At 61.6% G+C, this 57,671-nt stretch carries 49 protein-coding genes (1 of these 49 running past the window's edge); 40 read left to right on the forward strand and 9 right to left on the reverse strand.

Features of this window, described 5'->3' with window-relative positions; translation table 11 throughout:
- Positions 1 to 374 precede the first annotated feature (374 nt).
- A complete protein-coding gene (gene rho, locus ACOYJL_RS00005; protein WP_433568144.1) occupies positions 375 to 2,540 on the forward strand; it encodes a transcription termination factor Rho in 2,166 nt (721 codons plus the stop codon).
- A gap of 127 nt (positions 2,541 to 2,667) precedes the next feature.
- On the opposite strand, the gene ACOYJL_RS00010 is transcribed toward rho, so the two are convergent.
- Complete coding sequence (locus ACOYJL_RS00010) at positions 2,668 to 3,453, reverse strand: SDR family NAD(P)-dependent oxidoreductase (RefSeq protein ID WP_433568145.1); 786 nt, start codon at positions 3,451 to 3,453, stop codon at positions 2,668 to 2,670.
- 225 nt (positions 3,454 to 3,678) lie between these two features.
- Between ACOYJL_RS00010 and ACOYJL_RS00015 the strand changes: the two genes are divergently transcribed.
- The 10 genes from ACOYJL_RS00015 to ACOYJL_RS00060 all read left to right on the forward strand — a co-directional run bounded on the left by ACOYJL_RS00015 (position 3,679) and on the right by ACOYJL_RS00060 (position 15,785).
- Positions 3,679 to 5,136, forward strand: a complete 1,458-nt coding sequence (locus ACOYJL_RS00015) for a hypothetical protein (protein ID WP_433568146.1) — start codon at positions 3,679 to 3,681, stop codon at positions 5,134 to 5,136.
- Between the two features lie 190 nt (positions 5,137 to 5,326).
- Positions 5,327 to 6,523, forward strand: coding sequence for an ABC transporter substrate-binding protein (locus ACOYJL_RS00020; protein WP_433568147.1), 1,197 nt, complete (start codon positions 5,327 to 5,329; stop codon positions 6,521 to 6,523).
- A 96-nt stretch (positions 6,524 to 6,619) separates the two neighbouring features.
- Positions 6,620 to 7,495, forward strand: a complete 876-nt coding sequence (locus ACOYJL_RS00025) for a branched-chain amino acid ABC transporter permease (RefSeq protein WP_433568148.1) — start codon at positions 6,620 to 6,622, stop codon at positions 7,493 to 7,495.
- Between the two features lie 10 nt (positions 7,496 to 7,505).
- A complete protein-coding gene (locus ACOYJL_RS00030; protein WP_433568149.1) occupies positions 7,506 to 8,696 on the forward strand; it encodes a branched-chain amino acid ABC transporter permease in 1,191 nt (396 codons plus the stop codon).
- 137 nt (positions 8,697 to 8,833) lie between these two features.
- A complete protein-coding gene (locus tag ACOYJL_RS00035; protein ID WP_433568392.1) occupies positions 8,834 to 9,649 on the forward strand; it encodes an ABC transporter ATP-binding protein in 816 nt (271 codons plus the stop codon).
- Positions 9,650 to 10,360, forward strand: coding sequence for an ABC transporter ATP-binding protein (locus ACOYJL_RS00040; protein ID WP_433568150.1), 711 nt, complete (start codon positions 9,650 to 9,652; stop codon positions 10,358 to 10,360).
- A 182-nt stretch (positions 10,361 to 10,542) separates the two neighbouring features.
- Positions 10,543 to 12,849 (forward strand): replication restart helicase PriA, encoded by a 2,307-nt coding sequence (gene priA / locus ACOYJL_RS00045; RefSeq protein WP_433568151.1) that lies wholly within the window; start codon positions 10,543 to 10,545, stop codon positions 12,847 to 12,849.
- Between the two features lie 15 nt (positions 12,850 to 12,864).
- On the forward strand, positions 12,865 to 13,422 hold the full coding sequence (gene def, locus ACOYJL_RS00050; protein ID WP_433568152.1) for a peptide deformylase: 558 nt from the start codon (positions 12,865 to 12,867) through the stop codon (positions 13,420 to 13,422).
- A 9-nt stretch (positions 13,423 to 13,431) separates the two neighbouring features.
- The gene (gene fmt, locus ACOYJL_RS00055; RefSeq protein ID WP_433568153.1) at positions 13,432 to 14,352 is read left to right on the forward strand and encodes a methionyl-tRNA formyltransferase; all 921 of its coding nucleotides are present in this window, start codon (positions 13,432 to 13,434) and stop codon (positions 14,350 to 14,352) included.
- On the forward strand, positions 14,337 to 15,785 hold the full coding sequence (locus tag ACOYJL_RS00060; RefSeq protein ID WP_433568154.1) for an RsmB/NOP family class I SAM-dependent RNA methyltransferase: 1,449 nt from the start codon (positions 14,337 to 14,339) through the stop codon (positions 15,783 to 15,785). The genes fmt and ACOYJL_RS00060 overlap by 16 nt, the downstream gene beginning before the upstream one ends.
- A 197-nt stretch (positions 15,786 to 15,982) precedes the next feature.
- On the opposite strand, the gene ACOYJL_RS00065 is transcribed toward ACOYJL_RS00060, so the two are convergent.
- Entirely contained in the window at positions 15,983 to 17,566 is a 1,584-nt protein-coding gene (locus ACOYJL_RS00065) for a PucR family transcriptional regulator (RefSeq protein ID WP_433568155.1), read from the reverse strand.
- Between the two features lie 237 nt (positions 17,567 to 17,803).
- On the opposite strand from ACOYJL_RS00065, the gene ACOYJL_RS00070 reads away from it, so the two are divergent.
- The 3 genes from ACOYJL_RS00070 (at position 17,804) to ACOYJL_RS00080 (ending at position 22,019) form a co-directional block, all read left to right on the forward strand.
- The gene (locus ACOYJL_RS00070) at positions 17,804 to 19,168 is read left to right on the forward strand and encodes a hypothetical protein (protein WP_433568156.1); all 1,365 of its coding nucleotides are present in this window, start codon (positions 17,804 to 17,806) and stop codon (positions 19,166 to 19,168) included.
- Positions 19,169 to 19,236: 68 nt separating this feature from the next.
- Positions 19,237 to 20,493: an MFS transporter gene (locus ACOYJL_RS00075; protein WP_433568157.1), complete on the forward strand. Its 1,257-nt coding sequence runs from the start codon at positions 19,237 to 19,239 to the stop codon at positions 20,491 to 20,493.
- A gap of 152 nt (positions 20,494 to 20,645) precedes the next feature.
- The gene (locus ACOYJL_RS00080) at positions 20,646 to 22,019 is read left to right on the forward strand and encodes a hypothetical protein (protein ID WP_433568158.1); all 1,374 of its coding nucleotides are present in this window, start codon (positions 20,646 to 20,648) and stop codon (positions 22,017 to 22,019) included.
- A 391-nt stretch (positions 22,020 to 22,410) separates the two neighbouring features.
- Here ACOYJL_RS00080 and ACOYJL_RS00085 read toward each other — a convergent pair whose 3' ends face one another.
- On the reverse strand, positions 22,411 to 22,674 hold the full coding sequence (locus ACOYJL_RS00085; protein ID WP_433568159.1) for an FmdB family zinc ribbon protein: 264 nt from the start codon (positions 22,672 to 22,674) through the stop codon (positions 22,411 to 22,413).
- Between the two features lie 141 nt (positions 22,675 to 22,815).
- On the opposite strand from ACOYJL_RS00085, the gene ACOYJL_RS00090 reads away from it, so the two are divergent.
- From ACOYJL_RS00090 to ACOYJL_RS00100, 3 genes are all read left to right on the forward strand, one after another.
- Complete coding sequence (locus ACOYJL_RS00090; RefSeq protein ID WP_433568160.1) at positions 22,816 to 23,493, forward strand: HAD family hydrolase; 678 nt, start codon at positions 22,816 to 22,818, stop codon at positions 23,491 to 23,493.
- Positions 23,494 to 23,495: 2 nt separating this feature from the next.
- Entirely contained in the window at positions 23,496 to 24,161 is a 666-nt protein-coding gene (locus tag ACOYJL_RS00095) for a thiamine diphosphokinase (RefSeq protein WP_433568161.1), read from the forward strand.
- Positions 24,162 to 24,368: 207 nt separating this feature from the next.
- Positions 24,369 to 25,343, forward strand: a complete 975-nt coding sequence (locus tag ACOYJL_RS00100; protein WP_433568162.1) for an NmrA family NAD(P)-binding protein — start codon at positions 24,369 to 24,371, stop codon at positions 25,341 to 25,343.
- Between the two features lie 184 nt (positions 25,344 to 25,527).
- On the opposite strand, the gene rpmB is transcribed toward ACOYJL_RS00100, so the two are convergent.
- A complete protein-coding gene (gene rpmB, locus ACOYJL_RS00105) occupies positions 25,528 to 25,716 on the reverse strand; it encodes a 50S ribosomal protein L28 (RefSeq protein WP_433568163.1) in 189 nt (62 codons plus the stop codon).
- Between the two features lie 266 nt (positions 25,717 to 25,982).
- On the opposite strand from rpmB, the gene ACOYJL_RS00110 reads away from it, so the two are divergent.
- The 14 genes from ACOYJL_RS00110 (at position 25,983) to ffh (ending at position 41,094) form a co-directional block, all read left to right on the forward strand.
- Positions 25,983 to 26,333 carry an Asp23/Gls24 family envelope stress response protein gene (locus ACOYJL_RS00110; protein WP_433568164.1) on the forward strand — a complete coding sequence of 117 codons (351 nt, stop codon included), beginning with the start codon at positions 25,983 to 25,985 and terminating at the stop codon, positions 26,331 to 26,333.
- A 43-nt stretch (positions 26,334 to 26,376) separates the two neighbouring features.
- Positions 26,377 to 28,053 (forward strand): DAK2 domain-containing protein, encoded by a 1,677-nt coding sequence (locus tag ACOYJL_RS00115; RefSeq protein WP_433568165.1) that lies wholly within the window; start codon positions 26,377 to 26,379, stop codon positions 28,051 to 28,053.
- A 4-nt stretch (positions 28,054 to 28,057) separates the two neighbouring features.
- The gene (gene recG, locus ACOYJL_RS00120) at positions 28,058 to 30,253 is read left to right on the forward strand and encodes an ATP-dependent DNA helicase RecG (protein WP_433568166.1); all 2,196 of its coding nucleotides are present in this window, start codon (positions 28,058 to 28,060) and stop codon (positions 30,251 to 30,253) included.
- Positions 30,250 to 30,840, forward strand: coding sequence for a 16S rRNA (guanine(966)-N(2))-methyltransferase RsmD (gene rsmD, locus ACOYJL_RS00125; RefSeq protein WP_433568167.1), 591 nt, complete (start codon positions 30,250 to 30,252; stop codon positions 30,838 to 30,840). Before recG ends, rsmD begins: the two co-directional genes overlap by 4 nt.
- Positions 30,830 to 31,351 carry a pantetheine-phosphate adenylyltransferase gene (gene coaD / locus ACOYJL_RS00130; protein WP_433568168.1) on the forward strand — a complete coding sequence of 174 codons (522 nt, stop codon included), beginning with the start codon at positions 30,830 to 30,832 and terminating at the stop codon, positions 31,349 to 31,351. The genes rsmD and coaD overlap by 11 nt, the downstream gene beginning before the upstream one ends.
- 98 nt (positions 31,352 to 31,449) lie before the next feature.
- Complete coding sequence (locus ACOYJL_RS00135; RefSeq protein ID WP_433568169.1) at positions 31,450 to 31,947, forward strand: ATPase; 498 nt, start codon at positions 31,450 to 31,452, stop codon at positions 31,945 to 31,947.
- Between the two features lie 4 nt (positions 31,948 to 31,951).
- Positions 31,952 to 32,578, forward strand: a complete 627-nt coding sequence (locus ACOYJL_RS00140; protein WP_433568170.1) for a YceD family protein — start codon at positions 31,952 to 31,954, stop codon at positions 32,576 to 32,578.
- A gap of 121 nt (positions 32,579 to 32,699) precedes the next feature.
- Positions 32,700 to 32,879, forward strand: a complete 180-nt coding sequence (gene rpmF / locus ACOYJL_RS00145; RefSeq protein WP_433568171.1) for a 50S ribosomal protein L32 — start codon at positions 32,700 to 32,702, stop codon at positions 32,877 to 32,879.
- A gap of 232 nt (positions 32,880 to 33,111) precedes the next feature.
- Positions 33,112 to 34,101, forward strand: coding sequence for a phosphate acyltransferase PlsX (gene plsX, locus ACOYJL_RS00150; RefSeq protein WP_433568172.1), 990 nt, complete (start codon positions 33,112 to 33,114; stop codon positions 34,099 to 34,101).
- A gap of 102 nt (positions 34,102 to 34,203) precedes the next feature.
- Entirely contained in the window at positions 34,204 to 34,443 is a 240-nt protein-coding gene (gene acpP, locus ACOYJL_RS00155) for an acyl carrier protein (RefSeq protein WP_433568173.1), read from the forward strand.
- A 13-nt stretch (positions 34,444 to 34,456) separates the two neighbouring features.
- Complete coding sequence (rnc, locus tag ACOYJL_RS00160) at positions 34,457 to 35,206, forward strand: ribonuclease III (RefSeq protein WP_433568174.1); 750 nt, start codon at positions 34,457 to 34,459, stop codon at positions 35,204 to 35,206.
- Positions 35,207 to 35,236: 30 nt separating this feature from the next.
- Positions 35,237 to 38,776 (forward strand): chromosome segregation protein SMC, encoded by a 3,540-nt coding sequence (smc, locus tag ACOYJL_RS00165; protein WP_433568175.1) that lies wholly within the window; start codon positions 35,237 to 35,239, stop codon positions 38,774 to 38,776.
- Positions 38,776 to 39,675, forward strand: a complete 900-nt coding sequence (gene ftsY / locus ACOYJL_RS00170; RefSeq protein ID WP_433568393.1) for a signal recognition particle-docking protein FtsY — start codon at positions 38,776 to 38,778, stop codon at positions 39,673 to 39,675. Before smc ends, ftsY begins: the two co-directional genes overlap by 1 nt.
- A gap of 3 nt (positions 39,676 to 39,678) precedes the next feature.
- Positions 39,679 to 41,094 carry a signal recognition particle protein gene (gene ffh / locus ACOYJL_RS00175; protein WP_433568176.1) on the forward strand — a complete coding sequence of 472 codons (1,416 nt, stop codon included), beginning with the start codon at positions 39,679 to 39,681 and terminating at the stop codon, positions 41,092 to 41,094.
- A 106-nt stretch (positions 41,095 to 41,200) separates the two neighbouring features.
- Here the strand turns inward: ffh and ACOYJL_RS00180 are convergent, their stop codons facing one another.
- A complete protein-coding gene (locus ACOYJL_RS00180; RefSeq protein WP_433568177.1) occupies positions 41,201 to 42,679 on the reverse strand; it encodes a L,D-transpeptidase in 1,479 nt (492 codons plus the stop codon).
- Between the two features lie 136 nt (positions 42,680 to 42,815).
- Here ACOYJL_RS00180 and ACOYJL_RS00185 point away from each other — a divergent pair, with 136 nt between their 5' ends.
- Entirely contained in the window at positions 42,816 to 43,637 is an 822-nt protein-coding gene (locus ACOYJL_RS00185) for a TrmH family RNA methyltransferase (protein ID WP_433568178.1), read from the forward strand.
- A 137-nt stretch (positions 43,638 to 43,774) separates the two neighbouring features.
- Here the strand turns inward: ACOYJL_RS00185 and ACOYJL_RS00190 are convergent, their stop codons facing one another.
- The 3 genes from ACOYJL_RS00190 to ACOYJL_RS00200 are packed head-to-tail and all read right to left on the reverse strand — an operon-like array spanning position 43,775 to position 48,199.
- Positions 43,775 to 45,808, reverse strand: coding sequence for an ABC transporter ATP-binding protein (locus ACOYJL_RS00190; protein WP_433568179.1), 2,034 nt, complete (start codon positions 45,806 to 45,808; stop codon positions 43,775 to 43,777).
- Complete coding sequence (locus ACOYJL_RS00195) at positions 45,801 to 47,690, reverse strand: ABC transporter ATP-binding protein (protein WP_433568180.1); 1,890 nt, start codon at positions 47,688 to 47,690, stop codon at positions 45,801 to 45,803. The genes ACOYJL_RS00190 and ACOYJL_RS00195 overlap by 8 nt, the downstream gene beginning before the upstream one ends.
- Positions 47,687 to 48,199, reverse strand: coding sequence for a MarR family winged helix-turn-helix transcriptional regulator (locus tag ACOYJL_RS00200; protein WP_433568181.1), 513 nt, complete (start codon positions 48,197 to 48,199; stop codon positions 47,687 to 47,689). Before ACOYJL_RS00200 ends, ACOYJL_RS00195 begins: the two co-directional genes overlap by 4 nt.
- Before the next feature lie 1,808 nt (positions 48,200 to 50,007).
- On the opposite strand from ACOYJL_RS00200, the gene ACOYJL_RS00205 reads away from it, so the two are divergent.
- The 8 genes from ACOYJL_RS00205 to ACOYJL_RS00240 are packed head-to-tail and all read left to right on the forward strand — an operon-like array spanning position 50,008 to position 57,132.
- A complete protein-coding gene (locus tag ACOYJL_RS00205) occupies positions 50,008 to 50,961 on the forward strand; it encodes a phosphate ABC transporter substrate-binding protein PstS family protein (protein WP_433568182.1) in 954 nt (317 codons plus the stop codon).
- Positions 50,962 to 50,964: 3 nt separating this feature from the next.
- The gene (gene pstC, locus ACOYJL_RS00210; RefSeq protein WP_433568183.1) at positions 50,965 to 51,870 is read left to right on the forward strand and encodes a phosphate ABC transporter permease subunit PstC; all 906 of its coding nucleotides are present in this window, start codon (positions 50,965 to 50,967) and stop codon (positions 51,868 to 51,870) included.
- Positions 51,863 to 52,807, forward strand: coding sequence for a phosphate ABC transporter permease PstA (gene pstA, locus ACOYJL_RS00215; protein ID WP_433568184.1), 945 nt, complete (start codon positions 51,863 to 51,865; stop codon positions 52,805 to 52,807). The genes pstC and pstA overlap by 8 nt, the downstream gene beginning before the upstream one ends.
- Positions 52,804 to 53,565 carry a phosphate ABC transporter ATP-binding protein PstB gene (gene pstB, locus ACOYJL_RS00220; protein WP_433568185.1) on the forward strand — a complete coding sequence of 254 codons (762 nt, stop codon included), beginning with the start codon at positions 52,804 to 52,806 and terminating at the stop codon, positions 53,563 to 53,565. The genes pstA and pstB (ACOYJL_RS00220) overlap by 4 nt, the downstream gene beginning before the upstream one ends.
- On the forward strand, positions 53,565 to 54,317 hold the full coding sequence (gene pstB / locus ACOYJL_RS00225; protein WP_433568186.1) for a phosphate ABC transporter ATP-binding protein PstB: 753 nt from the start codon (positions 53,565 to 53,567) through the stop codon (positions 54,315 to 54,317). The genes pstB (ACOYJL_RS00220) and pstB (ACOYJL_RS00225) overlap by 1 nt, the downstream gene beginning before the upstream one ends.
- A gap of 1 nt (position 54,318) precedes the next feature.
- Positions 54,319 to 54,990, forward strand: a complete 672-nt coding sequence (phoU, locus tag ACOYJL_RS00230; protein WP_433568187.1) for a phosphate signaling complex protein PhoU — start codon at positions 54,319 to 54,321, stop codon at positions 54,988 to 54,990.
- Positions 54,987 to 55,670 (forward strand): response regulator transcription factor, encoded by a 684-nt coding sequence (locus ACOYJL_RS00235; RefSeq protein WP_433568188.1) that lies wholly within the window; start codon positions 54,987 to 54,989, stop codon positions 55,668 to 55,670. Before phoU ends, ACOYJL_RS00235 begins: the two co-directional genes overlap by 4 nt.
- Before the next feature lie 34 nt (positions 55,671 to 55,704).
- Positions 55,705 to 57,132, forward strand: a complete 1,428-nt coding sequence (locus ACOYJL_RS00240; protein WP_433568189.1) for an ATP-binding protein — start codon at positions 55,705 to 55,707, stop codon at positions 57,130 to 57,132.
- Positions 57,133 to 57,478: 346 nt separating this feature from the next.
- On the opposite strand, the gene ACOYJL_RS00245 is transcribed toward ACOYJL_RS00240, so the two are convergent.
- Positions 57,479 to 57,671, reverse strand: partial view of a hypothetical protein gene (locus tag ACOYJL_RS00245; RefSeq protein WP_433568190.1) — the end only. 551 nt of this gene lie beyond the right edge of the window; the window shows 193 of its 744 coding nt (coding positions 552–744); its start codon lies beyond the right edge, outside the window — the gene reads right to left on this strand; the stop codon is at positions 57,479 to 57,481.

A 57,671-nucleotide genomic window follows, 5' to 3' on the forward strand; every position in this document is an offset into this window, starting at 1 on the left:
ACTTGGGGTCGTACTTCCTTCTCGTCGTCTTGCTCATGGCAATAGCCCTTCCGTGCCTTTCGGCACATCCTAGGGCTTTCGTTAGCTCGGCTTCAAACGTGTCTGAATTTGGGCAGCCATATCAGTGCTGCATTATTTGCTGCGTGGTATAGTGCAACCATGACAGCGTCAATCCTGCGCTTTTGTCCCGACGCTTCTGTCATCCTGTCATCAATTTGCATCCACTTTTAAACGTACTAACATGCTGGCGGCCGCTGTGAACGTGCCGGATGCTGCGCTCAATGTCCTGTTGATTGGTCGTCATAAGTTGTTTGTTTGATTGCCATCCATCCCCTCGGGTGTGACCGCAATACATGCAAGGGAAAGGTGAGAATATGGCCGACGAGACACCTGTGGATTCCGCAGATACTCCCGCCAATCAGCCCGAAGAGGCACCGAAGCCTCGAAGGAGAAGAACAAGAAAGACCACTGCCGAGAAAGCTGCCGAGAAGGCGCCAGAGGAGCCCACGCTCTTTGAGGCCGCGCAGAATGAGGCTCCCGCAGCCCCCGAGGAGGGGGAGAAGCCGGCAAAACCTCGTCGCCGCAGGTCGACAAGGGCAAAGAAGCCCCAGGCCGGTCCCGAGGGCGCCTCTGCCGGCACGCCTTCCGCATCCGTTGATACGCCTCAGGCAGACATCCCTGCCCAGGCCGAGAAGGCATCAGATGCTTCCGCCGCAGAAGGTGCCCCCGCTCCTAAGCCTCGCCGCCGCCGTACGCGCAAAGCCTCCGCTGTCGACCCCATGACCGAGCTGACCAAAGAGGCAACGCGCGCCAGCTCAGAGCCTACGCCGATGCCGGCGACCACGCTTGCCGAGGCCGATAAGGCCGCGCTTCCAAAGAAGACCTCGGAGCAAGCCGCTGCCGATACTGCCGGAAACCGCCAGCACGCCGAGCCCCCCACTGTTCCTGCGGATGCCGATGCTTCCGCGCAGCCCCAGCAGGGCGAGGCCGCGGCTGCGCCCCATTCCGAAAAGCCAGGTCAGCACGAGCGCGCGAATGGCCAGAAGAACGACCAGCGCTCCTCTCAGGACCGCTCTGGCAAGGAGGGCAAGCCCGACCAGCAGAACCAGGGCCAAAACCAGCAGAACCAGGGGTCTCGAGAGTTTGAAGGCCGTCGCCGCCGGCACAGCAACTTCAACAATGGCGGGAACAACTACCAGCAGGGCCAGTCGAACCGACATAGCCAGAACCGCCGCCGCAACCGCCGCTCGGAGCTGCCGACCGAGCCTACGCTCACGCGCGACGAGCTCTCCGCAATGAAGGTCGCCGAACTGCGCTCCAAGGCCTCTGAGCTGGGCGTAGAAGCTGCTGGGGTCCGCAAGGCGGCGCTTGTCGAGGCAATCTACCAGGCAGCTGCCAAAGCCGAGGGCTTCCATCCCGTCAGCGGAATCCTCGAGATCGGAAACGAGGGCTATGGCTGGGTGCGCACGGGAAACTACATGGCAGGCGACGATGACGCCTTCGTTCATCAGCAGCTCATCAAGAGCTACGGGCTGCGTACGGGAGACCGCTTGGAAGGCACCGTTGGGCCTGGTCGTGCAAACTCCAAGTATCCGCCGCTCATCTCGATCGATTCGGTCAACGGCCGCCCGCCCGAGGAGGCGAAGAACCGCCCCCGCTTCCGCGACCTGACCCCTATCTATCCCAACGAGCCGCTGGTTATGGAGAATGGCAAGAACTCCATCACGGGTCGCGCGATCGACCTCGTTGCTCCCATTGGAAAAGGCCAGCGTGGCCTGATCGTCTCGCCGCCCAAGGCCGGCAAGACCACCGTGCTCAAGAAGATCTGCCAGTCCATTGCGGCCAACAACCCCGAGGTGCACCTGTTCTGCCTGCTCGTTGACGAGCGTCCCGAAGAGGTCACCGACATGCAGCGCTCCATCAAGGGCGAGGTCGTCGCTTCGACCTTCGATATGCCGGCTGAGAACCACACGGCCGTCTCCGAGCTTGTGATCGAGCACGCAAAGCGCTTGGTCGAGCAGGGCGAGGACGTTGTGGTGGTGCTTGACTCCATCACCCGACTGGCCCGCGCCTACAACCTTGCGCAGCCCGCAAGCGGTCGCATCCTCTCTGGTGGCGTCGACTCCGCGGCGCTCTACCCGCCAAAGAAGTTCTTGGGAGCCGCGCGCAACATCGAGAACGGCGGCTCGCTCACGATCATTGCCTCGGCGCTCGTCGACACCGGCTCCAAGATGGACGAAGTCATCTTCGAGGAGTTCAAGGGCACTGGCAACATGGAGCTCAAGCTTGACCGCGACCTTGCCGACAAGCGCATCTTCCCGGCAATCGATCCGGTGGCGTCTGGCACGAGAAACGAGGAGCTGCTCCTCTCGCCGGAGCTCACGCCGTTCATCTGGGGCATCAGACGCGTGCTTGCCAACATGAACAATACCGAGCGCGCTGCTTCCGCGCTGGTGAAGGGGCTCAAGGCCACGGAGTCCAACGAGGAGTTCCTCATCCGCTCCGCGCGCAAGGCCCAGCAGACCGAATACGCCATCTAGCGTTTCGAGCTGCCCGTCCAACAATGGCGCCCCGACCCGCAAGCTGGCGGGTAGGGGCGCCTCTTTCAAGAAGGTCTAGAGATGCAGGGCGTGCGCAGCGAAGAGCCGCGCGTCGCCCCCTCTGGCGCTACTCTCCGGCGCGCGCGGTAAAGAGCAAGTCCTGCCCCTTCATCACAAGGTTGGCCGGCAAGATCTTGGCGAGAAGCGCTGCCGCCGCCATGTCGGGGGAGGTCACGCACGTGGAGCGACCGAGCACGGCTGCGTGAAGCGCCTTTCTGACCACGTCCTCGGGCTTCTCGAATCCAATCGTGGTCATGCGGCGAACTTGCCGCTGGTCGCCCGGGTCGTTCAGAAAGCCCGTGTCCATGAACTTTGGGCAGACGGCGGTGACGTGAATGCCCACGGGCCCAAGCTCGTAGTCAAGCGTGCGAGACAGGTCGAGCACAAAGCGCTTCGTCGCAGAGTACGTGGACAGGCCCGGTTGGGGGATAAGGCCCGCAATCGACGCCATGTTTACGATTCGCGAGCCAGAGACCATGTGCGGAAGGCAGTGATAGATGGTCTCGACCACCGCAAGGCAGTTGAGGCGGACCATGTTGGCGTTTGCCTCTTCGGGGATGGCGTCAAATGAGCCAAACTTGCCGAAGCCCGCGCTGTTGATGAGCCATTGAACGGGCTCTTCCTGGTCGTCGAGGGCGTCGCGCAGGCTCTCGTAGGAAGACTCCTCTAGCAGGTCGAGCGCAAAGACGCGCACCGGCGTCTGGCACTGCTCGCTTATAGCCTCGAGCTTGTCGGCGCTTCTCGCGACGACCCATAGCTCGTCCAGGGGCCCTCCTGCCCCGTGGTCAAGCTGCCGGACGAATTCGCGCCCCACGCCAGATGACGCTCCTGTTACGACCGCAATTCCAGCCATAAAAAGCCTCCTGTGCACGGAATATAACCCTTGCATTTGACGTGTTGACAAGTATAGTTCTGATTAGAAAGTTATGAGACACGTACGTGTCGCGACGGTACATGCAGATGAGACGAAAAACGCCGTTGCCCGCAGCAATCCCCGCCAGGGCGATTTTCTGTTAGCTGTGGGAATCTGGAGACAAACTCCCCCTGCTGGTCCGTTGCGGCGCCTGGAGGTGGGTTGATGACAGGAAAGCGAAGCTCAGCCGTGTTCGCGGGCCTTCTCGGCTCCGCTACGGTCATGGCTCCCGGCATCGCCTACGCCGCCGCGGAGACCGCCTCGGGTCCAACCTCCGTTGTGGGGTCGTTTGCCCTTTCGCTTGCTGTCTGCGCGCTAGGCGCCATTGCGGTTGCTTGTGCCGGCTATGGCATATATCGGCTGGTAGACCATATTGCCCACAGGCATCGCGGCGAGGCGGAGCCTGCAGGCGACCAGGCTGGCCAAGATGCCGACGAGGCCTCTTATGCCTCTCGTGAGAAGGACGCGCGTCCCCAGAGTGCCGACTTGCCCGAATACGGCTTCGACGACGACCAGACCACTGGCGAGCTTGTCCACGATGGGAAGGGCGGCGCCTCTGGCGCTTTTGAGCCCGCCTCGCAAGAAGACGCTGGCAACCCAGGTGCCCCGTACGTTCCCAAGCACATGGCACCCCAACAACCGCAGGAGAAGGGCTCTCGCCGAAAGAAGCAAGAAGAGGAAGAGCTCCCGCAGGGCAAGCATGCCGTGGGCGCCGAGCGCGCAGAGCATGCCGCGCGTGGCTATGAGCAGATCGCGCAGAACTATGTCGAGAAGCAAAGCTTCCGCAAGCGCATGGCAACCCGAGCGCAAGGCGTGGCAGCCATCCTCTCCGCCCGCATTGGCGAGAACCGCATGGAGGGACTGCCGGTGATAGAGCGCGCCGACGGCTCGGTGGGCGACGTCGGCACCACTTGGTGGACCAACGCCGTGGGACCGAACATCTCCGGCCCTCTGAACATCCCGGAAGAAGAGCAGCAGAGCTTGGCTGACCTCTCCATTCCCGAAAGCTTTGACGACCTGCAGTTCATGGCGTCGACTGCGGCCGAGACGGTTGCGGCTTCTCCGCAGGCGCCTGCCGCCGCTCGCCCCGCGCCGGCGAGCCCCCACGCCAACTCAGCGCGCGAGATCACCCAGCGCGTGGCCTTGGTGGACGAGGAGGCCTATCCCGAGTCCCGCACGGTCGACGAAGTCGACTCCGACGAGTGGAGCCAGGCCTTGGCCGCAATGGACGAGAAGATCTCGGCTCCCGTTGCCTCCGAAGTCGACGAGGTGCCCTTCGAGGATGCCGCCGGCGGCGTCGACAGCATCGACGAGCCGGACGACATCGAGCCCAACACGCAGTTCATGACCTTCAAGCCCGTCGGCGGCCACCCCGAGGTCGTGGACAACGAGAGCTACGTCAACTACCTGCTTGCCGAGGAGCTCTCCCACAACTCCTCCGAGGCGGTGCGCAGCACCTCTCGCGAGTATCTGCACATGATTGAGGGCGGCACGCACGCTTCGACCGCCGTCCTCCCTTCTCGGCACATAAGGAACCGAAGGGGCAAGAAGCCAGACGTCTATCGTCCTCGCCACTTCGCGCCCGCCGATGCAGAGGCCTACGTGGAGGCCATGGAAGCATAAGACGGCGTTATATATTGAAAAATTCCCCGCTCGCCAGCTGCTGTTGCTTCGAGCGGGGAATTAATATTTCGCTGTGTTACGTCTAGAAAAAGTGTTGAAACTTTTCTGATTATCCCAAACGGGACATGAATAAAGTAGTGCTCACGTGAAAACCAATTTTTCACTGGCACCAAACCCAGGGAGGGAAACAATGGACAACGTTTCAAGGCGCACGTTCGTCAAGGGCTCCGCAGCGGCTGCTTGCGGCCTTGGCCTTGCCGCTTGCGGCGGCTCAGGCTCTTCTGACTCTTCGTCTTCGGGCGACACCATCAAGGTCGGGCTGATGGGTCCCTACACGGGCGACGTCGCCCAGTACGGCCTTGCCTGCCGCTGTGGCGCCGAGCTCTACGTCAAGCAGGTCAATGATAACGGAGGCATCAACGGCAAGCAGATCGAGCTAGACGAGCAGGACGAGAAGGGCGACGCCACCGAGGCCGTCAACGTCTACAACATGCTGGTCGAGGACGGCGTCGTCGGCATCATCGGCGACGTGACCTCCACGCCCACCATCGCAGTGGCCCAGGCCTCTGTCGCCGACAACATGCCGTGCGTGACGCCGTCTGCCACGGCCGCTGACGTCATCTCCTATGGCTCCAACTACTTCCGCGCCTGCATCACCGACCCGTACCAGGGCAAGCTCATGGCCGACTTCGCCGCCGACCAGGGCTACCAGACCGTCGGCGTCATCTTCAACTCCGGCGGCGACTACGAGGCCGGCGTCAAGGACGCGTTCGTCGAGGAGGCCCAGGCCAAGGGTCTGACCGTGCTTGACCCGCAGGGATACTCCTCCGGCGACACCGACTTCAACGCACAGCTCACCACCATCATCTCGGGGAACCCCGACGCCATCATGAGCCCCAACTATTACCAGGACGACGGCAAGATCGTCACCCAGGCCCGCACCCTGGGCTACACGGGCCCGTTCCTGGGCGCCGACGGCTGGTCCAACATCGTGGGCGGCGACGAGGAGTACGCCTCTGCCGAGGACCTCGAGGGCTGCTTCTACGACTGCTCCTTCTCTGCCTCCAACACCGCAGAGAACGTTCAGCAGTTCATCTCCGACTACAAGGCCGAGTACAACGACGACCCCACCAACTTCTGCGCCCTTGGCTATGACGCCGCAATGGTCCTGCTCAATGCCATCCAGAAGGTGGAGGAGGAAGGCTCTGCCGAGACTGGCTCCGATGACTACAAGCAGGCCGTCATCGACGCGATCGCCTCTGGCACTGCCAACGGCGTCACCGGCGACATCTCCTACAATGGCACCGGCGACCCGGTCAAGTCGACCTTGATCATCACCTTCAAGGATGGTGAGGAGACGGTCTACGACACCATTGAGGGCGAGTAGTTTCTCTGGCTAAGCTTTTGAAAGCGCCGTGGGCGCCAGCCGCCCCGGCGCTTTCTGGTTTCTATCGGACGACATGCAAGAGAGGGAGTGTTTGCCGTGACGTTCTTGACGCAGGTGCTCAACGGCCTTCAGCTGGGCAGCATCTACGCGCTCGTCGCGTTGGGCTACACGATGGTGTACGGCATCATCCTGCTGCTCAACTTCGCGCATGGTGACATCATCATGGTCGGCGCATACATTTCATGGATCGTGATGAGCCAGCTTGGGCTTAGCCCCGTGCTTGCCATCGTGCTTTCGATTCTGGGGTGCGCCGTCCTGGGCGTGCTCATCGACAAGGTGGCCTACCAGCCACTTCGCGAGGCACCGAGGATGAGCTTGCTGATTACGGCGATCGGCGTCTCGTACTTCCTCGAAAACGTCGCCCAGCTTCTGTTCGGCGCCGACGCAAAGGTCGTTCCCACCTACTTTGAGCTCGGCAACATCCAGCTGGGCGACGTGCAGATCTCCGCGACGGCCGTAGCTACGATCGTCGTGACCGCCATCTCCACCATCGTGCTGACGCTGCTCGTTCAGAAGACCAAGCTTGGCAAGGCCATGCGCGCCGTGTCCGAGGACATGGGCGCCGCGCGCCTGATGGGCATCAACGTCAACACCACGATCTCGTTCACCTTCGCGGTTGGCTCTGCGCTTGCCGGCGTTGGCGCCGTGCTCTACTCCATGGCGTACAGCCAGGCCACGCCCACGATGGGCATCATGCTGGGCACCAAGGCGTTTGTCGCTGCGGTTCTGGGCGGAATCGGGTCTATCCCCGGCGCCGTCATCGGCGGCCTCATCGTTGGCTTCGCCGAGGTCTTCGTGTCGGCAATCGGCCTGTCCACCTGGAAGGACGCGGTGGTCTACCTGCTGCTCATCATCGTCCTTGTGGTGCGTCCTACCGGCATCCTTGGCCGCCCGATGACCGAGAAAGTGTAAGGAGGCTGGCGTGACAGCATCTAATGCAAAGAAGGCTACTGCGCAGGCGAGCGCTCCGGCGGCCTCTGGCTACCGAAGCCTCTCCATGCCGATGCGCTACCTCATCAACACCGTGCTCGTGGTCATCTTCCTTGTTGTGGGGGAGGCCGCAATCGACGGCGGGCTCGTGAGCCGCTACCAGACCGGCGTCATCGAGCAGATCGGCATCTACATCATCATGGCGGTCTCGCTGAACATCGCCACTGGCTACCTGGGTCAGCTCCCTCTGGGGCACGCGGGATTCATGTCCGTGGGCGGCTACTCGTGCGCCATCTTCATCATGCGCATGATGGACGTCGTGGGCGTCACTGCGCGCGACTTTACAACGGGCACTCCCGCGGCGGTCATGCTCTTTGTCGCCGGGCTCATCTTTGGCGGCATCATGGCTGCGCTGTGCGGCCTTATCATCGGCATCCCCGCGCTTCGCCTGAAGGGCGACTACCTCGCCATCATTACGCTGGGCTTTGCCGAGATCATCCGCGTCGTGATGCAGAACATCGACTCGGTCCTGGGCTTTGAGCTCACCGGTGGCCAGAAGGGCCTTACGGGAATACCGAGCTACACCAACTTCCTGAACACGTTCATCGTGGTCGCCATCTGCCTCTTCCTCATCCACACGATGATGAAGAGCCGCCACGGCCGGGCGATCCTCTCCATTCGCGACAACGAGATTGCTGCCGAGAGCTGCGGCGTCAACATCACCTACTACAAGACGCTCGCCTTCGTGGTGTCCGCGTTCTTCGCCGGCGTCGCCGGAGGGCTTTATGCCGGGTGCATCGGCGTCATGGCGCCCTCGAAGTTCGGCTTCATGAAGTCGGTCGAGATCCTGGTCATGGTGGTGCTCGGCGGCATGGGCTCCATGCTGGGCTCCGTCATCTCCGCAACGGTCCTCACGATCCTGCCCGAGGCCCTGCGCGCCGTCGCCGACTACCGCATGGTCGTCTACGCCGTCGTGCTTATCCTGGTCATGATCTTCCGTCCCGAGGGTCTCATGGGCTCCTACGACTTCTCGATGTCCCGCGTGATCGAGCGACTGCTCAACCATGGCAAGTCGTACGAGGAGTACCTTGACGAGCAGAACGCGGCCCTCGAGAATGGCGGCGCCGTCGCCGTTGAGGCGGCTGCCGCAGATGCCGGGCCCTCGAAGGGAGGCGATGCGTAATGGCCGACGAGAAGAAGGCGACCGCCGCCGAGAAGGCGGCTGAGACGTCCAAGAAGGCAAGCGAGGCAGCGACTCCCGAGGCGACCTCTGCGCCCGCAAAGGCCAAGCCAAAGCGCAGGCGCCCCGTGCTCGTGCAGATGGAGACGCCCAACCTCGTCCCGGAGCGCGACTTGGGCAAGATGCCCATCCTGCAGGCCGAGCACCTTGGCATCGACTTCGGCGGCCTTACCGCTGTCGACGACTTCAACATCGCCATGGGCCGCACCGAGATCTCTGGCCTCATCGGCCCCAACGGCGCCGGCAAGACCACGATCTTCAACCTGCTGACCAACGTGTACAAGCCCACGCGCGGCACGATCTTGCTTGACGGCTACGACACCGCGGGCAAGAGCGTCGTCGAGGTCAACAAGATGGGAATCGCCCGCACCTTCCAGAACATCCGCCTGTTTGACAAGATGACGGTCGAGCAGAACGTGCTCGTGGGATTTGGCAACTCCATGTCGACCAGGCTTTTGACCGACGTCTTTCGCCTGCCCAAGCACTGGAAGCAGGAGGCTGAGTTCCACGACAAGGCGATGGACCTTCTCGGCATCTTCGACATGCAGCGCTATGCCAACACGATGGCAGGAAACCTCCCTTACGGCGCGCAGAGGCGCCTCGAGATCCTGCGCGCGCTGGCGACGCACCCCAAGGTTCTGCTGCTCGACGAGCCCGCTGCCGGCATGAACCCCGCCGAGACCGAAGAGCTCATGGAGAACATCCAGAAGATCCGCGACGACTTCCAGATCGCGATTCTCCTGATCGAGCACGACATGGCGCTTGTCATGGGCGTTTGCGAGGTCATCGGCGTGCTTGACTACGGAAAGATCATCGCGAAGGGCACGCCCGAGGAGATTCAGAACGACCCGAAGGTCATCGAGGCCTACCTTGGCAAGCAGCAGGGGGTGAAGTAGATGTCCATGCTCTCTGTGAGGGACCTGCACGTCTCGTACGGCGCGATCAAGGCCGTGAAGGGCATTTCGTTTGACATCGAGCAGGGCGAGATTGTGACGCTCATTGGCGCCAATGGCGCTGGCAAGTCTACGACGCTGAACACCATCGCCGGCCTGATCAAGCCCGCCTCGGGGCAGATCGAGTACAAGGGCGAGTCGCTTGTGGGCATCAAGCCCCACAAGATCGTCGAGCGCGGCCTCGCGCTCTGCCCCGAGGGCAGGCGCGTCTTCACGCACATGACCGTCGCCGAGAACCTCGAGATGGGAGGCTACACCAGGACGGACGATGAGAACGCCAAGACGCTCGAGATCGTCTACGAGCACTTCCCGCGCCTGAAGGAGCGAGTGAACCAGCAGGCAGGAACCCTCTCCGGCGGCGAGCAGCAGATGCTGGCCATGGGTCGCGCTCTCATGAGCAAGCCCGAGCTGCTGATGCTCGACGAGCCCTCCATGGGCCTGGCGCCCATCCTCGTGGACGAGATCTTCGAGATCATCGAGGCCCTGAACAAGAAGAACGGCACCACGATCTTGCTCGTCGAGCAGAACGCGAACATGGCGCTCTCGATCGCGAACCGCGCCTACGTGCTCGAGACTGGCACCATTGCCAAGAGCGGCACCGGCGAGGAGCTGCTGAAAGACGACGACGTTCGCAAGGCCTACCTGGGCGGCTAGGCCGCTGCCGGCTGCAGCTTGCGACCGCCTCTTGAGTTAAAACGTGGACCCTCTGGCGCATGGTGCCGGAGGGTCCTTCTTTGTCGGCAGCCCTTCTCGCTTCGTGCGGCGGGGCGCGGCCATGCATCTCGGCTACAATCGAATGCCGATACGGCCGCGACCAGAGAGGAGGCAGCGAGGCCATGCTCTACGCAAGCGTTGCTCTTGACATTCCGACGCGCGCCATCGACGGCACGTTTGACTATGCGATACCCGAGGACTTGACGAAAGAAGTTCAGGTGGGCGCCACCGTCTTGGTGCCCTTCTCAAGGCGTCTTGCCATCGGGTACGTGCTGGGCGTCTCGACGGAGCCCTCGGAGGGCCTTGACCCAAGCAAGATCTTGCCCATCAGCCAGCCGCTTGCGCCCTCTGCCTTTGGCCCCAAGTCAGCCGCCGTCGCGCGCTGGATGGCGCGCGAGTACGCCTGCCCGCTCTGCGAGGCGGTGCGCCCGTTCTTGGCGCCTGGCCAGAAGCTTCGCGTGACGCGCGCGTCAGAGGACTCGCCTTGGGAGCTCGCTGGCGAGAGGGCCGGGGCCATCGACGCCCGCTGGGCCATGCTCGGCCCCGCCGCTGACGGCTTCGCGCCAGCAAAGAACGCCAGCCGCCAGCGCGAGGTCATCGAGGCGCTGCGGCAGGGCCCTATGCGCCTGGCCGAGCTCTCCGCGACCATCCCCGGCGCGTCTTCCGCCGTCAAGGCCCTCGAGAAGCGCGGCGTCGTGACCGTAGAGGCGCGTAGGCAGCTGCGCGGCGTGAACGAGAGCACCACGCTCTCCTCCGCGGCGGCCCCGCGCCCCGAGCGCCTGACGGAGGGGCAGCTTTCAGCGCTTGCGGCCATAGACGAAGCGCGCGGCCGCGCGGAAGGCGACGTCGTGCTGGTGGACGGAGTGACGGGCTCGGGAAAGACGGAGGTCTATCTCGATGCCATCGAGCGCACGCTCGCAGACGGGCGCGGTGCCCTCGTGCTGGTTCCCGAGATCTCTCTGACCGCCCAGACGGTTGGCCGCTTTCGCTCGCGCTTTGGCGACGACGTGGCCGTTCTTCACTCGCGCCTGTCCACCGGCGAGCGCTTCGACCAGTGGGACCTCGTGAGGCGGGGACAGGTCCACGTGGTCGTGGGAGCCCGCTCAGCCCTCTTTGCCCCGCTTGCGAACGTCGGCCTGATCATCATCGACGAGGAGCACGAGAGCTCCTACAAGCAGGACTCGAGCCCCCGCTACCATGCCCGCGACGTCGCCGCGCGCATGGCCCGCGAATGGGGGGCGGCGCTGGTTTTGGGCTCGGCCACGCCTTCGCTCGAGAGCTTGTACCGCTGCGAGCTGGGGCAGTGGCGCGGCGTCCGCTGGACGCGCGTGTCCATGCCCGAGCGGCCCGGCTCCTCCGTGCTTCCCGAGGTCCAGATAGTCGACATGGCGGCGCAGTTTCGCGGTGGAGGCCGCTCGGTCTTCTCGGCGCCGCTCAAAGACGCGCTCCTCGACGTCGCGAAGCGTCGCGAGAAGGCTGTGCTGCTCCTGAATCGCCGAGGTTTCGCCACGTTTCTCATGTGCCGCGAATGCGGCTGCGTGCCGGAATGCCCGCACTGCTCCACGGCCCTCACGTACCACGAGCGCACGCACTCTCTCATGTGCCATAGCTGCGGTCGATCGTGGCCCGTGCGCGCCTACCCCGACCCATCCACTCGCTGTCCCAACTGCGGAAGCCGCTACATGGCCGCCTACGGCGTGGGAACGCAGCGCGTCGAGGACGAGCTTCGGATGCTTCTGCCCGAGGATGTCGAGGTCATACGCATGGATGCCGACACGACGCGCACAAAGGGGGCGCACCAGCGGCTGCTCGAGCAGTTTGACGCGGCGGAGTGCGCCGTGCTCGTGGGCACGCAGATGATTGCCAAGGGCCTTGACTTTCCCGAGGTCACGCTCGTGGGCGTGATCAACGCTGACACCATGCTCAAGCTTCCCGACTTTCGTGCGGCAGAACGCACCTACGACCTTCTCGAGCAGGTGAGCGGTCGCGCTGGCAGAGGAGAGCGGCCGGGCAAGGTGATAGTGCAGAGCTACTGGGCGAGCCATCCTGCCATCCAGGCGGTCGTGGGCCACCATCGCGAGGCCTTCCTTCAGCCTGAGCTTGCCGAGCGCAAGGAGGCGGGGTATCCGCCCTTCTCGCGCCTTGCAAACGTGCTTGTATGGGGTCGCGACGGGGCCGGCGTGCGCGCGGTTTCAGCGCAGATGGCGGACGCCCTGCGCGCTCGCGTGGAGGGGCAGGCTGGCTGGGAGGTGCTGGGACCCGCCGATTGCGTGAAGGCCCGCGTGAAGGACCGCTATCGCCGCCACGTCATGGTCAAGGCGCCGCTCGACGCTGACCTTGGGGGAATCGTGGGGGAGTGTGCCGCGTCAGTTGGCGCCAGAAAGGGTATTAACATGGCGTTGGACATCGACGCATATGACCTGATGTGACAAGGAGAACCAACCATGAAGCAGAATCCGCTCGATGACATCGTGCTGTCACCGGCGCCCGTGCTCTCGAAGGAGTGCGAGCCTATCGAGAAGATTGACAGTGACGTCAAGGCGCTCGCCAAGCGCATGCTGAAGGACATGTACGCTGCCGATGGCTGCGGTCTTGCGGCGCCGCAGGTAGGCGTCTCAAAGCAGCTCGTCGTTATCGACGTCGACTGGTCTGGCAGGGGCAGCAGCAAGAACCCCTATGTGCTCATCAACCCCAAGATCATCACCGCCGATGGCGAAGAGCGCGAGACGGGCGAGGGCTGCCTTTCGTTTCCGGGCATCACGGTTCCCGTAAAGCGACCGAGCCATGTGGTGGTGCAGGCCAAAAACCTCGATGGCGACCTTATGCAGTACGAGGCGTCTGACAACCTGTTGGCGGTCTGCCTGCAGCACGAGATCGACCACCTTCACGGCGTCACGATGATCGACCACCTGGCGCCCTCTGAGCGCGTGCGCGCCCTGGCAGACTACCAGGCCGCCCTTGATGCGGGCGCGCGACCTGGTGACGTCGAGGTCGAGGATTAGGGGACGCACATGCGCATCGTCTTTATGGGCACGCCCGACTTCGCGGTGCCGTCTCTGCGCGCGCTGGCGGGAAGGCATGAGGTCTCGCTTGTTGTCACGCGCCCCGATGCCGTTCGTGGGCGCGGAAAGAAGCTCGTGCCGTCCGCCGTCAAGGCTGCCGCAACCGAGCTCGGGCTTTCCGTTCTTGAGGCGTCTCGGATGTCGGGCGAGGCGCTCGAGCGCGTGCGCGAGGCGGCTCCCGATTGCATTGTCGTAGCGGCGTACGGATGCATACTGCCTCAGGCGCTTCTCGACATTCCGCGAATGGAATGCGTGAACGTGCATGCGTCTCTTCTGCCGCGCTGGCGCGGCGCCGCCCCCATCCAGCGAGCCATCCTCGCGGGAGACGAGCGTGCGGGCGTCTCGATCATGCGCGTGGTTGCCGCGCTTGACGCCGGTGCGTATTGCCGGCAGGCGTCGGTTCCGGTGGGGGAGACCCCCTGCCCCGAGCTCATGGCGGAGCTGGCAAGCCTTGGCGCCAAGGAGCTGCTTTGCGCGCTCGACCAGATTGAGGACGGGAGCGTCCGGTGGACCGAGCAGGACGAGAGCCGGGTGACCTACGCACACAAGGTCGAAAAGGCCGAGATGCACCTTGACCCCGCTGCGAGCGTTGAGCAGAATCGCCGCGTGGTGCAGGCGTCTATGGACGCAGCCCCGGCGCGGCTCTCTGTTGCCGGAAGGGGGCTGAGGGCGCTTCTCGCGCGCGCTGATGCTTCTGGCCTTAACGTATCCGCTGGCAGCGTGCTTGTGCAGCATGGGCGCGTATGGCTCGGCTGCTCAGATGGCGCGCTTGAGCTCACACGCGTGAAGCCAGACGGCAAGCGCGAGATGGATGCAAAAGCCTGGGCCTCAGGCCTTCGCGGCGAGGGCCTTACGTGGGCGCGCGAGTAGGGGCGGCTCGCAAGGCGGCGCTTGCAGCGCTGGGCGACATCCGTCGACGTTCTGGTCGCGCTCGCGACGTCATGCGAACCTCGCCGCGGCTATCGGGCCTTGAAGGCCGCGACGTCGCGCTTGCCGAGCGTCTTGTGCTGGGAGTCACGGCCACTTCTGGCCAGCTTGACGGCTTTATCAACAGTCACGCAAAGCGCCCCTCGTCCCTGCAGCCACAGGTAAGGGATGCGCTTCGTCTCTCAACCTTTGAGCTTTGCCGCCTCTCGACCGAGCCTGCCGTGGCCGTGAGCCAGGGCGTCGAGCTCGTGCGCTCGGTTGTTCCGCGCGCGGCGGGGCTTGCAAATGCCGTGCTCCATCGTGTGGCAGAAGAGGATGCCCCTCGCGTGCGAGCCGCCGTCGAGGCGCTCTCTGCAACTTCGACAAACGACCCCCTTGGGCTGGCGCTTGTCTCGGGATGGCCAACTTGGCTTGCCGAAGGGGTGCTCTTTGCGCTCGGAGGTGAGGCGGCGCGTGCCATGGCGCTCTCAACGCTAGAGCCAGCGCCAATTTGGGTGTCAGGCAATGTCGCGTTGCATGATCGGGCCGCGACCCGCGAGATTCTTGCGTCCAAGGGCCTCAAGCCGATCGAAAGCCCGCTTCCTGGATGCTGGCGACTTGCCTCCGCCGCAGGGCTTGCGACCTCCGGGCTCATCTCTTCTGCCGACGTGGTGACAAGCGACCTCGCTGCACGCCTTGTGGCGCGCATCGCCTCGCCTGCGCCCGGAAGCTCCGTCCTTGAGGTCGGACAGGGGAGGGCGACCAAGACGCTGCTTCTTGAGGAGGTTGCTTGCGATGCGGGCAGACCCGCGCGCGTTGTCGGCATCGACTCGGTCGCGTCGAAGCGAGCGATTGCCAACGAGCGGCTTGCCCATGGGTGGGGCGAGTGGTGCCGCTCTCTGACCTTCGACGCGCGAAACCTTTCCTCCGCCTGCCTGCCTGCTGAGCTCAATCAGACCTTTGACCTCGTGTTTGTTGACGCACCCTGCTCCGGCACAGGAACGATGCGCCGCCATCCCGAGATTGCCTGGTCGCTCGCTCCGGAATCGGTGGGGTCGCTTCCAAAAGGCGAGCTCCCGGCGCTCCAGCTTGCAATACTCGGGGCTGCCGCCACGCGCGTTGCCCCCGGGGGCGCGCTTGTGTACTCGACCTGCTCGATTTTGCCCTCGGAGGACGAGGAGGTCGTCAGGGCTTTCCTCGAGAGCCCGGAAGGCAGTGGCTTTTCGGTCCAGGACGTCCGCGAGGCGCCTGGCGTGCTGGCGCTTTCCGCCTCCGCCCGTGCGGTCGTCGCGTCAAACGTCGACGATTGCGGATTTTTCCGCACGCATCCTGTCCAAGGCGGCCCCGATGGCCATTTCTGTGCTCGCCTTGTGCGCAATTCCGAGGTTTCGCAGTAGCTCGCGGCGACTCTCGACACCCCGCTGCAAGAAATCTGCGGTTGTAGGTCTTTTTCGCCGGGATGCCCAAGTATCACAAGCCAGGTGCCATTTCCCTACCTGCGGGCCTGTGACGCCGAGGCGTTTTTGTACTTTGGGGGTGCCCCCAAAAAGACCTACAACCGCAATATTCTTGCAGGCAGTAGTGAGAGAGCGCTTCATGAGCTCTTTTCCGAAGTCGTTCCCATTACCTTGAGGGCAACATTGAGGCAAAGCCTTGTGTCGGGATTGTTCAAGTCGAGACCTGAAATCTCTTCAATGCGCTTGACCTGGTAGATGCAGGTGTTCCGCGCCATGTACAGTTTTTTGCTTGTTTCCGTCATGCGCATCGATGAATCCAAATAGACCTTGAGCGTCCTGACAAGCTGCATGTCGTGCTCGCGATCATAGGCGATGAGTCGCTTGAGCCCCTCTGGATAGGTGGCCTCCGCGGGGTCGTCACGCTGGTAACGGTTTAGGATGTCGCTCGCGGCGATGTCGTCATAGAGCGCCAAGACGGGCTCGCGCTCGCCCGATCTCTGCGAGGCCAGGAGCCTAAGAGCCGTCCTTCCCTGCCGGAAATAGTAGTAGAGGTCCTTGAAGTCACGATACGTTCTTGATACTCCGGCTCTAAGCAAGCATTGGCGTAGCAGTGGCTCAACCTTGTCGACAAGCCCCGTTGGTCCCCATCCATTCTTGGTGAGGTCGACGACGTATACCAGGCGATTGTCGTGAGTTGCCGCGCATGAGCTATTGAGCGCCTGCGCAAGCTTTCCGTGGTAGAGCGAAAAAAGTCTCTCGTTCTTGTTGTACGACTGGCTCTCTATGACAAGGCAGGCATAGGTGTCGTGCATCTCCCAGCCAAACTCCCGCACGACTCCCTCGATGCGCCATGCGTCAATGAAATGGTGGCCAAGGAGGTTGTCAAGCACGTAATTCGCCTCGTTGGAACGTTCAAAGCGCTCTTCGTAGTATTCCTGAATCGAACGAAGGACGTAGTCTCCCAGAATTTTCAGCACTGTGTAGTCGCGTCCGGTAAAGGGATGAAGCACCTCGTCTGCGCAGAGGGTGCCCATCCAAAGCCCGTTGGACTTGAGGTTGTAGGCAATGGTGCGATAGGGCCAATTGTCATCCGGGTACAGCGCTGGCTCGCTTGTGACGCTGAAGGTGTTGAAATCGGGGTTCGAGATAACGTCATTCAGCACATTCCCCGAGGGATATGCGCTGATGCCTGCCGGTCGGTCTGCCCCGAGAAGTCGCTCAAGGTATTGCTTGTATTCTGACGGCGACTCCTCTTTCAAGACTTCGGCATCAAGGAAGAGGAACTTCATGCCGGGACTTGCGACGAAGATGGGGTTCGGCTCCATTGCGCGCGCAAGTGCCCCAAAGCGCGAGGGCTCGGCATGGTCTGTCAGCGCCTGCGTCAGCTGCGTGTTCCACCGGTCATAGCGGCTGAAGACCACTGCGATTGACTCGAGAAGCTCCTGCGGGTCAACGGATGTGTCTTCTGCGTAGAGCACGCTCGCCTCTGAAAGCCAATCGGGGGGATTTCCCACGCACACATAGCCGCAGCTGGGGCATGCCTTCCCGTCTCCTTCGAAATCTTCGGCGCTCGCAACGTAAATCGCCCCAGGGATGGGGTCTGCGTCTTCCCGATAGGGGAGGGCAAAGCCGAAGGGCAGCTCGAAGTAGCTCTCCTTTGGCTCTCCTAGCAGCTGATATTGATGAAGCTCGGTCTTTATCACATGCAGATTGAGGTTCATTGCCGCTCCAAACGCCCCTTGCCCTCATGAAGAAGAACAGTTGCCATGCTATTGAGAGATATGTGCAAAACGACGAAATCATCGGTCAACAGTAGAGATACTTACGACAATTGGCAGGTAGACGCTCCATTACTCTCTTGGCAAGCAAGCGAAAGGGTTTAGCTAGCAAGCCCCAATCGCAAGCATCTATTTTCTCTGCGTGCCCGGGAGGGGCTCGGGCAAGAAAGGAGCGGTGCTATGAGCGAGGGAATGGACGTTGTGCAGTTCCCCCATCTTTCCTGCGTGCCAATCGATCCGGAGGAGACCGGCTACATCAACTGGGGGGAGCTCGTGCCGTATGTCTACACCAACTGGCGCGAGGAGACGCTTTCGTGGAAGACGTCTTGCTATCTAGGAGCAAACCTCTCGTGCTTCCCTCCCGTTGACGTCAAGGGGAAGGACGCCACCCGCTTCTGCGCTGATTTCTCGGTCAACAAGTACAAGAAGTTTCCCGTTGGCAGCGGCAAGCACTTGGTAACCCTCACCAAGGAGGGCGACATCATGGACCATGGCCTTGTCCTGCGCACGGCCGAGGACACCTACCAGCTGTGGCTCATGGACTTCTGGCCCCGCTACTTCGCGAGCCAGCGCGACTATGACATCGAGTTTGTAAACTACAACCCTGCTCCGTATGTGTTCCAGATTGCCGGACCGCGCTCGCTTGAGGTTATCGAGAACGCGTGCCACGAAGACCTCCATGACCTAAAGTTCATGCGCTTCCGCGATGCGGAGATTGCCGGTCACAGGGTTCGCGTGCTCCGCATGGGAATGGGCGGGACCCTTGCCTATGAGGTCCATGGTCCGAGGGAAGAGGGCATCGACGTCTACAACGCGATTTTCGAGATCGGCAAAAAGTACGGCATGCGCAAGCTTGGCGTGAACCAGTACATGTGCAACCATACCGAGAATGGCTTTCCCCAGCAGACGCTGCACTTCCCTGGGGCCACGACGGAGGAGCCGGGCTTCATCCAGTACATGAAGGACCTCTCGTCAGATTGGTACGACGAGGGATGGACCGGCGAGTCAATCCCCAAGGGCAGCTGGTCGACAGACATTCATGACTACTATCGCAACCCCCTTGAAGTCGGCTGGGGCTTCATGATCGATTGGGACAGCAACTTTTACGGCAAGGAGGCACTGCTCAAGAAGAAGGAGGCTGGCGTTCGCAAGGTCGTGACGCTGGAGTGGAACGTCGACGACATCATGAGGTCACTGCACTCCTACTTCGAAAAGGGGCAGGAGCCCTACGATGACATGCCCTTCCCGCAGGATTTTGGCGTGATGGGCGCAGGCGAGAACAAGTACATCCAAAACACCGTTCTGCGCAATGGCAAGGTCGTCGGCGTCTCGATGTGGCGTACGTACACCCTTTACTACCGTCGCACGATTTCGATGGCGTGCGTGGACCAGGACCTCAACGAGGGCGACGAGGTAGAGATAGTCTGGGGCGATACCGGCCATCGACAGATCAACATCCGCGCGACGATTGCTCGTTACCCCTACCTTGACCTTGCCCGCAACAAGGACTTCGACATGGAGTCCATCCCTCACTACGCGGGATAGCGCACGTCCATTCTTGCGCGAGGGTCGCAGGCCAACTGTTTGCGACCCTCTCTTTGGAGGCTGACAACATGACTAAAGGCGAGGCGAAGGCCATGGGGACGCCAGGCTTGGTAGCGCTATTCCTTACCACGTTCCTGTACATGGCCGACCTTGTTTTCTACCCATCCTACGGTGCCATGGTCCAGGCGTTTCCCGAAGCGTCCACCGCCATCATGAACTTCTGCATGATGGGCTCCCAGCTGACCGCGATGATCGCTTCATTTCTCGTGATGCCTGCGATGACCAAGTTCAGCAAGAGAGACATCCTGCTGTTTGAGACCTTGCTGTTTGGCGTGAGCGCACTGTGCGCCCCCCTCGTTCATGACGTCTTGTACGTGACGGTGATGCGCACCATCTCAGGCCTGGGCTTTGGAGGCGTTCTCGGCGTTTCCGGTGCGCTGATTCAGCAGGTTTATGCAGACGACCCCGCTCGTAGAGATCGCTACATCGGTCTCTACAATTCGGCCTTGGGACTTGCGGGGGCAATCGGGTCGCTTGCCGGCGGCCTCCTCGCCACCATCAGCTGGGACGCCATCTACCGCTTCTACTGGATCGTCGTCCCCATTTTTATTCTCGAGTTCCTCTTCCTTCCCAAGACGCTGCCGGACGGGGAGGAGGCCACTCAAGAGGGGAGCCAAGGCGAGCCCGCCGATGCTTCCGAGGACGCACGCGGTCAGAGTGGCTGGAACGGGACCCTGCCGTCGGTTCTGGCGTGTGCTCTGTCGTACCTTTTTGTGAACATTATCTATGTTGGCATGGCGTCTGGCGAGCTCTCGCTCTTCGTTGTCGAGCTTGGCTTGGGCGGCGAAGCGGAGTCGGGAGTGCTCATGATGGTGGCGGCGCTGATGGCTGTGCCTTGCGGCATTGCGTTCCCATCCATCTATCATAAGTTTGGAAGATGGACGGCATCGCTTTTCTATGCCGTCATGGCCATAGGTCTTCTGCTCTACTGCTTCCCAAGCAACATCTTCGTGCTTGGGCTTGCCATTGCGTGCGTGTCGTTTGCCTACTCCATGGGCCTTGCCTACTACATGATCTATGCAGGCGAGGTGGCGCCGCCCGCCAAGGCATCTTCCGCGATTTCTCTTGTGACCATAGGCATGGCGCTCGGCGCCTTCGCGTCGCCGTTTGTCGTAACAGCGATACAGGAGATGCTAGGCACAACTTCCCTTTTGCCGGTCTATCCGGTGCTTCTCGTGGCTACGCTCGCTGGGCTTCTCATGTGCATCGTTCTGGCAAGAAGGGCGACCCGGAACCAAGGCGAAAAAGTGGCGGGCAAAGCCTAGCCGAGCATTGCCCCTCAGTGTGCGTGCAGGCGGGATGGTCGTTTTGCCAAAAACATTGGTCAAAGAATGCTTGTTGTCACCATGAGGGTGGCTAGGTGGCATTTCTACGATCCAAATGGGGTTCGTTGTGGTCTTTGACATAAGGAGGAAGCATGGCTGATCTTGAAGGGTCTGCACCGACCGGGCTTGATTGGATTCCGCAAATTCCCATTGAGTATGCCTACGAGGCGCCAAGCCTTGTCTATTGGGGAAAGTATCACCCCTACACGTTTACCAACTGGCGCGACGAAAGCAGGTCGTGGAAGGAGAACTGCTACCTGCACGCTGGCCTCTCCATTGGCATCGTGACTTCTTCGGTGAAAGGACCAGATGCCGACAAGTTCTTAAGCGCATATTCGGTGAGCGACTTTACGACAATGAAGCCCTATCGTGCTCGTCACATCATCATGTGCGCGGATAACGGCAACATCATCCAGGACGGAATGGCAATCAAACTTGCCGAGAACGAGTATCGCTGCTATGACATCGCGCCGTATGTCGAGTACTTGGCAGAGACGAGCGGCATGGATGTCACCGTCGAAAACATCACGGACAAGATGTTCATTTTCCAGCTTGGTGGACCACGCTCGCTCGAGGTGCTGGAGCATGCGGCAAAGCAGGATTTGCACGACTTAAGATTCATGAGGCTGTGCGACGCGAAGATCGCAGGTCACGACGTTCAGGTTCTGCGAATGGGGATGTGCGGAACGCTGGGATACGAGGTCCATGGGACCATTGACGCGTCGCATGACGTCTACAACGAGCTAGTTGAGGCAGGCAAGCCTTATGACCTGCACAAGCTCGGGACTCTTGTCTACGTGAGCAATCACACCGAGAACGGCATTGCGCAGCAGCCCGCTCACTTTATCGAAGCGTGGAAGGATGACGAGGGCTTTGCCAAATGGGCGGAAGACCACTTTGGGATCTGGTTCTCACCGCTTGCGGAGGTTCCGACTGGCACCTACACAGATAACATCGAGGACGTTTTCAAGACTCCATACGAGCTCAACTGGGGCAAGATGGTCAACTTCAATCACGAGTTCAAGGGCAAGGCGGCCCTTGAGAAGGTGCGGGATTCGCATCATCGCGAGCTTGTGACCTTAAGCTGGAACGACGATGACATCATCGACGTCTATCGTTCACAGTTCGATGACGGCCCCACTTATAAGCAAATAGAGCAGCCGCTCAACTATGGTGATGCTGGCCCAATGGGCAACCTCTGTCCCGCTTATCGCGTCGAGGCTCCTGGCGGCAAGGTAATTGGTCAGAGCATGTGGCGCGTCTACACCGAGTTCTATCACAAGTTTGTATCGCTTGGCATCATAGACCCCGAGTACACGGAGATGGGGACCGAGCTTACTGTCATTTGGGGCGAGGCTGATGGTCCGCAGAAAAAGATGCGTGTAACGGTAGACCGCTATCCATACCTAGATCTTCCGAGCAACAAGGACTTTGATATCGAGTCCATTCCTCACTATCAAGGATAACGTTAGCGAGCTGGCTCATTAGACTGAGCTGGAGCGCCAAATGACAGGCCCCGTGACCGGTCTGCTTGGTCGCGGGGCCTAAGCGTTGCGCTAGGCTGCTCTGATATCAACTGTGATTGCCATTTTGGGGTTGCGCGCCACCCGCTGCAAGAAATCTGCGGTTGTAGGTCTTTTTCGCCGGGATGCCCAAGTATCACAAGCCAGGTGCCATTTCCCTACCTGCGGGCCTGTGACGCCGAGGCGTTTTTGTACTTTGCGGGTGCCCCCAAAAAGACCTACAACCGCAATATTCTTGCAGGCGTGGGCACGTATGGGCGGATCGCCCATAGCAAACGGGGGCAAGCGCGCAATGCGCTTGCCCCCGTTTGCCGTTTTTAGGACGCACGTGAGCCTACTTAGAGCTCGAGCTACTACTTGAACCGCTGCCGCGCTGGTCGGTGTTGTAGAAGCCTGACCCCTTGAACTCGATGCCCGACGGAGAGAAAACGCGCTCTGCCTCGTGACCGCAGGTGGGGCATGTTACGCGAGGATGTGCGGACATGGGGTGTTCAACTTCGAATGTCGTGCCGCAAGCGCTGCAGTGATAGTCATAGCGAGCCAATGGAAAGACCTCCAGGAAAATGCATGTCAACAGGTTGTGATCAAAGTGATGCAATCACAACCTAGACTACTCTACCCAAAGCTTTACTTAATCTATACAAGAGGCAGAGCTTTCAAAGCTTTATCATTCCCTTGTTTGCGTTCGGCTACCTGTGCCACGATGAACAGGCTCATTTCTAGATTCATTGGAGGATGCATGGCAATCACTGGGGCAATCTTTGACTGTGACGGCACACTCGTTGACTCGATGCCCATGTGGTTTGACGTTTTCTACAAGCTTCTTGAGAACCATGGCTACTCGCGAAAGGACCCTGCCGTGATCTCCGCTGTCGTTGAGGCGGAGCCCCTAAGCATTCCCGAGGAGATTACGTTCCTTAAGGATCGCCTTGGTCTTTCTGGCTCTGAGCGGGATCTTTTTGACGAGCTTGACGCAATGGTTCGCTTTGCCTATGCAAACACCATTGAGTCGTATCCCCGAGTCAAGCCATTTCTAGAGGGCCTGCATCAGATGGGCGTCCCCATGATCGTCGCTTCCTCGACGGGCGCCTCTGACGTTCGTATTGCGCTTCGGGCCCATGGGCTGGAGCAGTATTTCATTGATATCGTGAGCGCCGAGGAGCTCGGCCTCTCAAAGGAAGAGCCCACCATTTACTATCAGGCGCTAGAGAAGCTAGGCACGTCGAAAGAGTCCACTTGGGTTTTTGAGGATGCCCCCTTTGGCGTGCTCACTGCGCACAACGCGGGCTTTCCTGTGGTCTGCGTCTTCAACGGTCATGACAACCGCGACGAGAAGCTGCTCCGAGACAACTCAGACATCTTTACCTTTGAGTTTGAAGGCCTCGACCCTCATGACCTTGCGAGCTGGAGTCGATAGCCATGGGAAAGAGAGGCTCGTTCGCGCTCATCGTTGCTGGCTCGCCTGTCCCCAGCTCGATCGAGCTCGTTTCCCAACTGGCGGCACAGGCCAAGGTCGTTATTGCCGTCGACCGTGGCGCTATCTGGTGCCAGCGCTCTGGCGCCGTGCCTACTCTGTTGGTAGGGGACGAGGACACTGTTTCTCAATCGGCACTTGCTTGGGCGCGCGAGCATGGCGTCTGCGAGCTTGCGTTTGACCCCATGAAAGACGACACCGACCTCTCTCTTGCGTTTCGCGCCATTCGCGAGCAGCGCCTCGCCGCGCCGGGCGAGGTCGTGGTAACGTGCGCAATTGGCGGGCGTCCTGACCATGCGCTCGGAGTCTTCGGCGTGCTCTCGAAAAACGCCGACCTTGCGCCCCGTCTTGTGGAGGACGGTCTTGAGTGCCGTGTGCTCTCGCCATTGGGTATCCCAACGTGGAAGTTTGGGGCAAAGGCCGTCGGACATACCTTTTCTGCGGTCGCGCTCGCCCCGACAAACGCAATCACCGAGCGCGGCATGCGCTGGGAAGTTGACCACCTGCCCTTGCGACCGCTTCAGGATCGCGCCCTTTCCAACGTGATTGAGAGGCCTGGCGCGTCCATTGCCTGTGACGAGGGCGTCATTGCGGCGTTCCTTATTGATTAGCCTCGGGAAGCTGCGCTTTCGCTGCCGTCGCCACTCAGCCTCGTGCTCCCTAGATGGCGAAACTGTAGAGGAAAAATGTTCACTTTCATTAATAGCTAACACGAAAAGCTAATACTACTAGCTATGTGTTATCCTCAATCGACTCCTGCAGACGGCAGCGCTCTCGTCATGCCGGATTGCAGCGGAAACTATGCCTAGGAGGCACGGATGAAGTACGTCGTTACTGGTTGTGATGGCAAGCTCGGCGGTCGCGTGTGCGAGAACATGCTTAAGGAGGTCGACCCGCAGGACCTGATTTTCACCTGCCCCTTCCTCGACCGTCTTGATCCAGAGAGGAAGTCTCGCTGGGAAGCTCTGGGCGTTGCCGTGCGCCAAGCAAACTATGACAACCCCGAGGAAATGACGAAGGCCTTTGCTGGCGCCGACCGCATCTACGTTGTGTCTGCAGTCACTATCGGCGAGATTCGCGTCCAACAGCACAAAAACGTCGTTGACGCGGCTATTGCGGCGGGCGTGAAGCACATCGTCTACACGTCGTTCTTGGGTGCGAGCGACCCCAAGTACGCCCACGTTTACGTGACGCCCGATCACACGGCAACCGAGGCATACATCCGCAAGCGTGCCGCCGAGACGGGCATCACCTACACCTTCATGCAGGACAATCTCTATCTTGAGAACTACCTCACCACCTCCGTGATGCTCGCGCTCATGAGCGGCAACAAGTGGTACACGACGGCAGGCGAGGGCAAGGCGACCTTCGTTCCCAAAGACGACGTCGCGCGCTTCGCCACGGCGCTCCTGCTTGGCAGGGGCGAGAACAACAAGACCTATCACGCCTGCGGCTGCGAGTCGCTGGCCCAGCGCGACCTCTGCAACATGGTCTCTGACCTCTCGGGCATCAAGATCGAGTACTGTCCGGTCAACAAGGACGAGTTCTTCGAGTACCTCGACTCCATGCACATCCCGCGCACCGCTACAGGCGACTATTCGCGCTCCCCAGTGCCTTGGTGCGGAAACGACATGGTCACCAACGAGTACAGCATCGCCGAGGGGCTCATGGACGTCCCGTCGGACGACATCGAGCGCGTAACGGGCAAGAAGCCCATGACGGCGCGCGAGCTCGCGAAGAGCTACAGCTACATCTGGGAGAACCACGTCACCAATTGGAAGGACATCAAGTAAGCGACTGCTTGTGTAACGCGACAGCCCAATTTGGCTTGCGTATTGCAGCGAGGTCGGAATCAGGCGTTCCGGCCTCGCTTTTTGCGCGCCGTAGTGGCTCCTGGCGATGAGCCAGACCATCCAGACATAAGAAAAAACCTCCCCGAAAGGGGAGGTCACAACAAGCAATGATTGGCGAGAAGAACTAGCCGCGGACCAGGTTGCCCTTCTTCAGGCACTTGGTGCAGACATTCATCTTCTTGCGCTTGCCATCAACAACCAGCGTGACGCGCTGGATGTTGGGCTTGAACGTACGATTGACGGTGCGGTGAGAGTGGCTAACAGAACGACCGGCGACGGCATGCTTGCCGCAGATATCACAAACCTTCGACATGACCTTGACCTCCATTGGGCAGCGCGTGTGCGCCTATTTCCAAAAAGCTTTGTTAATATAGCACACCTTGTCTTTCGCGCAACCCCAAGCCCCGATATGTTGTGGCGGTCTTGTGACAACTGGGGCTATATTATGCGCCTTGTCGGCCTGCTCGGCTCCCTTGCAATTGCGAGGAATGCCCCATGGGCCGCCCTGCGCTATACTCCAAGAGATTGATGGGTCGCTGCGGAGAACGCGGGCGGCTCCAAGAGGCGAGAGGAGACCCTATGTCCGGTGTGGTTCCGGGAACGCTTAAGGTTTCGAATGACTGCATCGCAGACCTTGCGGGATATGCGGCGCTCGAGTGCTATGGCGTCGTAGGCATGGCAGACGTTGACGAGCAGAAGGGCGTCGCCCAGCTGCTTCCAGCCAATAGGCTTCGTCGTGGCATCGATGTCGCAGCAACCGATGATGGCCGCTTGCGCGTCGACCTTCATGTGATTGTCGAGCAGGGCGTTAACATGTCCTCGGTCGTCGGCAACCTTACAAGTGCCGTGAAGTTCCTCCTCAAGCAGATTGCAGAGCTGGACAACCCCGAAGTGGTCGTCCACATCGAGGGTCTTCGCGCTACTCGCTAGCCGCCGTCCCTACGAAATCACAAGGAACCGAGGTCAGAATAAGATGTACGCGACTGTCGTCCGCAGGTGCTTTCCCATTGCCGCAAAAGTTGTTGCCGACAAGGCCGAGGACATCAACAAGCTCAATGTCTTTCCCGTCCCCGACGGGGATACCGGCACAAACATGTCACTTACGCTGGGGACCGTCGTCAAGGAAGTCGAGGCGCTTCCTGCTGACGCCACCATCGAGGACATCGCCAAGGCCATCACGCATGGCTCGCTCATGGGCGCTCGCGGCAACTCTGGCGTCATCACGAGCCAGATTCTGCGCGGCCTAGCGGAGGGCCTTTGCGACGCCAAAGACCAGGAGAACCCCACCGGCGCCGACATCGCGCACGCGTTCCGCCGCTCGGTGAAGGTCGCCTTCAAGGCCGTCCGCAAGCCTGTCGAGGGCACCATCCTCACCGTGCTGCGTGACATGTCCAACCGCGCCGACCAGCTGGAGAAGAGCCGCGTCTCCGCCACCGAAATGCTCGATGCCCTCGTGATCGAGGCCTACGAGTCGGTCGCGCGCACTCCTGACCTGCTTCCGGTCCTGAAGGAGAACGGCGTCGTCGACTCTGGCGCCTTTGGCTTTGCCACCTTCTTCGAGGCCTTCGTGAACGCCGTCGAGGGCAAGGGCGGCGAGGTCTCTGACTTCAAGACTACCGTCGACTCCGACGACGCGAAGGCGGCCGTATCCTCCAAGGTCGCCATCGAGCTCAACGACGACTGGGAGGGCTCGCAATATCGCTATTGCAACGAGTTCCTCTTCCATGCCAACGACAAGAGCTTCAACAAGGACGAGGCGCTTTCCTATCTCGCTACGCTTGGCGACTGCGAGCTCGTGGTGGGCGAGTACCCCGACTATAAGGTGCACGTGCACTCCAACACGCCTGACAAGGTCCTCGCCTACATGCTCGAGCGCGGCCAGATCTTTGAGGTCTTCATCCACAACATGGACCTCGAGGCCCATGAGCGCACCGCCAAGATAGCCGCAGACAAGGCCGCCGCAGCTCCAGCTCCCCAGCCGAAGAAGCAGCTTGGATTTGTGGCCGTGGCCGCAGGCTCCGGCGAGGCCTCGATTCTTGAGTCTCTAGGCGTCGACGTCATTGTGTCTGGCGGGCAGACCATGAACCCGTCCACGGCAGACATTCTTGCCGCCGTCGAGAAGGCCAACGCCAAGAACGTCATCGTGATGCCGAACAACGGAAACATCCGCATGGCCGCCGAGGCCGCGGCCTCTGCCTGCGAAGACGCGAAGGTCGCCGTGGTTCCTACCAAGACCGTGCTGCAGTCCTTCTCGGCAATGATCGTCGTCGACCGCGACGCCTCGCTCGAGGATAACGTCGAGGCGATGACCGAGGCCATCCAGGACATCCGCGGCGGTGAGGTAACCCGCGCCGTGCGCGACTCCTCCGCGGCCGACGGCACGCCAATCCACGCGGGCGACGTCATGGGCATCGAGGACGGCTCTATCGAGGTCGTTGGCAGCTCGGTCTCTGACGTGACGGTGCAGCTCGTCAACCGCATGCAGGAGGCGGAAGAGGGGGACACCCTGACGATCTTGGCAGGCTCCGACCTCACTGACGATGACTTCGAGAAGATCGTCTCCGCCGTCGAGGAGGCCCAGCCCGACCTTGAGGTTGACCCGCACCGCGGCGAGCAGCCTCTCTATCCGATTGTTTTCTCCATCGAGTAACGCTTTGAGCGCGTCCTCATCAACTTTGGGCGGAGTGCCGAGCGTAAGCCCGGCTGCTGATAAGGTGGAGCGCACCCTTTCCCTTGCCGATGGGGTGGGTCGCCTTCGCTATGTGACAGATGGCAAGAAGTCGTCAAGGCGCCAGGCGCTTGAGCGCCTGGGCATACACCGTGTGCGCGACTTGTTCCTGCATGTCCCCAGCCGCTACCTCGACTACAGCCACAAGGTCGTCATCGGCATGGCCGATGTTGGCGCCGAGGCCACCATCGTGGCGCAGGTTGACCGCATCACCCTCAAGCGGCCTCGCCCTCGGATGCAGATTGTCGAGATGTACGTGGTCGACAGCACCGGAGTGCTCCAGGCGAGCTTCTTTCGCCAGCCATGGCTTGCCGACCAGGTGAAGCGCGGCGATTGGGTTGCCCTCTCGGGCAAGGTGACCTTCGACTATGGCTTCAAGCGCATGACCAGCCCATTCATAGAGGTCCTCGGGTCTGCGGACGAAGCGGCAACCTATGGGCGCGTCCTTCCCGTGCATCCCGTGGGGGAGGGCATCTCCACCTCGTGGATGCGACGCATCATCTCGTGTGCCATCGCCGACGTCGGCGACGTCTGCGACTGGGTCCCGGCGCAATTCGTCGAGAGCCACGGCCTCATGTCGCTCTCTCGCGCAATCTCAGAGGTGCACTTCCCTTCCAGCTTGGCCTCGGCCGAGGCCGCCCGCCGCCGCCTTGCCTACGACGAATTGCTGAGCCTTCAGGTTGCGCTCCTCTCTCGCCGTGGCATGGAGCTCTCTGGCGTCACGCCCACGCGCCACGTGACGGATGGTCCCCGCATGGCCGCGCTTCTCGGCGCAATGCCCTTCTCGCTCACAGACGAGCAGAGGGCCGCGGCAGATGACATCCTTGCCGACATGGCTGCGCCACACGTGATGAACCGCCTTCTTCTGGGCGACGTCGGCACTGGCAAGACCGCCGTCGCCGCGGTCGCCTTGGCAGCCGTCGCCGACACGGGCACGCAGGCTGCGGTGATGGCGCCAACGTCGGTCTTGGCCTCGCAGTACGCCGAGAAGCTCGGGCCCGTGCTCGATGCGTCGGGAATCACCTGGACGCTCATCACGGGGTCCACGCCCCCGGCCGAGCGCGCGGAGGCAACCGAGAGGATCTCTTCTGGCGAGACCTCGGTCACGTTTGGCACGACGGCCATGCTCTCGGATGACATCGCCTTCAAGGAGCTCACGCTCGTCGTCATTGACGAGCAGCATCGCTTTGGCGTCGACCAGCGCGCCGCCCTCAGGCGCAAAGGCGCGGCGGCGGACCTTCTCGCCATGACGGCGACGCCCATCCCGCGCACGCTTGCGCTCTCGATCTACGGAGACATGGGCTGCTCGCGCATCAAGCGCCGCCCTCGCGCGGGCGCGGGGGTCACAACGAAGGTGATCACCCCATCGAACCTCGACCTTGCCTACGCCTCGATTCGCGAGGCCGTCAATGCCGGCCACCAGGCGTACGTGATCTGCCCGCTTGTGGACGATACCGACGACGGCTCAGACCTCGATGACGTGCCTGATTCTGTCCGCAGTCGCTCGGATCGCGTGCGCTCTGCCACCGCGACGCTTGAGGAGCTCTCCCAGCGCGTCTTTCCCGACCTCCGCTGCGACCTCCTCCACGGTCGCATGAGCGCGGCCGAGAAGGACGAGGTCATGGCGCGCTTTCGCGCGGGCAAGTCGGACATCCTGGTTTCCACCACGGTGGTCGAGGTGGGCGTCGACGTGCCGAACGCAACGGTGATGCTGGTGCACGACGCCGATCGCTTTGGCCTGGCGACGCTCCATCAGCTGCGCGGCCGCGTTGGCCGCGGCGACTGGGCCGGGCAGGTCTGGCTCTCGTGCGCGGCAAAGAAGGGCACGCCCGCTCGCCAGCGCCTGGCCGCGCTCGAGTCGACAAGCGACGGCTTCGAGCTAGCAGAGCTCGACCTTAAGCTCAGACGCGAAGGAGAGGTGCTGGGATATCGCCAGCACGGCGGCGTCACACTGCGCATCTCCGACCTTTCGGCAGACGCCGATCTTGTAGAGGCTGCGCACAAAGACGCGCTTGCGCTCTTCGACAAGGACCCCAAGCTGCAGTCTGCAGAGGGCCGGCCGTGCGCCATCGAGGCGAGGGAGCGCTTCTCGGCGTACTTTGACGAGGTGAGGCGCGCATGAGGGTCGTTGGCGGAAAGTGGCGGGGCAAGCCGCTTGAGGCTCCCGACGGTCGTGCGGTCACGCGCCCAACCACCGACAGGAACCGCGAAGCCATGGCGTCCATGATCTTGTCCGCGAAGGGGCTCGACCTTGCGGGCTGCTCAGTGCTCGACGCGTTTGCCGGCTCTGGCGCTATGGGAATCGAGCTCCTCTCGCGAGGCGCCGCGCGCTGCACCTTCTTTGACCGCGACCGCCGGGCCGCCGCGCGCATCCGTCGGAACTGCGCGTCGGTGGGGGCTGCGCGCGACGAGTATTGCGTCGTTGCCGCCGACGTCGTCGCTTCTGCCGCAAAGGGGCAGGTCAAGGGCGCGCCCTTTGACATTGTCTTTCTCGATCCGCCCTATGCCATGGATGCCGGCGCTGTCTCTTCGCTTGTCGAGTCGCTTTCGTCGTCTGGGAGCCTGGCCTTGGGCGCCGTGGTAGTCTACGAGCGATCAACCGACGCCAATGGCCTTTCTGCACGCGGCCTTGTCCTCAAGAAGTCAAAGAGATACGGCATCACCAGCGTTGACCTCATGAAGATGGAAGGAACAGTCGATGAGCATTGATGGCCTGACCCACGTGGTCGTTCCCGGAACGTTTGACCCCGTTACTTTTGGCCACTTGGACGTCATCCGCCGGTCGTGCAAGCTCTTCTCGCACGTGACGGTCGGGGTGGCCGAGTCGGCTCGCAAAAACGGAACCGGCACCGCGTTCTCGCTTGACGAGCGCGTCGAGATGATTGAAGACGCCCTTTCTGACCTCGGATTTCCTGAAAAGATCGACGTCGTTCCCTTCACGGGGCTGCTGGTTGACTTTTGCCGCTCCATCAACGCTGACGGCGTCGTAAAGGGGCTTCGCGCCATGACCGACTTTGAGTACGAGCTTCAGCAGGCCGGCCTCAACAGTCGCATGGCGCCAGAGATTGAGTCGGTCTTTGTCATGTCGAGCCCCGAATACGGGTACGTCTCCTCATCAATAGTTCGCGAGATTGCGGGCATGGGAGGGGACGTCAGCTTCCTCGTCCCGCCCAATGTTGAGCAAAGACTTCGTGAGCACTATGAGGGCACGGTCGATTGAGACCGTTATGGTCGTCTTTTCTGCTACCATCAAACAAAATGTGGGTTAGGGCGGCGCGTGGGTGCGCGCATCGGCTCGAACTTTGAAAGGAGACCTGGATGCAGCCGGGTGAGGAAATAGAGAGCCTGATTGATGAGCTCGAGCAGATGGTGGATGAAGCTAAATCCCCGCTCACGGGCGGCGGTCAAAAGAAGATCGTCGACGCCCAGGAAGTGTACGAGATTCTCGACGAGATTCGCAGGCTTTTCCCGCAGGAGTTTCAGGACGCCCGCCGCATCCTCAAGGAGGAGCAGGAGACGCTCGACCGCGCTCAGCAGCAAGCCGACTCTATCATTGCGGACGCGCAGCAGCAGGCAATGATCCTTGCTGGCGACCAGGAGGTCGTCCGCCTTGCTCAGCAGCAGGCTGACAACATCCGCGATCAGGCCGAGCAGTACGAGCGAGACACCCGCTACAACGCCGAGGAGTACGCCGACACCGTGCTTGCCCACCTCGAGGATAACCTCAAGTCAATCACCAGCTCGGTCACGCGCGTGCGCCAGACGCTCGACGAGAACTCCGGTCCTCGCAACACCACGAACAACGTTCCTTGGTAGCGCCATGCAGTCAGTCATCTTTCCAATTGATGAGCGCCTCGCCGAGGCGGGTGACACGCTGCCTCTTGTCGGCCACCTCGACGAAGAGGGCTATTCGCTGGGCGAGCATGACTTCAAGCTTCCCGAGGGGATCGACTATGACCTCGTGCTCACAAACGCAGGGGAGGGAATCCTTGCGACGGGCATGCTCAAGACGCACGTTGTGGGCACCTGCGACCGCTGCCTCGAGGACGCCGAGTTTGACATTAACGGCGAGGTAGACGAGTACTTCTTGTTCGAAGAGCCTGCCGAAGAGGACCTTTCCGACGACGAGGACGAGATGGACTATTCGCTCGTCTCGCCCGACCACACCATCGATCTTTCCGGGGCGCTGCAGGCGGCCCTTATCATGGAGACACCGTTTGTGGTTCTATGTCGTCCCGACTGCAAGGGCCTCTGCCCCGTCTGCGGAGCAAATCTGAACGAGGTGGACTGCGGCCACGCGGCGCAGATGGAGGAGGATCGCCTGAAGTCGAGCCCCTTCGCCGTTCTCGCAAACCTCAAGCTTGACGACGATGACGCTGCGGACTCCGAAAGCGCTGATAACCCTGGCGTCGAGCGCGCTGCCGGCGGCTCTTCGGACAAGGCATGAAGATATTGACAATCTCGCCAAAACCCTTCCATGCGTGGTATAGTCATCAACGCATGATTTTTGGTTAGGCCGTCCTGGCGCGCGAGGCAGGACGTCACGAAGAGTCAAGAGAGGTTCAAAGATGGCAGTTCCTAAGCAAAAGAAGGGCCGCGGCGCCACGCATACCCGTCGTTCCGCAAATAGCAAGGTCGCCATGCCGGCTCGTTCCGTGTGCCCGCGTTGCGGCGCTCCTAAGCTCCCGCATCACGTGTGCCCCAACTGCGGCTACTACAAGGACCGCGAGGTCGTCGTTACCGAGTAGCCCTCACGACTTGCACATGGCCTGGGAGGTCGGTCCCTTCTTGGGTCGACCTCCTTTTTTCTTTTGAAGTCAGTTTTGGCCGGTATGCGCTTCCTGGCTTGGCGGGTCTTCTATCCCGGACTCAACAAGCGGGAAGTGGGAAGCAGGCGACAAGACCGAAGCAGGCCAATCGTCCGGGCTTTGACTTATGCTTTGGCGACGCGCTTCGGGCGTCCTGTCAATAGGGGGAGAAATGACCACCATCTGCGTTGATGTCATGGGCTCAGACAAGGAGCCCCCCGTTCTTCTTGAGGGCGTCGCAAAGGCTCTCGAGAAGGACTCTGACCTCAAGGTGCTCCTCGCCGGCGCAGCCGACGTCGTGGAGCCCTTCGCAAAGGACCACGACCGCGCCAGCGCGCTCGCGACCACCGAGGTCATCTCGATGTCCGAGCATCCTACTAACGCAGTGCGCCACAAGAAGGACGCCTCGATAGTCCGCGCCTGCGGCGCCGTCAAGGCGGGGGAGGCCGACGGACTGTTCTCCGCAGGCTCTACCGGAGCCGTCCTCACCGCGGCCACCTTTGGCATTGGTCGCATCAAGGGCATCAAGCGGCCCGCGCTCACCCTTGCGACCCCATCTCCTACGGGCAGCGGAACCGTGTTTCTCGACGTGGGGGCAAATGCCGACGTCAAGCCCGAGGTGATCGTGCAGTTTGCGCAGATGGGGCGTGCGTACTCCGAGGTCGTCATGGGCGTCGAAGACCCCAAGGTCGGCCTGTTGTGCAATGGCAGCGAGGACACCAAGGGATCGATGCTCGCCATCTCCTACCATGAAGCGCTGGCAAACGCCAACTGCGGCTTTGCAGGCAACGCCGAGGGCACCGACCTTCTCGCCGGCACCTTCGACGTTATCGTGACGGATGGCTTCACGGGCAACGTTGCCTTGAAGTCGATTGAGGGGACCGCCAAGTTTTTCTTGAAGACCCTCAAGACCTCAGTCGCCAACTCCAAGCGCTCGGCCATGGGCGCCTACCTGCTTTCGCCCACGCTCAAGGGGCTCAAGAGCGACCTCTCGGGAGACGATTACGGCGGCGCTGTTCTTCTGGGCCTCAAGGCGCCCGTCGTGAAGGGGCATGGCAACACGAGCTCGGACGCTGTCTGCGCGGGGACGCTCATGTGCGCTCGAGCGGTTCGTGGCAATCTGTGCGGCAAGATTGCCGCTGCCTGCGCCGAGGAGGCGTGAACGGGTACTATTGTTTAATGAAGCGCGGCGTGACCAAGCAAGGCCGTCGCGCATATTTCGTGCAGCCTCGCCGCGTTTGCGGCATTCACACAGGGAGGAACCATGGATCGCAGCGAGATCGTCGAGAAGGTCATCTCGATAACCAAGGAGACCCTCGGCCTTTCTAGCGACAAGAAGATTGACGAGACCACGTCGTTCAAGGATCTCGGGGCCGATTCCTTTGACCTTCTTGAGCTGGTCACTGCCCTCGAGGACGAGTTTGACCTGACCTTCGACGACGAGTCCCTCGAGAAGATCGCGACCGTCTCCGATGCCGTGAACGCCATCGAGGCTGCAAAGTAGGCAGGTCTCATCATTGAAGACATCCGAACGCATCGCCGAGGTCGAGCGCATTTGCGGGCACAAGTTCGCCAATCGCGATCTCATAACTTCTGCAATCACCCACCCGTCAGCCGTCGAGGGCAAGCCTGTTTCTGCGTCCTACGAGCGGCTTGAGTTCTTGGGCGACTCCATCCTTGGCGCCATCATCGCCACCGAGGTGTTCGAGCGCTTCCCGCAGATGGACGAGGGCGAGCTTACGCGGCTCAAGATCTCGCTCGTCTCGGGAGAGATGCTGTCCAAGGTGGCGGGGGACCTCGGCATTGGCCCCCTGATCATTGTCGGCGAGTCTGAGAAGGGCACGGGGGCCCGCGGCATGCATTCCGCGCTCGAGAACGTCTACGAGGCGATCGTTGGCGCGCTCTATCTTGACGCTGGCTATGACGAGACCCATCGCTTTGTGATGGAGACCGTCTTCCCGCACATCTCGCCAAAGCTTGCCGAGCGCCCCATCAGCCCAAAATCTCGCCTGCAAGAGGTCACGCAGCGCGACCTGCGCTGCGCTCCCGAGTACAAGCTCGTCGCCGAGGAAGGCCCTGCGCATGACCCAACGTTCACCTCGGTCGTGCTCGTCGACGGCCGCCGCATCGGTCGCGGCAAGGGCTCATCGAAGAAGGGCTCCGAGACCGCGGCGGCGCTCGATGCCCTTGAGCGCCTGCAGGCAGGCAAGCACGGGACCACAGACGACGGTGCCGTCGAGGACTCGCAAGACTTCGACGAGCAGTAGACAAACCACTACGAAAGGCGTGCCTGACCTGTGTATCTGAAGTCGCTCACTCTCAAGGGCTTCAAGTCGTTTGCCGACAAGACGACCATGGTCTTTGACCCAGGCCTGAATGTCGTCGTAGGCCCAAATGGATCGGGCAAGTCCAACGTCTCCGATTCAATCCTCTGGGTTCTTGGCGAACAGAGCGCAAAGATGCTCCGCGGCCAGGCCATGGAGGATGTCATCTTCTCGGGCAGCTCTGCGAGGCAGCCAGTTGGCGTGGCCGAGGTCACCCTTGTGCTCGACAATTCCGATCACACGCTGCCCATCGACTTCTCCGAGGTAGGCATCACCCGTAGGATGTATCGATCTGGCGAGTCTGAATACCTGATCAATGGCGCGCCTTCGCGGCTCATGGACGTGCAGGACATCCTGCACGACTCAGGCCTTGGCAAGGACACGCACTCGATCATCAGCCAGGGCAAGCTCGACGCCGTGCTGCAGAGCCGCCCCGAAGAGCGCCGCTCTCTTATCGAGGAGGCCGCCGACATCTCAAAGCACCGCCGCCGCAAGGAGCGCAGCGCCAAGAAGCTTGCATCGATGGACGAGAACCTCTCGCGTGCAAAGGTCGTCTCGCGCGAAATCTCGCGCCAGCTCAAGCCTCTCGAGCGCCAGGTTGACCGCGCAAAGCGCGCCGCCGACGTGAGCGACCGGCTCTCCGAGCTCACGACCCAGCTTGCGGTGGACGACCTTCGGCAGCTCCAGAAGCGCTACAGCGAGCTTTCGGCGCGCGGGCGCGAGGCGGACGCGGCCATCGAGCTCGCGCAGTACCGCTATGACGAGAAGAGCGCGGACCTCGAGAAATACCAGTCGCTGCTCGAGCAGAAAGGCCTTTTCGTTGGAGACCTTGGCGAGCAGCGCCGCCGCATGCAGAGCATCCTCGAGCGCATGGACGCCGACATGCGCCTGCTTGAGGAAAAGGGCAAGAACATGGTCGACCGGCTGTCAGAGATGCGCATGCAGCTCTCAACCATGTCGAAGCAGCGCTCTGACGTCGCTGCCGACCATGAGCGCGTGTCGGGCGAGCTCTCAGACGCCCGCGTTCGCTCGCGCGAGCTCGAGCAGCGCGTCAGCGAGCTTTCCGAAACGGCCCATGCGGCCTCCAAGCGCCGCCGCGAGCTTGAGGAGACCCTCACGCGCCGCAGGACCGATGAGCGCAAGGCTCGCTCCGAGGCGGACCGAGAGACGCTCGCCTCGGCTAAGCTCGAGAGCCAGATCTCTAACTCGGAGGTCGAGGACGGTATGTTCCAAAGCCGCCTCGACGAGCTTGAGAGGACCGTCGCGACCTCTGAGAAGGCCCTAGCCGAGCGCGGCGAGCGCAAGGACGCCCTTGAGAAGTCGCTCGCCGACGCGCACGAGCGCGTCGAGATGATCGCGGCAAAAATCGCAGAGGCGCAGCCCGCGCTCCAGTCGGCCCGCAAGGCCGAGCAGGACGCCCGAGCTCGCCTGTCGTCTTCAGAGGCGACGCTGACCGCCCTCAAGGCCGTAGATGCCGAGGTTGAGAAGGCAAGCCCGCTCGCCGCTGCCCTTGTCGCCGGAGACTCGGGCAGCCTCGTGGAATGCCGCCTTGCCGACCTCATCGACGCCGACCCCCAGATGGAGGCGCTTGTCGAGCACCTCTTGGGAGATGACCTCGCCGCGCTTGTCGTTGCCGACGAGCAGTCCGTCTCCTCCGTGGCAAACGCGGCCGCCTCGCTCAAGAAGGTTGAGGGGCGCGCCACGGTCGTCGCGCGCGACGTTCCCTTCGCGCAAGCGCCTGCCGACGCGCCGGGAGAGCCACTCGTCGACCACCTGCGCATTGCTGACGACGCCCGAGCGGTGCTCGGGGCGCTTCTGGGCGACGTGCGGCTTGTGGGAAGCGTTGACGAGGCGCTCTCTGCTCACAAGGCGGCCCCTGCGCTCACGTACGTCACGGCCGAGGGAGTTACCGTCCTTCCCGATGGCCGCTGCGTGCTTGGAAGCGCGCCGACCTCAGAGGCGGGCGCCCTCGAGCGCAAGCGCCGCATCAGGGCGCTGACCGAGGGGCTTGAATCGCTCAAGTCCGAGCTTTCCGAGGCAACGGCCGCAGCCGAGAAGCGCGAGGCGGATCTCTCTGCTGCCCGTGACGCCGCGGCGTCAGCAAAGGGAGAGGTCGCGCGTCTTTCGGGCGAGCTCTCCTCGCTCACCAAGGAGATTGGCCGGCTCGAAGGCCAGCGTCGTCGCGCTTCCGACGAGCGCGCGCAGGTCTCCTCTCAGCGTGCCAAGTCTGCCGAGAAGGCGGCTGACGCAAAGAAGAGCATTCAGACCCATCGTGCAGCTGCTGAGGCGGCCACCAAGCGCGCGGAGGAGCTCTCCTCGGGCCTCGCTGAGCTTTCCGACCAGCACGACGAGGCCGTGCGCGCGCAAGGCAAGGCGAATCATGAGCTTGGCGACGCAAAGGTCGAGCTTGCCCAGGCAAAGGAGCGCACCAAGAACCTTGAGACTCGCGAGCATGACCTCGCCAGACGCGAGCATGACCTCGCCAAACGCATTGAGGCGACCGAGAACAGCTCGCGCGCCCTCGAGGTGGTGCGCCTGCGCGTCGACCCCCTCCACGATCGCTACGACGCAATCCATGAGCGCGCTCTTGTATGGGCCGCCCGCCTGAAGGACCGCGCCTCTTTGGCCGAGGCAGACTCCGAGTCGCTCAAGAAGACGATCAGCGACGCCAAGGAGGCCGTAAACTCCGCAAACTCCGAGCTTTCTCGAGCCAAGGACGTAGCGAGCGGCGTGAAGGTCGAGCTCGGCCGCCTTGAGGTGCAGGTCCAAAATGCCATCGACGCAATCACGGCGACGGGCGCCGTGCTCGACGACGCGCTCCAGCTTCCTGCGCCAGACGACCGCGAGGCGGCGGAGCGCGAGGTAAAGCAGCTGAAGGCGCAGCTTGACTCCATCGGTCCCGTCAACGAGGTCGCCATGGACGAGTACATGCGCCTCAAGGAGCGTGCTGACTACATAAACGAACAGGTGGAAGACCTTGAGAGCGCACGTCGCTCGCTTTCCAAGATCTCTGCCACCATCGACAGAAAGATGCGCCGGCGCTTCTTGGTGACCTACGACAAGGTCAACGAGAACTTCGGGCAGATCTTCTCGATGCTCTTCCCGGGAGGTCACGCGCACCTTGAGATGACCGACCCCGACCATCCCGACCAGACTGGCATCGAGATTGTGGCGCAGCCTCGCGGCAAGCGCATCACCAAGATGATGCTGATGTCTGGCGGCGAGAAGTCGCTTACGGCGCTTGCGCTTCTCTTCGCCGTGTACAAGACGCGCACCGTGCCGTTCTACGTGTTTGACGAGGTCGAGGCCGCACTTGACGACTCGAACCTCTCGAGGCTGCTTGACGCCATCGAGCAGCTGAAGGAAACTACCCAGCTCATCGTCATCTCCCACCAGCGGCGTACGATGGAGCAGGCGGACGTGCTCTACGGCGTCTCCATGCAGGCGGACGGCGTGAGCCATGTGATATCGCAGCGCTTGGATAGAGCGACAGGAAAGGTGGTTGATGCGTGATGGGTCTTTTTGACAAGCTCAAGAGCGGCCTCTCCCGCTCTCGCGAGGCCTTAAACGAGATTTTCTACATGGGCGGAGAGGTTGACGAGGAGTTCTGGGAAGACCTCGAGGACACGCTCGTGATGGGCGACATGGGCGGAGAGCTGGCCATGCGCGTGACCGACGACCTGAGGGAGCAGGCAGCCCGCGAGAACCTCACCCGCGCCCCGCAGCTGCGCGACGCGCTGGCGACGCGCCTGGCGCAGGAGTTTCCGGCATCGGACCGCGACCCCTTCGAGGACACGCCGTCATGCGTGGTGTTTGTGGGCATCAACGGCGCAGGCAAGACCACCACGGTTGGCAAGCTTGCCGGCGTGGCGAAAAACGAAGGCAAGTCATGCCTGATTGGCGGCGCCGACACCTTCCGTGCCGCCGCAATCGAGCAGCTTGAGGTATGGGGAAAGCGCGCGGGCGTGGAGGTTGTCACGCGCGAGCGAGGCGCCGACCCCGCAAGCGTCTGCTACGACGTTGTGGAGCGCGCCGAGCGCGAGGGCACCCAGCTCACGCTCATCGATACCGCGGGCCGCCTGCACACGTCGTCCGACCTCATGCGCGAGCTTGCCAAGGTCGTCAACGTCACCCGCAAGCGCGCCACGATGCCCGTGACGGTTGTGCTGGTTATTGACGCCACGACCGGGCAGAATGGACTTAACCAGGCAAAGGAGTTCAACTCCGCGCTCGACCTCGACGGGCTCATCGTGACCAAGCTTGACGGCACTGCCAAGGGAGGCATCGCCGTTGCCATCTCAGAGCAGCTTGGCCTTCCCATCTACCGCATTGGCGTGGGGGAGTCCATAGACGACCTGCAATCATTCGACGCGCTGGATTTCTGCCGCGCGCTCGTAGGCGAAGGGAAATAACGAATGTTCAACAGCCTCTCCGACCGCCTTCAGGACACCTTTGACAAGCTTCGCGGCAAGGGCAAGCTCACCGAGGACGACATTGCGCTCGCCATGCGCGAGATTCGCATGGCCCTTCTCGAGGCCGACGTCAACTACCGCGTGGTCAAGGACTTTGTGGCTGAGTGCAAGCAGAAGTGCCTCGAGTCCGACGTCCTCGACTCGCTGACGCCGGCGCAAAACGTCGTGCGCATCGTGCTTGACCAGCTGACCGAGCTTCTGGGGTCCACCGAGTCGAAGCTCGTGCTTGCGCAGAACCGCACGCCCAACGTGATCATGCTCGTGGGCCTTCAGGGCTCAGGCAAGACGACGGCCGCGTCCAAGCTCGCATACCTGCTGAAGGGACAGGGCCACTCTCCGCTGCTCGCGGCCTGCGACACCCATCGCCCCGCCGCTGCCGACCAGCTCGAGACGCTGGGCAAAGAGATCGGCGTGCCGGTCTATCGCGGCGACGGCAAGGACGCCGTGCGCGTGGCCAAGGAGTCCATCCAAGAGGCCGTAAGCCACATGAACGACATCGTGATCGTGGACACCGCCGGTCGCCTGCAGATTGACGAAGAGATGATGCAGGAGGCCGTCGCCATCAAGGACGCGGTCAAGCCAGATCAGATCCTGATGGTCGTCGACGCCATGACCGGTCAGGACATTGTGAACGTTGTTTCTGAGTTCGCCGAGCGCACCGACTTCGACGGCGTGATCATCTCCAAGCTCGACGGCGACGCGCGCGGCGGCGGCGCCCTCTCGGTGCGCGCCGTCACCGGCAAGCCCATCAAGTTCGTCTCGATGGGCGAGAAGCCCGACTCGCTGGAAGTCTTCCATCCCGACCGCATGGCCAAGCGCATCCTGGGCATGGGCGACGTCTACGGCATCATCGAGCAGGCCGAGAAGGTCGCCGACCAGGAGCAGATCGACGCAGCCGAGCGCATGCTGCGCGAGGGCTTCACGATGGACGACCTGCTCAACCAGATGCAGCAGATCCGCAAGATGGGCGGCTTGGCCAAGATCATCGGCTCGCTTCCTGGCGGCGAGCGAGCGATGGCCCAGCAGGGCGGCGTGGACGAGAAGTCGATGGACCGCATCGAGGCGATGATCCACTCCATGACCAAGGAGGAGCGCGCCCGGCCAAAGATCATCAACGGCCAGCGCAGAAAGCGCATCGCCCAGGGATCTGGTCGCAGCGTCCAAGAGGTGAACCAGCTCATCAAGCAGTGGAGCGAGATGAACAAGATGATGGGCAAGATGCGCCAGATGACCAACGCCGGCGGAGGCTCGAGAAAGCAGCGTCGCCAGATGGAGGCCATGATGCGCAACATGGGGATGGGCGGTCAGATGCCCACCGGTGGCCGTGGTGGTCGCGGAAGCCGTGGCCGTCGTCGGTAGCTGGCCGGCGGCTCCTTCAGGGCCTGGTCTGTCTCACAATGCGCTCCCAAACAGAAAGTCCCCCGCCAAAAAGCGGGGGACTTTCTTTGCGCCGTTATGCTAATCGCTACTCGTGGATTACGACCACGTCGCCGACCTCGCAGAGCGAGTAGAGCTTCTCGGCGTCATCGTAGCTCAGGTTCATGCATCCATGGCTTCCGTTGTACAGGTAGATGTCGCCGCCAAAGCTCGAGCGCCACGGTGCGTTGTGAAAGCCCATCAAGTTGCCGACGACGCCCATCCAGAAGTCGACGTTGCTGACCCACGAGGGGTTGCCGCTCTCGTCGTTGGGGCCAATCAGCGTGGAGGGGCTCTCCTTGTTGGTGATGGTCCAGACCCCCTGTGTGGTGTCGTGGCCAAGGCTCGGCTGGCCGCTGACGATGTCAGCCTCCCACAGGACGGTGCCATCGGTGTCGAAGAAAATGGCGTGCTGGTCAGAGATGTCGACGTCGATGTAGTGGTTCGACCAGTCCTGTCCTCCGGGATTGTAGCTATAGGCGGTCGAATAGCAGGGCATCTCGAGGGTCTCGGAGGTGCCTGAGGTGATGTCGTTGTAGATGTCCTGGGCGGTCTCCTCGCCGTTGATCGACCAGCCATAAGCGCCTGCGCCGCCAACGACGGTCTCGGTGACGCCGTCCGGGCGCGTGTAGGTGCGCTCCGTCTGGTAGGAGTCGGTCATTTCGGAGAGGTCGCCCTTTGCCCATGTGGTGATGGCGTCCTGGTTGAGGGTCACGGAGAGGTCGTCTCCAATCGTGATCCACTGGTTGATGAGCGAGGCGTCGACGGTCGTGACGGTGGTTCCCGCAAGGGTCAGCGTGATGGTGGGCTCAAGGAGCGCGTTTGCCTGGTCCACGGCGTTCTGTATGCTCGAGCCGTCCATCAGAACGCTTTCATCCAGCGTGACGGCGGTCTCCAGCGCGCTGATCTCTTGGTCCAGATAGCTTGTGAGGGCGTCGGTGTCGATGCGGCTGGCAAGGGCGCTTACGGAGGTCTCATACTGCTGGGTCTCCTCGTTGTAGGTGATTGCGGCAGCGGCGCTTGTGGTCTCTGCGCCGGCGGCATCCGAGACGGCCGTCGTGACGAGAGACGAGAGCTTGTCGGCGTCGTAGCTCACGTATGTAGAGCTGTCCTGCGTCGTGAGGGTGCGGGATCCGGAGATCTCAACGGGCCATGCCCAGGGGTTCTGCTGCGCTATGGCATCTGAGGCCGCGCTCGCGCCGTCGTAGGCAAGGCCAATGTCGTCGGCCGTGTAGGAGAGCGTCAGCCCGTCTCCCTCAACCGTTTGGCTCCAGCCCGCAACCTTGGTGGAGATGAGCGTCTCTCCGACGGATGCGGCGCTCTCAAGCGAGACGTCGGTGCCATCGAGCGTCGTGTTGGGCATGAAGTAGTTGCTGAAGTAGACGACACCGCCAAAATAGACGACCGCAAGTATCACGAGAATGACAATGACCGCAACAATTGGCCCGCGCCCATGGTGGGCTGGCTTCTTCTCTTCGACGTTGTCCGGATTTGTGGAAAAATGCGCTCCGCTGTTCGTTTTTGCCATGTTTTGGATGTCTTTCCTTTATCAGGGCAACCGCACCCCAAATTCTTCCATTGGATGCCTATAGTAGCGCAGGGCGGTCGCTACGCCCACGCGGTAATGCCGTTCGTCTGCCGAAAAGCAACAAAGGAACTCAGGTATGAACCTTATCCAAATCAATAATCTTTCCGACAAGCGCCTAGACCCCTACATGAGGCTGACGGACCGCCAGCTCAGAAACAAGCTCGAGCCTGAGAAGGCCATTCTCATCGCCGAATCGCGCATTGTGATCGAGGTGGCCCTAGACGCTGGCATCGAGCCGCTCTCTTTCCTCGTGGACAACTCCAGGCTCGCCTCTGGCGCAGAGCTCTTTGAGCGCGCGGGATGCCCGGTCTACGTGCTTCCGCACGACAAGATGGAGCAGCTCACGGGCTATAACGTGAACCGCGGCCTGCTTTGCGCCATGCGCAGGCCGCGCCCTATGCCGATGGGGGAGGTTCTCGAGGGCGCCCGACACATCGCCGTGCTCGAGGACCTTGTGGACGTGACCAACGTCGGCGCGGTCTTTCGCTCTGCCGCGGCCTTGCAAGCCGACGCGGTGCTGCTCTCGCCGCGCTGCGCAGACCCGCTTAGCCGTCGTGCGGTGCGCGTCTCCATGGGAACGGTCTTTCAGGTGCCCTGGGCGACTGTCTCTGCGGACGCCTGGCCAGGCGATCTTGTCCAAGAGCTCCACGGCCATGGGATGCCATGCTATGGCATGGCCCTCGAGAAGGACGCCCTGCCCATTGACGATGCCTCGCTCGACGCGGATGCATGCGCGCTCTTCTTTGGCTGCGAAGGCTATGGGCTCTCGCGGCAGACGCTTGACGTCATGGACCGTACGGTAATCATTCCGATGTCGAACGGGGTCGACTCCCTCAACGTCGCGGCGTCGTCTGCCGTTGCGTTCTGGGAGCTCTTCGCGCGCCGGTCGCGCCGATAGCCTGCCCGGAGGCCTCTTGGGTGGCTCTTCGCCTCGCGTCCCGAAGCAAGCGCCTCTCGTACAAAAAGGGCCCCTCCCGAGCAGGTCGCTGCTCGCGAGGGGCCCTTGCGCCTTCTAAGGACCTGGATGCTACGGCTCTACTCGAGCTCGAATGCGCCGGTGTAGAGCTGGTAGTAGGTGCCCTTCTTGGCAATCAGCTCGTCGTGCGTGCCGCGCTCGATGATGCGGCCGTGGTCAAGCACGATGATCACATCGGAGTTGCGCACGGTCGAAAGCCTGTGCGCGATCACGAACGTGGTGCGACCGTACATCAGGGCGTCCATGCCCTTCTGGACGATCTGCTCCGTGCGCGTGTCGATGGACGACGTCGCCTCGTCCAAGATCATGACGGGCGGGTCGGCCACAGCGGCGCGCGCGATGGAGAGCAGCTGGCGCTGGCCCTGCGAAAGCTGTGCGGCGTTGGACGTGAGTATCGTCTGGTATCCGTCGGGCAGGCGCCTGATGAAGCTGTCTGCGCCGGCGAGCTTTGCTGCGCCGATGCATTCCTCGTCAGTGGCGTCAAGCCTTCCATAGCGGATGTTGTCCATAACTGTGCCGGTGAAGAGGTTCGTGTCCTGTAGAACCATGCCGAGGGAGCGGCGCAGGTCGCCCTTCTTGATTTTGTTGATGTTGATGCCGTCGTAGCGAATCTTGCCGTCGGCGATGTCGTAGAAGCGGTTCAGCAGGTTTGTGATGGTCGTCTTGCCCGCGCCCGTTGCGCCGACAAAGGCCACCTTCTGCCCGGGCTTGGCATAGAGCGAGATGCCGTGAAGCACCGTATGGTCTGGGGTGTAGCCGAAGTCTACGTCGAACAGGCGCATGTCTCCGGCGAGCGGCGTGTAGGTGACGGTGCCGTCATGGTGCGGGTGCTTCCATGCCCACTGGTCGGTGCGCTCGTCGCACTCGACAAGCTCGCCCTTCTCGTCCTTGCGGACGTTCACGAGCGTGACGTAGCCATTGTCCGTCTCGCTGGGCTCGTCGATGAGGTCAAAGATGCGCTCGGCGCCTGCAAGGCCCATGACCACGAAGTTGATCTGCTGGGACGCCTGGCCGATGGAGCCAGCGAAGCGCTTCGTCAGGTTCAGGAACGGAACGACGATGGAAATCGACAGCGCCATGCCCGAAATCGAGGGGTTGGCGATGCCTGCGGTCAAAAAGCCGCAGCCGGCAAGCGCGACCACCACGTAGGCGAGGTTGCCCGTGTTCATCAGGATGGGACCAAGGACGTTGCCGTAGGTGTTGGCCTTGCGGGACGCCTCGAAGAGCTCCTCGTTCACGCGGTCAAAGTCGGTCTCGGTGGCCTTCTCGTGCGTGAAGACCTTGATGACCTTCTGGCCGTTCATGGCCTCCTCGACAAAGCCCTCCTCGGCGGCGATGGCGCGCTGCTGAGCCAAGAAGTAGTGCGCGGACTTTCCGCCCAAGATGCGGGTCGCAATGATCATGATGACGACCATTGCCAGGACCACGAGCGTCAGGGGGATGGAGTACCACAGCATGATGACGAGCACCGAGAGCACCGCGGAGACCATCGTGATCAGCTGCGGGATTGCCTGGCCGATGAACTGGCGCAGGGTGTCGACGTCGTTGGTGTAGTGCGACATGATGTCGCCATGCTTGTTGGTGTCAAAGTAGCGTATCGGCAGGCTCTCCATGTGGTCGAACATCTCGTCGCGGACCTTGCGGAGCGTGCCCTGGGTGATGAGGGCGCCCAGCTGCGTGTAGGCGATGGTGCACACGATTCCGATCACGTAGCAGATGAGAAGCGAGATGGTGATGCTTGCGATCTGCGGCTGTGCGGCTGCCCAGTCGCCTGAGTCCATGAGCTGCTCCACCACGTCGATGGCCTGCTGCATGAACGTAGACGGCAGAGACGCCATGACGGCGGCCACGACGATGCAGATGACCTGCACGGTCACCTGCACGGGATAGTAGCCATAGACCATCTTGACGGTGCGCCAGAACGTCTTGCCAGGATTGCGCGCGCCGTGCCCGCGGGAGTTGTCCTTCGGGGCGGTTGTGGAGTCAGCGGCAGCTGCCTTGGGGGCTTCCTTTTTGGCGACGTCCGCCTGCGGGGCCTGTGACTCCTGGGGCTGGGCCTCCCGGGCGTTTTCGTTCAGGGTTTCGTCACTCATTGCTGTCCTCCTTCTGGTCTTCTCCGCGGCTCATGCTCTCCATCTTCTCGTCGTGAGACTGCTTGTTCTGGGTGGTGTAGGTCTCGCGGTAGATGTCGTTGGTGCGCAGCAGCTCCTCGTGAGTGCCGATGGCGTCGATGTGGCCGTCCTTCATGACGATGATGCGATCCGCGTCCTCAACCGAGCTCGTGCGCTGCGCGATGATGATCTTGGTGGTCTCGGGGATGTAGCTTCTAAAGCCTTCGCGGATGAGCTTGTCGGTCTTGGTGTCGACGGCGCTGGTGGAGTCGTCCAGGATCAGCACCTTCGGGTTCTTCAGAAGTGCGCGGGCAATGCAGAGGCGCTGCTTCTGCCCGCCCGAGACGTTGGTTCCTCCCTGCTCGATCCAGGTGTCGTACTTCTTTGGGAACTGCTGGATGAACTCGTCGGCCTGCGCGAGCTTGCATGCCTCAAGCAGCTGCTCGTCGGTCGCGTTTGGGTTGCCCCAGCGCAGGTTGTCCTTGATCGTGCCCGAGAACAGCACGTTTCTCTGAAGCACCATGGCCACCTCGCCGCGCAGGGTGTCGAGGTCGTACTCGCGCACGTCGTGGCCGCCCACCTTGACGGTGCCCTCGGTCGCATCGTAGAGGCGCGGGATCAGCTGGACAAGCGTCGACTTGGATGAGCCGGTGCCGCCGATGATGCCTATGACCTCTCCGCTCTTGATGTGCAGGCTGATATTGTCGAGCGCCTGGCGCTCAGCATGCTTGGAGTACGAGAAGCTCACGTTGTCAAAGTCGATGGAGCCGTCCTCGATGGTGGTGAGGGGGTTCTCGGGGTTGGCGAGGTCGCTCTTCTCCTCGAGCACCTGGCAGATGCGGCGGGCGCTCTCCTCGGCCATGGTGATCATGATGAAGATCTGCGAGAGCATCATGAGGCTCATGAGCATCGAGAAGCCGTAGGTGATGAGCGCGGAAAGCTGGCCGACTCCCATGAGCTGGCCCTGAGAGGTCACGATCGTCTGGGAGCCAAAGTAGATGACGCACAGGTAGATGGCATCGATTGCCAGGGTCATGGTAGGCGACAGCCACGCCATGATTCGCTCGACGCTCCAGAAGTCCTTGAACAGGTTTCCGGACGCGCGGTTGAACTTCTCCTGTTCGTAGTCCTCGCGGACGTAGGACTTGACCACGCGGATGCCTGAGACGTTCTCCTCGACGGAGTCGTTCAGGGCGTCGTACTTACGGAAGAGGCTCTTGAAGATGGGCGAGCAGATCGAGATGATCTTATAGAGCACAAAGCCCAGGAAAAACGCCACGACGATATAGAACGCAGCCATGGGGCCGCCGCTGATGAACGCCATGATGATTGCGATGATGGCGATGAGCGGCGCGCGGACGGCGGTGCGAATGGTCATCATGAACGACTGCTGCACGTTGGTGACGTCGGTCGTGAGGCGCGTGACCAGCGAGCTGGTAGAGAAGCGGTCGATGTTCGAGAACGAGAAGCCTTGGATCCTGTGGAACAGGTCATGCCTCAGGTTCTTGGCAAGGCCGGCGGATGCGGTCGAGCACGTTACGCCTGCTGCGGTGCCAAAGAAGAGAGACAAGAGCGCGAGCACGATCAAGATCATGCCGTTAGACGCGACGCCTGAGATATCGGCGCCCGCATCGATCTGGTTGATGAGCAGCGCCGTGGCAAGAGGGATCATGCATTCGATGACTGCCTCGCCGATTACCAGCAGGGGAGTTGCGATTGCGGGCTTTTTGTACTCGCGCAGCGAGCGCCCGATGATGTGAATGATCTCTTTGAGACTGTAGTCGGGCAGCGTGCTGCTTGAACCAAACTTATCTTCGAGCTTCTTCTCTGTCTCCGTCATTGACGACTGTGATTCTTCGCTCATTGCTGCATCGCCTTCTCTCCCATCTCGATGATTTCCCAGTGGTCTGCCAGACGGTCGAGAAGGTCGGCGAGTTCGTTGAGCTCGTCATCCGTAAACACGCTCATGGCATCCTTCCTAAATGCTTCCTTTTGCTTCTGGCACCGAATGGCCTCTTCGCGGCCGCGCTCGGTGAGGCGCACGTCAAGCTGGCGGCGGTCTTGCTCGGAGCGCTTCCGCTCGATGAGCCCTTCGGACTCTAGCTTCGTGAGCGTTTCGGACAGCGCTGCCGAGCTTACGGGAACGGTGTCTTGGAGTGCTCGCTGGGGGAGCGTGCCTCCCTGCTTGAGAAGCCTGATGAGCAAGTGCTGCTTTCCGCTTCGGCCTCCTGCGTGGATGTGAAGGAAGTGGCCGAAGTACGTCAGGTCGACAAGGATTCGCGTTTCGGGCCCGGCCTTTTCTTCTGGGTGGTCCGGCGCCCGCCAGCGGCTGTCGCACCGAGTTGAGGCGCGACGTTCCGCATTCAGTTCCATCTATCCTCCCTATAAATTGCCTACTAGTGTTCGGAAAAAATACTAGGTACCTTGAAAAAATTGTCAAGGTACTTAACAATCTCGTCACTTTTGCTTTTTTGCACCGACGAACGGTAGGTTATTGCGGATGAACGGTTGTTTTGGGCGTCCTGCGCCATCGTTTCAGCTTTGGCGCTCCCTACATAACGAAGCCGCAGCCCCACACGACGAAGCCGCAGCCCCACACGACGCCGTCGCTGCCCCCACGCAACGAAGCCGCAGCCCCACACAACAGGGCGTTGCCCCACACAACGAAGCCGCAGCCCCACACAACGAAGCAGCAGCCCCACACAACGAAGCAGCAGCCCCACACAACGGGCCGTTGCCAAGTTGCGCGACTTTTGCGGCATCAGAGGTCGCGCAAGTTGGCAGGTGCGGCATCAGAGGTCGCGCAACTTGGCAAAACGAGCATCAGAGGTCGCGCAACTTGGCAGCGCCCAGCATCAGAGGTCGCATAACTTGGCAGGCACCTGTCACGCCAGAATCTGAAGTTTCGTAATACGGCTATATATATAGAGAGTGCGATGACTAGCCGATCATGGCCAGCCCATCGCGTAAGTACCGCCATGATCTCCCCAACACGGCCATCACTTTTCATGTGACTTGCTCCGGTCTCTCTTGTCGGGAGCTGCCGCGGTGCGCAAACGGCCTCGCGACAGAAACGGTGGCGAGGCGGGCTTCCGGCGCCAGCCCACACAACAAAAAGCCAGTCTGCGAGAGCCAAGCAAATGAGTCTGGACAAGAACTCCCATCTTGCACTATGCGCAAAAGCGGAGCCTCTGCAGACCAGATCTCCTCGCCTTTGCTTATTGTGACGTCGGTGGGGGTCGCGGAGCCTGTCAGCCGACGAGCCTCCTCCCGTTGTGCCGGACCTGCGCGGAATTGACGCCGCTCATTGTGCGGGGGTCCGTGTCGTCCTCGCAGGTCGCGGACCGCGTCGTGCGGGGCTGCGCGGCCCTTCTCGGTCTCCTATTCCATTGTGCGCGGCCGCCTTTGATGCTACTGCGCTTGTGCCATATCCCTACCTGCGGCTTTGCAGATTGCTTCTCGCCAGAAGCCCACGACGGGGGCGAGAAGCCCCACACAACGCGGGAGTCGCCCGTTGCGTCTCGCCACGATTCGCACGATGGGATGGGGGAGCCGGAGAATCCCCAGCTAGAGTGGCTGGGCGAGAAGTGCGCCCCACACTTCGGGCCGCACCAAATTTTCGGCAGCCCCACACAATGGCGCTCCGCCAAGTTGCGCGACTTTTGCGGCATCAGAGGTCGCGCAACCTGGCAGTCCGCGCATCAGAGGTCGCGCAACTTGCCAGTCCGCGCATCAGAGGTCGCGCAACTTGCCAGCGCCAAGCATCAGAGGTCGCGCAACCTGGCACGGCAGCACGCGTCCTGTCGTCCCAGCATCAGAGGTCGCGCAACCTGGCAGCGGCAGCACGCGTCCCGTCGTCCGGGCATCAGAAGTCGCACAGCCTGGCAGCGGCAGGGGCGATGGCGCGTTGTTTGGGCTTATGCCGGCGCGCCGCGACAGCAGCGCAGCGCGGCAGGGCGCAACCGTATTACACACCTGACCTCGTGCTTTACCGTTTCTTTACACCAATGTAAACAGCTGGTAAGGCGCAGTCAGAGTCCCGTAATGGATGGCCCAGCGCGCCGTGCGGTCTTCAAGTGGCTTCTAGCATTCGAGATGACAAAGGTTCGTCTCCAGAAGGCTGAAGAGAAGCCGACTGTTGATAAAAGGGGAGGCGGGCCGGATCCTTTGGAAGGAGAAGCATGTCACGCTCAGTTTCACGTCGTCAGTTCCTGTCCCTCGCGGGTGCCTCCGCCACCGTTCTCGCCGGCCTCGGCCTGGCCGCTTGCGGCGGCTCCAGCTCCGACAGCAGCTCCACTACCGACAGCAGCTCGGATAGCTCCAGCTCAGAAACGCAGCTCTCTGGCTCCATCACCGCCGTTGGCTCCACTGCCCTCCAGCCTCTCGTTGAGGCTGCTGCCGAGCAGTTCATGACCGAGCAGCCCGGCGTCCAGATTACGGTTCAGGGCGGCGGCTCCGGCCAGGGCATTACGCAGATCGCCCAGGGCTCTGTCCAGATTGGCAACTCCGACGTCTTCGCCGAGGAGAAGCTCGACAACCCCGACGATGCGAGCAAGCTCATCGATAACAAGGTTGCTGTCGTGGGAATGGGCCCCGTGGTCAACACCGACGTTACCGTTGACGACTTGACCCTCGACCAGCTCCGCGACATCTTCACCGGCACGGTCACTAACTGGTCTGAGGTCGGCGGCGCCGACGAGGAAATCGTCGTTATCAACCGCGCCTCCGGCTCCGGTACCCGCGCGACCTTCGAGAACGCCGTCCTTCGCGGCGAGGAGGTCCCCTCTGACTTCACCCCGCAGGAGCAGGACTCTTCGGGCACTGTCGCCACGATGATTGCCCAGACCCCCGGCGCAATCTCTTACCTCGCGTTCTCCTATTTTGCCGACACCTTCAAGGCCCTCAAGGTGGGCGGCGTCGAGCCTACGGCCGAGAATGTCGAGACCAACGACTGGACCATCTGGGCCTACGAGCACATGTACACTTCTTCTGATCCGGATGAGGCCACTCAGGCATTCATCGACTACATGCTGGGCGACGAGGTTCAGGGCTCTCTCGTCGAGGAGAACGGCTACATCCCCATTTCTGGGATGAAGGTCTCCCGCGACGCTGACGGCAACGTCACTAACCTCTAAGCCATGGCGAAAGAGAAAACAAAGGGGTCCATCGAACGACGTGGGCGTGCCATCACGGGCGCCTGCGTCACCCTTGTAATCATCCTCGTTATCACGCTTATCTTTATGGTGTGCTCGCGTGGACTTGCAACGTTTTATGCTGACGGGGTGCCCCTCTCGTCTTTCTTCGGTGGCACGGTGTGGAACCCGCACCAGAATGATGCCAATGGCGTGCCTCTCGTGGGAGCCCTGCCCATGATCGCTGGCTCGTTCTGCGTTACGCTTCTGTCGTGCCTGTTTGCGCTTCCGTTTGCCCTTGGCAGCGCAATCTTTGTGGTGGAGATTCAGCCCACATTCGGCAGCAAGGTCTTCCGTCCGATGGTCGAGTTGCTCACCGGCATCCCGTCCGTCGTCTACGGCCTTGTCGGCCTCAACATCATCGTTCCCTGGACGCGCTCGTGGGCAGGAGGAACCGGCTACGGCATCCTGTCCGCCTCAATCGTCCTTGCAGTCATGATCTTGCCGACCATCACCTCGCTCTCAACCGATGCCCTGGCCGCAGTCCCGGATTCCTACCGCGACGGCTCATACGGCCTTGGCTGCACCCGCTGGCAGACCATCACCCACGTCGTGCTTCCGTCTGCGCTTCCTGGCATCCTGACCGCCATCATCATGGGCATGACCCGCGCGTTTGGCGAGGCGCTTGCCGTTCAGATGGTCATCGGCAACGCAGCCGCCATGCCGACGAGCCTTGTCACCCCTGCGTCCACGCTCACGTCCATGATCACCATGAGCATGGGCAACGAGACCATGGGCACGGTCTACAACGACGTCCTCTGGTCGCTCGCCTTGGTGCTTCTCGTGATGTCTCTGGTCTTCATCCTTCTGGTACATCTCGTTGGAAAGAAGGGGGAGGCCCGCAATGACTAGCGAAAAGACTGCCGAGAAGGGCTCGTCGTCCTTTCAGGCGACAAAGTCGACCAAGGCTGCTCGCAAGCAGGACAAGGTCGCGACGGTGATCTTGGCGTGCCTCGTCGGCGCCATCATGCTCGGCTTGGTCGTCATCATCGTCTTTATCGTGGGCTCTGGCGCCTACAAGCTCTTCGACGCGCACTTCCTTACGGCTAAGCCCGAGCAGTTCAAGGCTGGCGGCGGCATCGGCCCCGAGATCTTCAACTCCTTCTATCTGCTGGTGCTTACGCTTTTGATCTCGCTTCCGCTGTCGCTTGGAGCCGCGATCTTCCTGACCCAATACGCTCCGGAGGGTCGCTTCACGAACATCGCGAAGACCGCTATCGAGACGCTTTCCTCGCTGCCATCGATTGTCGTCGGCTTGTTTGGCATGCTGGTGTTCGTGCTGCAGTTTGGCTGGGGATTCTCGATTCTCTCTGGCGCCTTGGCGCTCACGATGTTCAACATCCCAATCCTGGTGCGCGTGATTCAGCAGGCGCTCGAAGCGGTGCCGCGCGAGCAGCGCGACGCAGCGCTGGCACTTGGCCTCACTCGCTGGGAGGCAACGGTTCATATCCTGATTCCCGCCGCCATGCCCGCGATTGTGACCGGCGTCATCCTGTCTGCAGGGCGCGTCTTTGGCGAGGCGGCAGCGCTCATCTACACTGCCGGGCAGTCCGCTCCCGCCCTCGACTGGAGCGCTCCAATCACGAGCCTTTCCAACCCGTTGAACATCTTCCGCCCCGCCGAGACGCTTGCCGTCCACATCTGGAAGATCAACTCCGAGGGCGTCGTGCCCGACCTTGCGGCTGTTTCCGCAGGTACCGCAGCCGTCCTCATGGTGTCGGTCCTTGCCTTCAACATCATCGCCCGCATCGTTGGGCGTGTCATGGAGAGGAAGATGACCGCCGAATGAGTGAGAATCTAATCAAGACCACCGACGTCACGGTTGACTATGGCAAGAAGCGCGCCCTCAAGGAGACCTCCCTCTACTTCAACGAGGGTACGGTTACCGCGCTTATCGGTCCTTCCGGCTGCGGCAAGTCGACCTTCTTGCGCTGCATCAACCTCATGAACCGCGAGATACCTGGCTGCGTCATCGGCGGCTCGATTCTCTACCACGGAGACGAAATCAACAACAGCACCTACAACACGTTCCAGCTCAGGCGCCACGTGGGCATGGTGTTCCAGCAGCCAAACCCGTTCCGCAAGTCAATCTACGAGAACATCGCGTTTGCCCTTCGCCGCCATGGGATGTCCAACAAGGACGAGCTTGACCAGCGCGTCCAGGAGAGCCTTGAGGCGGCCGCAATCTGGGACGAGGTCAAAGACAAGCTCAACAAGTCGGCCTACGCGCTTTCCGGCGGCCAGCAGCAGCGCCTTTGCATCGCCCGAACCTTGGCGCTCCATCCGGACGTCGTGCTGATGGACGAGCCTTGCTCGGCGCTTGACCCCATTGCCACGTTCGCGATTGAGGACACGATTCGTGACATGTCCTCCAAGGGCATCTGCGTCGTGATCGTGACCCACAACATGGAACAGGCCGCGCGCGTCTCTGACCGCTGCGCCTTCTTCCTCTTGGGAGAGATGGTCGAGTTTGGCCCAACGTCCGAGCTCTTCAACACGCCCAAGGACAAGAGACTTGAGGACTACCTTACGGGGAGGTTTGGATAATGGCACTCTCCATGGAGGTCAAGAACATCAACTTGTTCTATGGCGAGCATCACGCGCTGCACGACGTCTCGCTCAAGATGCCAGCCGGCATGGCGACGGCGTTCATTGGTCCTTCCGGCTGCGGGAAGTCGACGCTTCTTCGCTGCCTCAACAGGATGAACGACCGCATCCCTGATTGTCGTGTGGAGGGAACGGTCCTTCTAGGCGACGAGGACGTCTACAAGACTATGGACGTCTACGAGCTCAGGCGACGCGTTGGCATGGTATTCCAGCGTCCGAACCCTTTCCCGCTGTCCATCTATGACAACGTCGTTTATGGCGTTCGCATGATGGGCAAGCCAACGAAGGACGAGACCGACGAGATCGTCGAGACGACCCTAAAGGGCGTTGGCCTTTGGGACGAGGTCAAGGACAAGCTCGACCACTCTGGCTTGTCTCTTTCTGGCGGTCAGCAGCAGCGCCTGTGCATTGCTCGCGCGCTTGCCGTTGACCCGGACGTGCTCCTGATGGACGAGCCGACGTCTGCTCTGGACCCCATCTCCACGGGGCTCATCGAGGAGCTGATCTTGGGCATCGCCAAAGAGCATACGGTCGTCATTGTGACCCACAACATGCAGCAGGCAACTCGCGTTTCTAACCGATGCGCCTTCTTCTACTTGGGAGACCTCATCGAGGAAGGCCCGACGGCGGAGCTCTTCTCGGCGCCTAAGGACAAGCGCACCGAAGACTACCTCACAGGAAGGTTTGGATAGTATGAAGACGAGAAGCGCATACACGAAGCAAATCAAGCAGCTTGACGGTCATGTGCTCGCCATGGGCAGAGGAGTGGTTGAGGACATCCGCGCCACCGGCTCTGCCATTGCGGACAACAATCTCGATGCGGCGACTGAGGTCAAGGACGACCACGTTGCGGCCGAACGGCTTACGCGCTCCATCGAGGACTCCTGCATGAGCCTCATGCTTCTGCAACAGCCGCTTGCGAGCGACCTTCGGTTGGTCACGGCGTCGTTCCGTGCCGTCGGAGACCTCTCCCGCATCGACGAGATGGCCTACGAGACCGCCCTGCTCTGCCTTGAGTTTCCCGGCATCTGCGGCAGCTCGCTTTCGGAGGAGTTGGGACAGCTGGCCGAGCAAGCTGCTACGATGGTAGAGCGAGCGATCTCTGCCTTCGAGAGCAAGGACGTCGCCGTCGCCGAGAGCGTATTTCCAATGGACGACAGCCTCGACCGCTTGTTCGAGAAGACCCGCAAACTCGTCGTCGACCTCCTGAAGCGTGACGACGACGCGGCGGATGTGGCTCCTGAGCTGCTCACCATCGCCAAGTATTACGAGCGCACGGGAGACCATGCCCAGAGCATCGCAGACTGGGCAATTTTCCGTGCGACTGGATCGTACAGGGGCCGCACGATGGGAGATTCGAGGTGACCTTGGTTTACTACGTCGAGGACGACAAGAACCTTCGCGAGCTTACCGTCTATGCGCTCAACCAGGCGGGCATTGACGCCAAGGGCTGCGTAGACGACGCCGAGTTTCGTCGCGCTTGCGCCGAGCGCCGCCCCGACGCGGTCCTTCTTGACATCATGCTTCCTGACGTCGATGGCCTTGAGGTTCTGGCGCGCATCAGAAAGACCCCAGGTCTCTCGCGCGTTCCGGTAATGATGCTTACCGCCAAGGATTCCGAGCTTGACAAGGTTCGGGCCCTTGACTCCGGCGCCGACGACTACCTTTCCAAGCCCTTCGGGATGATGGAGATGGTCAGCCGCACGCGTGCGCTCTTGCGCCGAGCTGGTCGCGACGGGTCCAACAATGGCCAGGAGGAGCTTGCGGTGGGCGATGTGGTCCTGTGGCCCGACCGTCGCGAGGCAACAGTCAACGGCAAGCCCCTGAGCCTCACCATGCGTGAGTTCGACCTTCTCGAGTTCTTGATGCGCTCGCCGGGAGTCGTGTTCTCTCGCGAGACATTGCTCCAGCGCGTTTGGGGCTGGGACTTTGACGGCGGCTCTCGTACGGTGGACGTGCATGTCCAGCAGATTCGAGCCAAGCTGGGCGACTCTTCGGACCTGATCGAGACGGTTCGCGGCGTCGGCTACCGCGTTCGCGGATAGCGAGCCTTGGCAGAAAACGTAGAGACTTATGGCGATGACGGAGCAGCAAGGCAAGCGAAAGGGAATACTGCACAGCACTTCTCTGCAGCACAGGATCTTCTTTGCGCTTGCGATTGCATGCTCCGTCGTCGCCATTCTTGTGCTTGTCGTCTCCTCGCTCGTCTACCAGGAAACGATCATGAGCGAGACCAAGGTCGAGCTTTCGCGCGAGTGCGAGACGCTGGCTTCGGTGCTGAACGGCGATGGGGTCGAGGAGGATAGCGTCTCGTTTCTCAAGTCGCTCGATTGCGGAAACGTCCGCCTGACGCTCATTGCGGCGGATGGGACCGTCGAGTACGACTCCCAAAGCGATGCCAGCGCGATGGAGAACCACGCGAACCGCCCTGAGGTTGCAGACGCCCAGTCGTCGGGGTGGGGCAGCTCCGAGCGCGATTCTGACACGCTTGGCTACGTCACCCTCTATGAGGCCGTGCGGCTTGACTCCGGAGAAGTGCTGCGGCTTGGCATGGAGCGCAGCGACGTCCTTCACGTGATTATCGACGACTTTGGCTTCTTGATACTGCTCGTGGTCGCCATCCTTGGCGTCGTGTGGCTCATCTCGCGCTCGCTCTCGCGCTGGCTGGTGCGCCCGATTCTTGACATCGACCTTGAGGGTGCGATGGCAACGTCTCCCTACGACGAGCTCGAGCCGCTTGTCGAGCGCCTGAACGCCCAGTATGAGGCGCTGGTTGGGCGCATGGAGCAGATCCAGGACGCCGACGACATGCGCCGCGAGTTCACGGCGAACGTGACGCACGAGCTGAAGACGCCCATCGCGTCGATCTCGGGGGCGGCGGAGCTCATTCGAGACGGAATCGTGAAACCTGAGGACGTCTCTGACTTTGCCGGAAGGATATACGACGACGCGCAGAGGCTGTCTTCTCTGGTGAGCGACATTCTCACGCTCTCAAAGCTCGACGAGTCGGAGCGCGCGGGCGACCATGCGCTGTTTGGTGCCATGGAGACGGTCGACCTGTATGGCGTCGCCACCGATGTTGAGCAGCGCTATCAGGACCGTGCGAAAGATCAGGGCGTCACGATTCGCGTGACGGGCACGTCGACGCCCATCAAGGGCAACCCTCGCCTGCTTGACGAGCTCGTGAGCAACCTTGTGTCCAACGCCGTGCGCTACAACCGCATCGGAGGCAAGGTCTTTGTCTGGGTTCTTCCCGAAAACGGCAAGCCGTGCCTGCGCGTGAGCGATACCGGCATCGGCATTCCCGAAGAGGCGCAAAGCAAGGTTTTTGAGCGCTTCTACCGCGTTGACAAGGGGAGGTCTCGCGAAAAGGGCGGCACAGGGCTCGGCCTTGCCATAGTGAAGCACGCTGCAGCCTTCCATGGCGCGACTATTGACCTTAAGAGCGAGCTTGGAAAGGGCACGACGATAACGGTCACCTTCCCTGAGAGCTCTCTGGCCAAGTAGGCCTGACCTCTCCCGTCCTCCTTCCTAGACCCGCCCCAGGTTCGCCCGTCCCGCACAACGAGCGCCACCCGCCGCTGCAGCCCCACACAACGCCGCTGTCCGAGCCCCCGCTGCCAATTTGCGCGACCTCTGATGCCCGCACGATGGGCTGAGCCAACTTGCGCGACTTCTGATGCCCGCCCCTGCCAACTTGCGCGACTTCTGATGCCCGCCCCTGCCAACTTCCGCGACTTCTGATGCTCGCCCCTGCCAACTTGCGCGACCTCTGATGCCGTGCCTGCCAAGTTCCGCGACCTCTGATGCTGCAAAAGTCGCGCAAACTGGCAAGCCCTTCTCGAGCTCCATTTCAAAGTTTCGGGATTGGCTTGAATTCGCATGACTTGGGGTCGAGCTTCTCGGCGAGCTCCGGCGGCAAGGCATAGCTGGGCTTGGCAAAGCGGGCAACCCCGTCGGATTGGGCTATCGCGGGTGGGAATAGCTCGTTCATAAGAGCCTTGTTCTTTTTCATGAACTCTGCAGGCAGCGGTCGCGATCGATTC

The organism is Tractidigestivibacter sp. (assembly GCF_050946515.1).
GTDB lineage: Bacteria > Actinomycetota > Coriobacteriia > Coriobacteriales > Atopobiaceae > Tractidigestivibacter.

Coding starts and splice junctions, on each gene's coding strand:
- rho (WP_433568144.1), top strand. CDS start 375: ATGGCCGACGAGACACCTGTGGATTCCGCAGATACTCCCGCCAATCAG.
- ACOYJL_RS00010 (WP_433568145.1), bottom strand. CDS start 3,453: ATGGCTGGAATTGCGGTCGTAACAGGAGCGTCATCTGGCGTGGGGCGC.
- ACOYJL_RS00015 (WP_433568146.1), top strand. CDS start 3,679: ATGACAGGAAAGCGAAGCTCAGCCGTGTTCGCGGGCCTTCTCGGCTCC.
- ACOYJL_RS00020 (WP_433568147.1), top strand. CDS start 5,327: ATGGACAACGTTTCAAGGCGCACGTTCGTCAAGGGCTCCGCAGCGGCT.
- ACOYJL_RS00035 (WP_433568392.1), top strand. CDS start 8,834: ATGGAGACGCCCAACCTCGTCCCGGAGCGCGACTTGGGCAAGATGCCC.
- ACOYJL_RS00040 (WP_433568150.1), top strand. CDS start 9,650: ATGTCCATGCTCTCTGTGAGGGACCTGCACGTCTCGTACGGCGCGATC.
- priA (WP_433568151.1), top strand. CDS start 10,543: ATGCTCTACGCAAGCGTTGCTCTTGACATTCCGACGCGCGCCATCGAC.
- def (WP_433568152.1), top strand. CDS start 12,865: ATGAAGCAGAATCCGCTCGATGACATCGTGCTGTCACCGGCGCCCGTG.
- fmt (WP_433568153.1), top strand. CDS start 13,432: ATGCGCATCGTCTTTATGGGCACGCCCGACTTCGCGGTGCCGTCTCTG.
- ACOYJL_RS00065 (WP_433568155.1), bottom strand. CDS start 17,566: ATGAACCTCAATCTGCATGTGATAAAGACCGAGCTTCATCAATATCAG.
- ACOYJL_RS00070 (WP_433568156.1), top strand. CDS start 17,804: ATGAGCGAGGGAATGGACGTTGTGCAGTTCCCCCATCTTTCCTGCGTG.
- ACOYJL_RS00075 (WP_433568157.1), top strand. CDS start 19,237: ATGACTAAAGGCGAGGCGAAGGCCATGGGGACGCCAGGCTTGGTAGCG.
- ACOYJL_RS00080 (WP_433568158.1), top strand. CDS start 20,646: ATGGCTGATCTTGAAGGGTCTGCACCGACCGGGCTTGATTGGATTCCG.
- ACOYJL_RS00090 (WP_433568160.1), top strand. CDS start 22,816: ATGGCAATCACTGGGGCAATCTTTGACTGTGACGGCACACTCGTTGAC.
- ACOYJL_RS00095 (WP_433568161.1), top strand. CDS start 23,496: ATGGGAAAGAGAGGCTCGTTCGCGCTCATCGTTGCTGGCTCGCCTGTC.
- ACOYJL_RS00100 (WP_433568162.1), top strand. CDS start 24,369: ATGAAGTACGTCGTTACTGGTTGTGATGGCAAGCTCGGCGGTCGCGTG.
- rpmB (WP_433568163.1), bottom strand. CDS start 25,716: ATGTCGAAGGTTTGTGATATCTGCGGCAAGCATGCCGTCGCCGGTCGT.
- ACOYJL_RS00110 (WP_433568164.1), top strand. CDS start 25,983: ATGTCCGGTGTGGTTCCGGGAACGCTTAAGGTTTCGAATGACTGCATC.
- ACOYJL_RS00115 (WP_433568165.1), top strand. CDS start 26,377: ATGTACGCGACTGTCGTCCGCAGGTGCTTTCCCATTGCCGCAAAAGTT.
- rsmD (WP_433568167.1), top strand. CDS start 30,250: ATGAGGGTCGTTGGCGGAAAGTGGCGGGGCAAGCCGCTTGAGGCTCCC.
- coaD (WP_433568168.1), top strand. CDS start 30,830: ATGAGCATTGATGGCCTGACCCACGTGGTCGTTCCCGGAACGTTTGAC.
- ACOYJL_RS00135 (WP_433568169.1), top strand. CDS start 31,450: ATGCAGCCGGGTGAGGAAATAGAGAGCCTGATTGATGAGCTCGAGCAG.
- ACOYJL_RS00140 (WP_433568170.1), top strand. CDS start 31,952: ATGCAGTCAGTCATCTTTCCAATTGATGAGCGCCTCGCCGAGGCGGGT.
- rpmF (WP_433568171.1), top strand. CDS start 32,700: ATGGCAGTTCCTAAGCAAAAGAAGGGCCGCGGCGCCACGCATACCCGT.
- plsX (WP_433568172.1), top strand. CDS start 33,112: ATGACCACCATCTGCGTTGATGTCATGGGCTCAGACAAGGAGCCCCCC.
- acpP (WP_433568173.1), top strand. CDS start 34,204: ATGGATCGCAGCGAGATCGTCGAGAAGGTCATCTCGATAACCAAGGAG.
- ftsY (WP_433568393.1), top strand. CDS start 38,776: ATGGGTCTTTTTGACAAGCTCAAGAGCGGCCTCTCCCGCTCTCGCGAG.
- ffh (WP_433568176.1), top strand. CDS start 39,679: ATGTTCAACAGCCTCTCCGACCGCCTTCAGGACACCTTTGACAAGCTT.
- ACOYJL_RS00180 (WP_433568177.1), bottom strand. CDS start 42,679: ATGGCAAAAACGAACAGCGGAGCGCATTTTTCCACAAATCCGGACAAC.
- ACOYJL_RS00185 (WP_433568178.1), top strand. CDS start 42,816: ATGAACCTTATCCAAATCAATAATCTTTCCGACAAGCGCCTAGACCCC.
- ACOYJL_RS00190 (WP_433568179.1), bottom strand. CDS start 45,808: ATGAGTGACGAAACCCTGAACGAAAACGCCCGGGAGGCCCAGCCCCAG.
- ACOYJL_RS00195 (WP_433568180.1), bottom strand. CDS start 47,690: ATGAGCGAAGAATCACAGTCGTCAATGACGGAGACAGAGAAGAAGCTC.
- ACOYJL_RS00200 (WP_433568181.1), bottom strand. CDS start 48,199: ATGGAACTGAATGCGGAACGTCGCGCCTCAACTCGGTGCGACAGCCGC.
- ACOYJL_RS00205 (WP_433568182.1), top strand. CDS start 50,008: ATGTCACGCTCAGTTTCACGTCGTCAGTTCCTGTCCCTCGCGGGTGCC.
- pstC (WP_433568183.1), top strand. CDS start 50,965: ATGGCGAAAGAGAAAACAAAGGGGTCCATCGAACGACGTGGGCGTGCC.
- pstA (WP_433568184.1), top strand. CDS start 51,863: ATGACTAGCGAAAAGACTGCCGAGAAGGGCTCGTCGTCCTTTCAGGCG.
- pstB (WP_433568185.1), top strand. CDS start 52,804: ATGAGTGAGAATCTAATCAAGACCACCGACGTCACGGTTGACTATGGC.
- pstB (WP_433568186.1), top strand. CDS start 53,565: ATGGCACTCTCCATGGAGGTCAAGAACATCAACTTGTTCTATGGCGAG.
- phoU (WP_433568187.1), top strand. CDS start 54,319: ATGAAGACGAGAAGCGCATACACGAAGCAAATCAAGCAGCTTGACGGT.
- ACOYJL_RS00240 (WP_433568189.1), top strand. CDS start 55,705: ATGACGGAGCAGCAAGGCAAGCGAAAGGGAATACTGCACAGCACTTCT.